The following is a 57671-nucleotide window of genomic DNA, read 5'->3' on the forward strand; positions in this document are numbered from 1 at the left end:
TCGTCCTCGTGCGCCGCGACGATCGCGGCCACCGCCTCGGAGACGTACGTCTCGGTCGCCGGCTTGCCGAGACCGAGCCCACTGAGCACCCCCTTGCCGTCCTCCAACTCCAGCAGGGCGAGCAGGATGTGCTCGGTCCCGACGTAGTTGTGCCCCATGCGCAGGGCCTCGCGGAACGTCAGTTCCAGGGCCTTCTTCGCGCCCGCGTCGTACGGAATGAGTTCGGGCACGCTCGGTACGGCCGGCGGCAGGACCGCCTCGACCGCGTCGCGTACGGCTTCCGCGGTCACGCCCTGCGCGACGATGGCCCGCGCGCCGATGCCCTTGGGCTCGCTCAGGAGTCCCAGCGCGAGGTGTTCCGGCCGGGTCTGGTCGTTGCCCGCCGCGCGGGACTCCTCCTGGGCGGCCATCACCACCTTCCTGGCCCGGTCGGTGAAGCGGCTGAACCCCTGGCTGGCGTCGAGGTCCGACCCCTCGCCCGGCTTGGCGACGAACCGCTTCTGGGCGGCCTGGCGGGTGACCCCCATGCTGCGGCCGATGTCGGTCCATGAGGCGCCGGAGCGTCGTGCCTGATCCACGAAGTGGCCGATCAGGTGATCGGCGACATCGCCCAGATGATCCGCGGCGATGACCGCGTCGGACAGCTGGTCGAGAGCGTCGGTGTGAACCTTCTTGATGGCGTCGATCAGATCGTCGAGCCGGATGGGATGAGTCATGTGTCAACCGTAGGTTGACACGAGGAGAGTGTCAACTCGTAGTTGACGCCTTCTCGGGGGTGTCGTGACGGTGGGGGGGGGAGCCCGGAAGCGGCGGAAGAACGCGCGGACGTCGTCGGTGAACAGGCCAGGCTCCTCCAGGGCGGCGAAGTGGCCGCCGCGGTCGAACTCCGACCAGTGGACGATGGTGTTGTCCCGCTCGGCGAGCTGCCGCACAGGCCGGGCCGGATCGGCGGCGAAGACCGCCACGCCGGTGGGCGTCGTCAGCCGCCCGCCGCGCGGCGGGCGGGACGGGTGGGCGGCTTCCCAGTAATGACGGGCGGACGATCCGGCGGTCGCGGTCAGCCAGTAGAGCATGACGTTGGTGAGGAGCCGGTCGCGTGGCACCGCGTCCTCGGGCGTCCGCGTGGAGTCCGTCCACTCCATGAACTTTTCCACGATCCAGGCGAGTTGACCGACGGGGGAGTCCGTCAGGCCGTACGCCAGTGTCTGCGGCCGGGTCCCCTGGATCTTCGCGTAGCCGGACATCTCCGGTTCGGCGGCGATCAGCCGGTCCAGCCGGGCGCGGTCGTCGTCGCTGAGGGCGGCGGCTTCGGCCGGGTCGTCCGGCGGGAGGGTCAGCAGCGTGTTGAGGTGGATCCCGACGACGTGGTCGCCGTCGACCGCGGCGAGTTCGCGGGTGATCGCGTGCCCCCAGTCGCCACCCTGTGCGCCGTAGCGGCCGTACCCCAGCCTCCGCATCAACTCGGCCCAGGCCAGGGCCACTCGGTGCACATCCCAGCCGCCCTCGCGGGTCGGCCCGGACAGGCCGTAACCGGGAATGGACGGGATGACGAGGTCGAACGCGTCGGCCGTGTCGCCGCCGTGCGCGCCGGGGTCGGTCAGGGGGCCGATGACGTCGAGGAACTCGACGACGGATCCGGGCCAGCCATGCGTGATCAGCAGCGGCAGCGCGTCGGGCCGGGCGTCCGCGCCGGTGTCCGTGCCGGTCTGCGCGCCTGCGGAGCGGATGTGCAGGAAGTGGACCGTGGCGCCGTCGATGACCGTCGTGAACTGCGGGAACCGGTTGAGGTACGCCTCCTGCGCCCGCCAGTCGTAGCCCGTACGCCAGTACTCGGCGAGCTCCCGCAGATAGGGCAGCGACACCCCCTGGGACCAGCCGGCGCCGGGGAGTTCGTCGGGCCACCGGGTGGCGGTGAGGCGGGCGGTCAGATCGTCCAGGTCGGTCTGCGGGATGTCGATGACGAACGGTTCGATCGCGAACGCGGTGTCCGTGCCGGGCTCCTTCACCGGGCGCCGCCGCCGTCCGGCTCACCGGCGAGCGCGCGTGCCGCCGCCACCTCGTCCGCGTCCCAGCCCCAGTGCCCGGCGCCGGTCTCCCGTGCCTGCTCGTCGATCCACCGGTGGTGCGCCTCCCAGGCCGCCTGCTTGCTGGTGCCCAGGGCCGCGCCGATCTGCGACCACGAGGCGCCGCTCCGGCGGGCGGACCGTATGGAGAGCTGCCGCCCGTATCCCGCCTTGCGGGCGATCACCTCGCCGAGCGCGAGCAGTTCCAGCGACTCGCCGCGTGTGAGCGCGTCCGCATCCGGGTGTTCGGGGGCGTCCTCGTCGGCGGGGGACGCCAGGGCGTCGCGGGTCCGCAGCGCGTCGTAGCGCGCGACGGCGCCGGGCAGCGTGTACCGGCGTTCCAACTCGTCAGGTGTGGACATGACTTCATCCTTCTCGTCAGGCAGGCTTGACGTCAAGCCTGCCTGACGAGAAGGAAGAATCCGCCGGCCTGCCCCTCGCTCACCCCTCCATGACCGTCAGATCGAGCCGGTCCAGCCGCTCGGGATCGCTGAGGATGACGATGGAGACGATCGTGCCCCGCACGATCGTGAACGCCAGGACCGAGACCGGCCGCCCGTCCGCCGTCACGACCACCCCCGCCGCGCCGTTGACGAGCGCGGGCCGAGACACCTCGGCGAACCGGGCCGCGAAGATCGCCCCGCCCGCGACGGCCGCCGCGCCGCGCACGAGCCCGCCCGGACGCAGCGTGCCGCCGTCCGAACGCACCACGATGTCCGGGTCGAGCAGCGCGACGAGCGCGTCGAAGTCGCCGTCCCGCACCGCCGCGAGGAACGTATCCACCACCTCGCGCTGCCTGGCGACATCCGGGTCGGGCGCCGGAGCCGCCCCGTGCACCCGCCGCCGGCCCGGCCGGCAAGCTGCCGCGCGGCGGCGTGCTGGCCGACTCGGTCGGCCTGGCGCTGCTCGTGGTGCCCTTCGAGGAGATCGCCCCCATGGTCGGCCGCTGAACCTTAACTGCACCATCTGGAGAACCACTGATGCTCGGACCGCATAGATTCACCGGATTGCTGAGGCCGCACATCCAACCGCCACAACCGCCACGACCGCCAGCCTGGCGAACGCCCCCCGGCAGAGAACTACTTGTCGCGCATGGCTTCGATCTCGGCAGCCAGCACGGCCACGTCGCGTGCCCGTGTGTAGTACTTGCTCGCGTACTCGTCGCTGATCGCCGGAAGAACCTTCTCGAACACCCCCACCAACCTGATCAAGCCTCCTCTGGACGGTTCGGGGAGGGGGCCATCGAGGACGCGGTAGATGTAGCCGGCGGTGTCCGCGTCGAGCATGACCATGTCCTGGCCTTCTACGTCCAGGCCGCGGAACCCGTTCGGGAACGGCATGGCCAGGTACTCGTCCATCATCTGCGCGAGCGCGTCGAGCCTCTTCCGAATCACGCGGAGATTCTGCCAGGGCCCGTGCGGTGAAGTGCCAGTCACACCCCTGGAGGGGGAATCACAGCACCAGCAAGCGCACGGACCCCAACCCGGCGAACCTCTGGGGTCAGAGCACTAGCTCACGCCAGTTTGATCGTCTCAGCGCACTGGTGCGCCTTTAGGTCGCAGGGCGGACCGAGGGAATGCCCGGCGAAACGTGGCCCGTGCGCCGGGCAAAGCGGGTTGCGTCGGCGTGCTTCTGGCGTAGTAGTTGGAGGGTGAGATCGATGCCCTCGATCTCACCCTTCCAGCCCTCCGTCTCGGCGCGTTCCCGCCGGGAGAGGAGGTCGCGCTCGATCTCTTCCGGCCGCCTGATCATTTCCCGGTTCACCTGTAGTACGGGGCAGCGGATGCCCCGTTGACTGAACGAACCACATTGATTGTGCAGTTCAGGGCACGGGGGAGGTTGTCGACCAGTACGGTCTGCGGTCGTGATGAACGATGGTGTGCCCGAGCGGAATCTGTCGAGGTTGACCGTTCCTCGGTGGGGTCGGCTGGTGGAGACCGGCGACCGGTACGAGCCCTACCGGCTCGTCAACGCAGACGGCGCGGCTGTGGTGCCTGCCGCAGTGTTCTTTCAGGAACTGCTCGCAGCCGGGAAGACGGCGGCGACCGTCCGCTCGTATGGCGTGGACCTGCTGCGGTGGTGGCGGTTCCTGAACGCGGTGGAGGTGCCGTGGGATCGAGCGACACGCGTGGATGAGCGCCACCGGGCGCGGCCTGCTGGGCTTAGGGATGGGGAAGCGGTTCATGGAAAGATTCGAGACGGAGAGTCTGGCGCTCATGCCTGGCCAGAAGGTGCAGGCCAGGGTCCTCAGCCATCGCCCATGGGGTGTGCTCGTTGAGATCGTTGGTTACGAGAACGCTGGTCTGTCGGCCTCTATCGACATGATCCAGCAGTTCTCCCGGACCACGGGCAGCCACGACGAACTACTCGCGCTCTTTCCACCCATCGGTTCACGGATCGATGCAGTGATCGAGCGAATCCGCCGCTGGCATCCGCCGGTATCAGTGCGGCTGGCCATCCGACCTGCCGACCTGGAGTCGCTGGTCTGGAGCTGCGACTTCTGTGGTGAACCGATCACGTTGGGCCCAGGTGGAGACGCCCTCGTCTTGGACTCGCGCAGCAGCGACGGTCCAGGAAGCCACACCATCATCTCCCACCGGCACTGCCTGGCCGAGCGCATCCGCCCGGAGAACGGTGGAGAGCGGGCGCGAGCATTGAAGATCGGGAAGGTGTGCTGAAGTCGTGAGGTCCGCGCCTACCGGCATGGATGAGCTCGACAGCTCATTCGGAGGGAACCAAGCGATAGTTCAGAGAAGCAGGCGTGCTCGTGGTTGCACGGACTGCCGTAGGGGCGCCCGCACAGGGCGAGCTCGACTTTTCTGGTGTCCAAGTGTCCCTCGAAGGCGTGCCACTCGTCGGCCGTCGGGTCGCGGTACTCGGATTCGGGGCGGGTTTGCCGCCGGTTGGCGAGGAACTGATCGCCCGGCAGCGGCAGCGTGGCGGTGAGGTCTTCTTCGTCCTCGGGCGTGGCGCCTTCGCCTTGTGGTGGAGCCGCGCCTCGGGCGCCGGGTACGGCACGCCTTCGGCGGAGGCGGCCCCGTTCGTGGACGGGTCCGCGTACTCGGGGGTCGCGGCGCGGCAGCGCGAGGTGGGCGGGTCCCGAACCGGGCTCACGCTCGGGGGCCGTGTCGGGCAGGGCGATCAGTCCTTGTCCAGGCACGGCGGTCGGTCGGTCCTACGGGCTCGCCGGCAGCCCCATCGCGTCGGCGAGGGCGTCGATCTCGGACGTGAGCAGGGTGCTTCCCCGGTGTCCCATGCCCGTGAACTGTCCCTGGACCTCCAGGCTGACCGCCCCGTGCATCCGCGACCAGACGGTGACCGCGCCCGCGAGGGCCACACCGGGATCGGCGTCGGGGGCGTACGCCCGTACCCACTCGGCCACCGCGGGTGTGCTCTCGTCCCAGGCGCCCAGCTCGGCCTCCAGGGCCCCGGCCGCCGGCCGGGGCGACCCCTGCGCGAGCACCGCCAGGAACGGGCCGAGGACGGCTCGCGCGCTGTCGACCGTCTCGCTCGGGGCCTCGTAGCCGGGCGACGGCGCGCCCGCCAGCAGCTGGTACAGATGGGGGGCCTCGACGGCCCACTTCCGGTACACGGCGGCCAGCGCGTGCAGCCGCTCCCGGGCGGGCCGGTCCGCGGTGCGGGCGGCCTCGGCCCGCACCGCGGCGGCGACATCCTCGTAGCCTTCGATGATCAGCTCGGTCAGCAGGGCGTCCCGGCTGCCGAAGTACTTGTAGAGTGCCGGGCCGGTGACCCCCAACTCCTTGGCGATCGCGTTGAGACTGAGCGACGCGGGGCCGCCGTCGCCGATCTGCCGCAAGGCGGCCCGCTTGATCTCCGCACGTACGTGCTCGCGGTAGCGCTGCCGAGGAGTGTCCTTGCCGACCGGCATAGTCACAGCCTTTCGTTACTCAGAGACTCTAGATTTAGAGCCTCTAGCTTTTCATTGCAACTGTAGCTTTTGTGAGTCGACTCGGGCAAACACGGCGACAAGACGGGCGACACCGGCCACCGCGAGGGCGAGACCCATCAGCGCCGCGCTCACCCAGACCGGTGACCGGAAGCCGAAGCCCGCGTCGATGGTGAGCCCGCCGAGCCATGGGCCGGCCGCGGCGCCGATGTTGAAGGCCGCCGTCGCGAAGGAACCGGCCAAGGTCGGTGCGCCGGGAGCCAGTTGGAAGACCTGGGAGATCATCGCCGAGCCAGTGCCGAACGCGAGCATCCCCTGGACGAAGACGAGCGCGACCGCGGCCACCGGACTCACCGCGCTCAGCGCCAGCGCGATCCAGCCGAGTGCCAGGGACGCCATGCCGGCCACCACGAACACGCTCCGCCGCGCGTCGGCGACCCGGCCCGACAGCGTGACGCCGACGAGAGACCCCACCCCGAACAGGGCCAGCAGGGCGGGCACCCATCCCGCGCCGAGTCCGGTGACACGGGTGGCGAGCGGTTCGAGGTAGGAGAAGGCACAGAACGTCGCGCCCTGGACGAGCGCCATCGTCAGCAGCGTGAGCAGTACGCGCCGGCCGGTGAGGGAGCGCAACTCCTCGCGCACGGTGGGCGGTGCTTCGACGCCCGCCGACGGGCCCGCGGTCGCGGTCGTCGCCGCGGGCCGCTCGTCCGGGACCGACGTCACGATCGCGACGAGCGCCGGCAGCGACACGAGAGCCACCGCCCAGAACGCGGCCCGCCACCCCAGGTGCTCACCCAGCAGCGCCCCGGCGGGCACGCCCACCACGCAGGCGACGGTGACACCGCCGACGACGACCGACGTGGCACGCGCCCGCGCCGCCGGCTCGACCATCGAGATGGCGGCGACCAGGGCGACTGCCCAGAATCCCGCGTTGGCCAGGGCTCCGACGATCCGGGTCGCGAGCAGTACCTCGTAGCCGGGGGTGACGGCGCCGACGACGTGCGTAGCTACGAAGACGGACAAGAAGATCAACAACGCGCGGCGGCGCGGCCACCTACGGCTGAAGAGCGCCATCAACGGCGCGCCGATCACCATCCCCACGGCGAAGGCCGACGTCAGCAGACCGGCGGCGGGGATGGACACGCTCAGATCCTCGGCGATGCCCGAGACGAGCCCGGACAGCATGAACTCGGAGGTGCCCTGGGCGAAGACGGCGAGCCCGAGCACGTAGACAGCGAATGGCATGGAGGAACCCCAAGGAAGACAGGAGAAGTTGACGGACCGTGAGGTGAAGCGAGGGGGAGGTGGGCCGCGCCCGTACGGCATGACGGTGCGTCACGACATAGGGCGACGCGGCGGAGAACCGCCAACAGCCAGGCACGCCCGGAGAGTTCACGGACGGACAGCCGGGACCGAATGGACGGATCGGGAGACGCGGAAAGGGCGGCCCACACGACGGTGGACCGGCGGCAACAGCCGTACCGAGCGCCCGCCCACGACCAGGCACGGTCCTGCGGCGTCAACTCGACAGCGGATCGGCCACCGGGCGACCGGTGGCTAGAGTCTGTCGGACTCGGGGCTGCTCATGATCGGCAAACTACCACCCGCGCCCTGTGCTCTCCACCCGAATAACGATGTGCGGGCACGGCGACGGGCCACTAGGTCGTGTCTTCGAAGTAGCGCCGTCCGCCCGCAGGGCGGGGCCCGCGGCGGCTGGTGCGGTGCGTCGCAAGGCGGAGGATCGGTCTCGTACCGGGCGTACTCGGCCGACTCCGAGAACGCGGCGAGGTGCCGTGTCAGGCGTCGCGGGCCAGGCGGGACTTTGAAGACACGACCTAGCTTCGCGGGCATGGAAGAGCGACCCGTCGGCATCGAAGACTCCGACGTGCGGCAAGCACTGAACGCGTGGGGGATCGACCCCGTCATCTGGGAGTACGCCCCCGTCGGCTTCGGCGACCACCACTGGACCGCCACCGACACGCGAGAGCGGCGGTGGTTCGTGACCGTGGCCGATCCGGCGCACAAGAGCTGGCTCGGAGACGGCCCGGAGGCCGCCCTCCGTGGTCTGCGGGACGCCATGGACACCGCCGTCGCGCTGCGTGACGCGGAGCCGCACGGCCTGGACTTCGTGGTGGCGCCGGTGCGGACCGCCGACGGCGAGACGGTACGCCGACTGGGGAGCGGGCACGCGGTCAGCGTGTTCCCGCTCGTGCCGGGCACGCCGGGCCACTTCGGCGATCCCCTCACCGCGCACGACCGGGACCTGGTGCTGGACCTGCTCGCCCGGCTCCACCGGACGGCTCCGCCGGCCTCGGCCCGCGTGCTGCCACCGGAGTTCGCGACGCGCCCCCGGCTGGAGGTCGCGCTGCGGGAGACGGGCAGCCCCTGGGACGGCTTCGGACCGTTCGCCGAACCCGCCAGACAACTGCTCGCGGACCACGCCGCCGCCCTGCGCTCCCGGCTCGGCGAATTCGACCGGCGGGTGGGGGAGTTGAGGGCGCGCGACGCGCCGCTCGTCATCACACACGGCGAGCCGCACCCCGGCAATGTGCTGCGGACGGGGGAGCGGCGGCGGCTGCTGCTCGACTGGGACACGGTGGGCCTCGCGGTACCCGAGCGGGACCTCTGGCTGGTCGCGGACGGCCCCGACGACCTCGCGCGGTACGAGCAGGCGGCGGGCCGCAAACCGGATCCCTCGGCCCTGGCACTCCACCGCCTCCGCTGGGCCCTGAACGACATCGCCGAATTCCTCGGTTCGCTTCGCGCACCGCACGACGGGACCCCGGACGTGCGGCAGGCGTGGAAGGCGCTGACCAGCACGGTGGAGAGCCTCGCGGCGGAGGCGTAGGCGCCGCTCGGTGCGTGTGGTCCGATCCGGTGAGTGTGTCGGTGCGCACGCCTGCGGCTCCGTCCGGAGCGGTTATAACCACCTCATGCTCTATCACTTCGCCGTACTGGAAAACTGGCTGGCCGATCCCGATCGGCCCTACGCGCCGCCGTCATTGGCCCGCGACGGTACCGTCCACTGCTCCCCGACGGAGGCGGCGGTCCTCAAGGCGGTCGCGCGCTTCCACGAGGACACGCCCGGACTCGTCCTGGTGGTCGACGAGACCAGGGTCGACGTCCCGGTCGAGTGGGTGCCCCCGCCGGCCCACTCGCCCATGGCCCACGAGCCCGGATTCCGGATGGCACGGCTCCTGGGGCCCCTCAACCGTGACGCCGTGATCCAGCAGATGGATGTGGTCCGCGCCGAGGACGGCCGGGACTGGGGCCTGATCGCGCGGGACGGCTCCACGGCACGGTGACGACCGGCGGCCGACCGCCTGCCCCGCCCGGTGCCCGCACCGATTCCCCGGGCAGCTGAGCCGGGCCGAATCTCGCTGGTGGGGCCGGTGAGGCCGACCCTAGTATCGACCGCGATGACGCCGATGGACGAAGAACTCGACGACGCGTTCCGGCGGGCCGACGCCGGTCGGCTGTCCGTGCTGCTGGACTCCGCCGTCTGCCCGCCGGAGGTATTCGAGCGGCTCCTTCGGCACGCGGACGCGCGCGTACGGTCGCTGGGGCTGGCGCTCCTCGGAGAGCGGGTCGCGTCCGGTGAACCGGCCGAACTCGGCGCCCTGTTGCCCACAGCGCTGTCGGCCGCCGGAGCGCCGCCCGACACCTGGGCGGCGGAGGACTCGCTCGCCCTGGCGGAGCTGTACGCGCGGCTCGGACCGCACGTGCCGAAGCCGTACGCCGTCGCGGGCCGCGCCCCGGCATGGCGGACGGCCGGGCTACCCGTGCGCGTAGAGATCGCCTGGCTGCGCGCCGAGATCGCCAACGACCCGACGACCGTCCGCCGGGAGCCCGCCGGAGAACCGCTCCACCAGGCCGTACGGGGGACGGTTATCGCGCATACCCCTCGGCCGCGACTGCTGGTGGCGGAGCTGGCGGACAGTGGCGATCGGGTGCTGGTGGCCGAGTCGTTGAGGCTGGCGAGGGAAGGGCTGCACGCCGGAGTCCTGGCGGCCGGGCTCGTCCGCGATCATCTGTCGCGGTTGCTCGATCTCGCCGCCGATGCCCGGACCGTCGCTGCCGCGCTGGCCGAACTCGCCGAGCCCTGGGCGGTGTTGGAGCCCCTGCCGCCCGGTCGGCTGTCCCCCCTCCTGACCGCCGCCGAAGCCACCGTACGACCCGAGGTGGCCGACGCCGCACTCACCGCGCTCGCCCGGCACGGCCACAACGGCGTACTGCGGCGGGCCGTCGAAGACCCGGACCTGCCGCCCCGGCTGCGACGCCGCGCCCTGGAACTGCTCGGATCGCTCGCCACACGCGACGACATCGGCGAGCTGACGGCCGTCGCCACACGCGACCCGCTGCTGTTCGGCGAGTCGGCCGTGGCGTGCCTGCAAGGGCTCCACCGGCGCGGGCACTTCGTCACCGGCCGGGACGTTCCCGCCGTCGTCGCACTCGCGCTGGCCGACCACGCCATCGCGCCCAGCGACATCGCGACCATCCTCTTCACCTGCCGACAGGACATGTTCCGGCTGCTGACCGATGTCCCCGCCGATGATCCGAGCCGGCCGCGCGGGCTGGACCTACTGGTCGCGCTGGCCGGACAGGGCACGGGCGGCGCGGGCGAACTCCCCGTCGGCGACGCCATCACCCGTGCGCTCGCGGCGACTTCGACTCCTCGGCCGTTCCTCGACGCGCTGCGCGCGCTACGGCACACGCCCGCCGAAGAAGCCGTACTGGCGCGTCTGACGACAGAGCCCGCAGCCGCGCTCGACGCCCTGGAGGCCATCGGGGGACCGCGGACCGCAGCGGCATTGAGGGACGGGCTCGGCCTCACGGCAGCCGACGGCGCGAGCGTCGTCGCACCGCACCTGCGCGCGGTACGGCACAGGGCACTTGAGCTGCTCTGGCAGCTCACCGAGGACGCGGGGGAGCGGCGCGCCCTCCTCGTACGTCTCGACCCCGCCGACCTGCCCCCACGGATCGCCGCCGATCTCGGCGGCCCCGACGAAGGCGAACTGGCCCTGCTCGGCGCCCGCGTGGACCGGGGCGAACCGGTGGCGGCGCTGTGCGGACTGGCCGCCTACGGAGGCGCGGGCACGCTTCCGGTCATCGCCGATCTCCTCCTGGACGTGGTGGCCGAACTGGCCTCTGCGGAAAGGATGTTGACCGAACGGCCAGCCGACTCCCGGCCGCCCGGCTTCCGGCCGCCCGACTCCCGACCCCCCGGCATCCGGCCGCCCGCGTCCCCGCCGCCGGACGGACCGGCGGCCACCGGTGAGCCCGTCGTGCCCGGGGAAGTCCTCGAAGCCGTACGGGAACTGGGGCGCCGGCTCCACGCGCGGCGCAGGATCCGACCGACCTGCCTGCTCGACGCGCCCGACGCCGACGCGGCCGGCAACGCACTCGCCGCGACCATGGTGCTCGGACTGCTCGACCGCCCCGAGACGACCGACGGCCGGCGGGTGATCCTCCTCGAACTGCTGACCCGAATCCCCTACCCGCACATCCGGCCGCGCGTGCACAGGCTGCTCCGCCACCGCGACCCCCACGTGCGCAAACATGTGATCGCGCTGCTCGCCCGCGACTCCGACGGAGACGACGCGCAGGCGCTCTCGGCGAGCCTCATCACCCTCACCACCGCCGACGACATCCAGACCGTACGGCAGTCACTGCTCACCCTCGGCCACGCACGGGCGCGCTGGGCGGCGGGCGCCGTCGCGGACTGTCTCGACCACCCGAACATGAACATCAAGAAGACCGCGGCCGGCGTGCTCGCCCGGGCGGGCACCGCGGCCGCCGTACCCCAGCTGCTCAACTGGCTCGGCCGCCACGACAATCCAGGGTTCAGGACCGCGCTCGTCGAGGCGCTGCGGGCCATCCTCGGCCCCGCCCACGAGGCGACAGTGCGCGCCGCGCTCGACCGCACGGAGGAGCCGCGCGCCCGACAACTGCTGGGCGCGTGCCTCGCGGAGAGCGCCCAGGCCGAGGAGCCGGCGCCCTCCGACTTCGACGCGCTGGAGACCGGCGGCTGGCAGCCGGCGGTCGCGCTGCGGATCGCGGGACGTCCCGAGCTGCCCGCGCGCCTCCCGCCGCACGGACTGCGGCGGACGCACGCGGACTGGCTCGGCCTGGCCGACTCGATGCCGGACGCCCTGTCCGACACACGGGTGCGACTGGTGCGGGTGGCGGTCGCGATCCGCCCGAGCCGACTGTCCGACGACGAGAAGAGGACCTACGCGCGGTACCTCCGGGTCCTGCTCAACTGCCTGACGGACAAAGCGACATCGGCGGAGGGCGGGCGGGGCGTCCTGTCCGTGCTCGGAGAGCTGGCGCCCACGCTCCCGGCGGTGGACAAGCAGGCCGTGGCCGCCGCCGTACGCGCGCTGCCCGGCACCGCGCCCACTCCGACGCTGACCGTGCTGCGCGGCTGCGGCGTGGCGCTGGTGCGCGCCGATCTGGATCAGGCACTCGCGGCGGCGGCTACCGCGCGCTCCGAGGGAGCCGTACTGCGCGAGGCGTTCGGGATCCCGGACGCCCCCCGGGACGGACTTCCGGCCGCAGCCCTCACCACGCCCAACTCCCGTGCGTTGCTTGCCGCGTTGGCCGACGACTACCCGTCCGCCGATCCCGCGACCCGGTCCGCCCTCCTCGACCGCATGACGGCGCTCCAGCCCCTGGACGCGCCGCCCTGGACCCTCGGCGAGACCGCGTCATCCGACGGGTCGACGGCGCGGACAGCCGACCGGACGGTACGCGCGGACGACCTGGACCAGCCACGTTCGGCGGCCCTGCGCGCGCGTCTGCTGGACATGCTCGACGCACCCGACCGGGGCCGTCGTCGTACCGCCGCCCTCGCGCTCCTCAAGTGGCCCGATCCCGACGTCCGTTCGGCGGTGCTGCGCGCGTACCTCCACGGCCGCGTCGACGTCGACATCCCGGCCGACGCCGTACCGACCGGTGCGCTCGCAGCCCTGGCAGGGGCGGAGCCGCACGCCGACGAGATCCGTTACGACCGGCTGGCCCGGGTGGCCGGGCTGCTGGACCCGGGCGTCCTGGAACCGCTCGTACCCCGCCTCCTGGAGTGGTGGCAGCAGGCTCCGGAAGCCGTCCGCCCCGTTCTGAGGGCCGTCCCGGCGGATACGCTCGCCGTGCTCCTCGGGGAGCGCGTAGCGGCGGGCGCGTGGGGATTCCTCGACCTGCTCGCCGGCCGTACGCTGCTTCGCACCCCCGCGCTCACGGAGATCTGCCGCCGACTGCGCGCGGAGGGCCGGGACCGCGTCGCCGACAGCCTTCTCCTGGTCGACGGACCGTTGCGCGACCCGGCGGGCGGACGTCAACTCGCAGACGTACGGGGCCGGTTGACGCAGCCGGCGGGAGACCCCGGCGGGCCTTCCCACCAGGATCTGCTGCATCTGGCCCGTACGGGCGGCCCCGATCAGATCCGCCGGGCGCTCACCCGTCTCACCGAGGAACACCCCCGCGCGAAGGCGGCCCCCGGCGATCCCGAACTGCGCGCGCTGATAGACGAGTTGTTGCACCATCCCCGGCCTCGCGTCCGTCTGCACGCCCACCGGGTGTCCCGAGCACTCTTCGACCGGGCGACGTACCTGCGCCACACGTCGTCGCTGCTGAGCGATCCGCAGCCGGACGTGGTGCGTTCGGCTGTCCGGACACTCACTCACGCGGGCTGGGAGCCCGCCGTTCCCGCGATCGTCGCCCTGCTCGACCACCCCCACCCGGTCGTACGCGGCGCGGCGGTGGACGGCCTGCTGCGCCTGGGCCGGCGGGCGGCCCCCACGCTCCGGCACACGGCCGACCACGCACGTCCCGACAGGCGCTCCGTCTACACGTCCGTGCTCGACCGGATCATGGCGATCGGCATCGAAGAGGAGGGAACGACGGCGTCGGTGTCGTGACGCGACACCGGGGGCGGGCTCAGACGTGCGACTCCGCAGGGAAGCCCGTCCAGCGCAGTTCGGCGGGCAGATGCCCCATGTCGTTGTAGAGCAGCACGGATGACGGCCGGTCCGGGGCGTAACGGATGACGGTCAGCGCCGCGTTGCAGTGATTGAGTCCCATCCACCGCCAGGGCGGGGCGTCGAGGGCGTCCCGTACGAGCCAGCCGATGAGGAAGTTGTGCGTCACCACCAGCTCGTGGCGCGGCTCGTCACCCTCCACCGGCCCGGTGAAGCGCGCGAGCGCGTCCCGCGCCAACTCCGGTCCCCGCGCGCGGTCTTCGGCGGGAAACCGCCCGAGGTGCTCCAGCATCGCGTCCGCGTGGTCCGGGGGCAGCTCGCGCGCGTGCGGCACATACGGAATGTAGTCGCCCGCCAGATCGGACAACTCGCACTCCACACCGTCCAGTTGGTCGACGATCAGGCGGGCCGTGCGCGCCGCCCTCGGCAGCGGTCCGTGCCGGACGGCCGAGAGCGGACCGCTTCGTAGCCGTTCGCCGAGCAGTACGGCCTGACGCCGGCCGTTCTCCGTGAGGTCGCTCTCGTCGGCCGAGGCCTCACCGTGCCGCGTCAGGTAGAGGTAGCGCGTGGCTGTCGCGGTCCCGGGTGTGCTCGGGCCTTCGCCGGTGTTCGTGATCTTGCCCATGTCCGGACGGACGCGCGCCGCACCCCGGCCGGTTCCCGGCCCGCCCTCACCCGTCCCTGCCCCCGGAGCTCCCGCTTGACATCGCCTCGCAATGAGCTAACACTCTAGTTATAGCTTCTAACGCAAGCGAGAAGAACATCGAGGGGTTGATTGTCATGAACGATCTGCGACAGGCCGGCGACCGAGCGGTGATGACCGAGATCGTCCTGCCCGGCGTTGTCGAGCCGGCCGGACTTGAGGTGCGGCAGCAGCCCGTGCCCGCTCCGGGCCCCGGCCAGGTGCTCCTGGTGATGGAGGCGTCCGGCGTCTCCTTCGCCGAGCAGCAGATGCGGCGCGGTAAGTACTACGACCAGCCGCCGTACCCCTTCACTCCTGGCTACGACGTCGTCGGCACCGTGGCGGCGGTCGGGACCGGCGGGGATGCGTCGCTCGTCGGACGCCGTTTCGCCGTGCTCACCAAGACCGGCGGCTGGGCCAGCCATCTGCTCGTACCGGCGGCCGAACTGGTCGAGGTGCCCGCCGATGTCGACGCGGCCGAGGCCGAGACCCTGGTGGTGAACGGCATCACCGCGATGCAGATGCTGCACCGTGTCGCCGATGTGCGGGCCGGCCAGACCGTGCTGGTCCTCGGCGCCAACGGCGGTGTCGGATCCACCCTCGTCCAGCTCGCCCGCCGCGCGGGCGCCCGTGTCATCGGGACGGCATCCGCCCGGCACCAGGAGACCGTCCGGGAACTGGGCGCCATCCCGATCGACTACCGCACGCCCGACCTCACCGCGGAGGTCCGTAAGATCGCTCCGAACGGTGTGGACGCGGTCTTCGACCATGTCGGCGGTGAAGGGATCGTCGCGTCGTTCCGGCTCCTCGCCCCCGGCGGGACGCTCGTGTCGTACGGCACGGCCTCGACCCGCGACGCGGAGGGCTCGTCCAAGTTGCCCGTCCTCAAGCTCATCGGCCGGCTCCAGCTCTGGAACGCGCTGCCCAACGGCAAGAGCGCCCACTTCTTCAACATCTGGGCGGGCAAGCGGCGCGCCGACGCCTTCCAGGCGCGGCTCGCCGCCGACCTCACCGAGGTGCTGACCCTGCTCGCCGACGGGGAGATCAAGCCGCAGGTCGCCGCGCGTCTGCCGCTGTCGCGGGCGGCCGAGGCGATGAGCCTGGCCGAATCCGGCACGGTGACGGGAAAGGTCGTGCTGATCCCGGACGCCGCGCGGGACGGGCGCGGAGGACACCGCGAGAGCGACATCGGGCAGGTGTGACTCCCCACCGCCGGGCGGTCGTTCAGATGACGCACGCCGCCATGGACGCCGCGAACCGGTCGGAGTCGTCGCGCCACGGGAAGTGCCCGGCGCCGGGCCGTACGACGAGTCCGGCCTTCGGGAACAGCCCGGCGAACTCGGTCACGGCGACCGGCGGGCCCCCGGGGTCGACCTCGCCCGCGAGCGGCAGCACCGGTCCATCGAATCGGCCGAGCGCCGGGCGCGTGGCGTCCGGGCCGAAGGCGCCTTCCCCTGCGAACGCGCCCGCGGCCCCCTCGTCGCGCTGCGCCTCCCCGGCGGCCTCGAAGGCCCGGGCCTCCTCGTCCCAACGGCCGTAGGGGAACGGCGTGACGGCCTGCCAGGTGTCGGCGGTGGCACGGCCCTCGGTGATCGCCTCCGGCGCCGCGTACGCCGCCGGGAACCACGGCTCGTCGTGGCGAGGCCGCGCCCTCTCCCGCCGCACTTCCCCCGGGACCGGGATACCGGCCGTCCAGAGACTCGGCGTGATCGACGCGAGCCTGCCGACGCGCTCCGGGTGGCGGGCCACGTACCGCGTCGCCGGATCCGCACCGCCGGAGTGACCGAGCAGGTCCGTCCGGACGAGACCGAGATGCGCGCAGCGCGTCGACGCCGTCGACGAGCCGGTCGCGGCGGTACGACGCCGGGTCCTCCGGTACGGCGGACCCGCCGGTGCCACGGGGATCCGGCATGATCAGCCGTCGGTGCGCCGAGAGACCGCCCAACTCGCCGAGGTGGTCGGCGGACTGCGTGGGCCCGCCGGACAGGCGGACCAGGGGAGCGCCCTCACCGAATACGTGAGGGGCGAGACGTGTGCCGTCAGACGCGTAGTAGGTAGGCATCGCGCAGACCTTGTCAGCGGCGCCCACCAGCGGCATCCGGGATTCTCGGCCGCCCGGCCGACGGCGTCGACCGCTGGTGCGACACCGAGTCACGCCCTCACGTCGAGTCACGCCCTCACGTCGAGTCGCCCTCATGTCGAGTCGCCCTCACGTCGAGTCACGCACGACCAACGTCGTGGGCAGCACGAGCTGTCGGTGAGCCGTCGCGGGTTCGGCGATCTCCTTCAGCAGCAGCCTCGTGATCGAGTGCCCGATCGCCTCGATGGGCTGCCGCACGCTCGTCAGCGCCGGCGTCGTGTGCCGGGCGATGACCGAGTCGTCGAAGCCGATCACCGCCACGTCGTCGGGCACCCGCCGCCCCCGCTCGCGCAGTTCCGTCAGTGCCCCCGCCGCCATGACGTCCGACGCGGCGAAGACGGCGTCGATGCCCGGGGCGCGGTCGAGCAGGTCGCTCATGGCCGTACGCCCGCCCTCCTCGGTGAAGTCCGAGACCGCGACGAGGCGTTCGTCCACCGCCGTGCCCCGTTCGGCCAGGGCCTCGCGCCAGCCCTGGAGCCTGCTGTTGCCGACGTCCATGTCGAGCGGCCCGGTGATCGTCGCGATCGTGGTGCGCCCGCCGTCCATCAGATGGCGTACGGCTGTCGCGGCGCCCCCGACGTTGTCGGAGTGGACATGGCTCAGCGACTCGTCGGGCGAGCGACGGCCCGCCAGGACGGTCGGCATCCGCATCTCTTCGAGCAGGCCGGGCAGCGGGTCGTCGTCGTGGATCGACACCAGCAGCACGCCGTCCACCCGGCGCGCCGCCGCGAAGCGCGTCAGCCGGTCCAGCTCGCGCCGGTCACGCACCAGGATGAGCAGCAACTGCATCTCGGTGTCGGCCAGTTCCGTACTCACGCCCCGGATCACGGCGGAGAAGTACGGCTCCGCCGCCAGCCGGCTCTCGGACTCGGGGATCACCAGCGCGACGCAGTCCGTCCGGCTCGTGACGAGGCTGCGCGCCGCCGGATTGGGTATGTAGTTCAGCTGCGTGATGGCCGTCTCGACAGCGGCGCGGGCCTTCGCGCTGACGCCGGGCGCACCGTTGACGACCCGCGAAACGGTCCCTCGTCCCACCCCCGCCAGCTCGGCGACGGCTTCAAGAGTTGGCCGCTGACCTCGGTGTTTGGGGCTGCTCATGGCTTCTCCTGATCTCTGACCCGGAGGCGGCCCGGTTACCGCCTGCGCAGGGCACTTGACCCGCGAGGTACCGCTCCGCCCCTCTCGGCGCCGGACATCTCCGGGCAACGGAAATGTCTTCAACTCTTGACACGGTGCGACGTTCTCCGCAGAGTCTTCCACAACCGACTGGGAGCGCTCCCATTCTCCCGTTCACCGGATGCCGGGCCCGCGTCCGGTGTTGTTCATCGAGTCACTTTTCGGCGCGTCGAGCGCCCCGCAAGGAGGAAGCACATGGGCACCGCCCGTCATCGCTTCGGTTCCATTTTCTCTGCTCGTCCGTCCCGCCTCCCGTCCCGCTTTCCGAGGCTCGCCGCCGTGTCGGCGGCCGGTCTGTCGCTCGTGCTCGTCGCCGGCTGCGGAGGCGGTGGCGACACGGACAAGGCGAAGACGAAGGACGGCAAGACCGTCGTCAGCATGGGGATGTTCGGCGTCATGGGGTTCAAGGAGTCGGGGCTCCTCGACCGGTACATGGAGGAGAATCCCGACATCGTCATCGAGGCCGACGTGTCCGGCGACGAGCAGACGTACTACACGGCGCTCCAGACGCACCTGGCCGCGGGCAGCGGCCTCAAGGACATCCAGGGCATAGAGATAGGCCGGGCGAAGGAACTGGTCGACACCCAGTCGGGCAAGTTCGCCGACCTGTCCAAGACGCCCGGTCTCGACCACTACCTGCCGTGGAAGTCGAGCCAGGTCACCACGGACGACGGCAAGCTTCTGGGACTCGGCACGGACATCGGCCCGATGGCCGTCTGCTACCGCAAGGACCTGTTCGAGCAGGCGGGACTGCCGACCGAGCGCGCCGAGGTCGAGAAGCTGTGGGCGGGCGACTGGTCCAAGTACGTCGACGTCGGGCGGGACTTCAAGCAGGGGACCAAGAACAAGAAGCTCGCCTTCATGGACAGTTCGAGCGGTCTGTTCAACGCGATGATCTACGGCGACGAGCAGCAGTTCTACGACAAGAGCGGCGAGCTGATCTACGACGACAACCCCGTGGTCAAGGACGCCTGGGCGCTCGCGGCCGACGCCGCCAAGTCCGGACTGACCGCCAAGCTGCGGCAGTTCCAGCCCGGCTGGGACCCGGGACTGGCCAACGGCACGTTCGCCACCGCGGTCTGCCCCGCGTGGATGCTCTCGCACATCAGCGAGAAGGCGGGACCGGCGAACAAGGGCAAGTGGGACGTGGCCAAGGCGCCCAAGGGCGCCAACTGGGGCGGGGCGTTCCTCGGGGTGGTGGAGAGCAGCCCCGTGAAGAAGGAGGCGTCCGATCTCATCGCCTGGCTGACCGCGCCCGAGCAGCAGGCGTACATCTTCGAGAAGCTCGGCAACTTCCCGTCCTCGAAGACCGCGCTGGACATGCCGGCCGTGGCCAACGGCAAGTCCGCCTACTTCAGTGACGCGCCGATCGGTCAGATCTTCGGTGACGCGGCGAAGGAGATCCCGGACGAGCAGGTCCTCGGGCGCAAGGACGGCACGATCAAGGACGCGTTCTCGGCCGGTCTCCAGCTGATCGAGGCGCAGGGCAAGAGCGCGGACGCGGCGTGGAAGACGACGGACGAGCGCATCAAGAAGGCCACGCGCTGACCGGCGGGGCAGTCCCGGCGGCCGGTCTCACCCGACCGGCCCGGCCGCCGGGACGCGCCCCCCGTTTTCAAACCCCCCGTTCCAAACCCCCGTCCAAACCTCGCGCCCGTCCCGAGTACCCCTGCTCCACGGAACCGCTCCCACAGATTTCAAGGAAGGACGCCCGCGTGGCCACCTCCACCCCGGCAGCCCCCACCGACGGGCAGCCGCACCCGACCCCGGACGGCTCCGGCGGGAAGGGCGGCGCCGGCCGCGACGCAGCCGCCGGCCAGTCGCGACGCAACATCCTGCACCGGCTGGACGTGCGAGCGGTGCCGTACGCCTTCATCGCCCCGTTCTTCCTCATCTTCGGGGCCTTCGGCCTCTACCCGCTCATCTACACCTTCTGGATCTCGCTGCACCGCGTCGAGCTGTCCACCCTGGACACGATGGAGTGGCGAGGACTCGCCAACTTCACCGAACTCATCGACGACGACCGGTTCTGGAACGCGCTGACCAACACCTTCACCATCGGGGTCATCTCCACCGTCCCGCAGCTCCTGATGGCTCTGGTCCTCGCCCATCTCCTCAACTACCGGCTTGCCGGCTCGACGTTCTTCCGGGTCGCGGTACTCACCCCGTACGCCACCTCCATCGCCGCCGCCGCGCTCGTCTTCACCATGCTCTTCGAGCGTGACTTCGGCATGATCAACTGGGGTCTGAGCTTCTTCGGGATCGAGAACGTCGACTGGGAGAACCAGAAGTGGCCCGCCCAGTTCGCCATCTCCGCCATCGTCATCTGGCGCTGGACCGGCTACAACGCGCTGCTCTATCTGGCGGCGATGCAGGCGATACCCAGGGACCTGTACGAGGCGGCGGCGATCGACGGCGCGTCACGCTGGCAGCAGTTCCGCCAGGTCACGATCCCCGGCATCAGCGCCACGATCGTCTTCACCATCGTGCTGTCCACGATCGGCGCGACCCAGCTGTTCGGCGAGCCGCTGATCTTCGGCCAGGGGCCGAACGGCATCAGCGGGGGCGCCGACAACCAGTACCAGACGCTTGGGCTGCTCCTCTACGAAGAGGGCTGGAAGAACTACCAGATGGGCCGGGCCGCGACGATCGCCTGGGCGATGTTCCTGATCCTCGTGCTCGTCTTCGTCCTCCAGCGCGTCGCCAAGGGTGTCAAGACGCGCCGGACGCGGGGCACGGCCCCGAAGAAGCAGCCCAAGTCCACGCCGTCCGCCACGTCCTGACCAGGGAGCAGCAGCCGCATGACCATCGACACCGCACCCGTCCGGGCGGACGCACGCGACCGCGCGACCAAGGCGCCCGCGCCCTCCGGACGTCTCCGGATCCGGCGCGCGCTGCGCCCCGGCGCCGGACGCACGCACCACGCCGGACCGCTCGCCTACATCCTGCTCGGCATCGCCGCGCTCATCTCGCTCTTCCCGCTGTACTGGACGGTGGTGGCCGCCTCCACCGACAACACCCGCGTGTCGCAGACCCCGCCGCCGTTCCTGCCGGGCCCGAATCTCCTCAAGAACCTCGGGATCGCCTGGCAGGACGCCGCGATGGGCAAGGCGATGCTCAACAGCCTGATCGTCGCCGGCGCCATCGCGCTGTCGACGGTCTTCTTCGCCACCCTGGCCGGCTTCGCGTTCGCCAAGCTGCGCTTCCGGGGACGCAACCTCCTACTGCTGCTGGTCATCGGGACGATGATGGTGCCGCCGCAACTCGGAGTCGTACCGCTGTTCATGATGATGGCCGAGCTGGGCTGGGGGCAGACGCTTCCGTCGGTCATCTTCCCGACGCTGGTCAGCGCCGTCGGGGTGTTCTTCATGCGGCAGTACCTCAAGGAGGCGCTGCCCGACGAACTCATCGAGGCGGGGCGCCTGGACGGCGCGCACTCGCTCCGTATCTTCTGGAGCATCGTCCTGCCGATCGCCCGCCCGCCCATGGCCGTGCTCTTCATGATCACGTTCGTGCACGCGTGGAACGACTTCTTCTGGCCGTTCATCGCGCTCGACATGACCAACCCCACGGTCCCCGTCGCCCTCACCCAGCTCAGCGCGGGCTATGTGCGCGACCAGTCCGTGATCATGGCCGGCGCGCTGCTCGGCACCCTGCCGCTGCTGGTGATGTTCATCGTCTTCGGCCGCCAGATAGTCGGCGGGATCATGCAGGGGGCGGTCAAGGGCTGACCCGGCCCTGAGATCCCCTGCCCCACGCGCACCCTCCCGCGCACAGCCGCGCCCGCGTACCTCCCCACGCAACACACCGCACACGGCTCACAGTTCAACTCCTGAAAGGGACCCTCGTGGCCACATCCCCCTCCGTACGAGTCTTTCCGCCCGAGTTCCTCTGGGGCACCGCGACAGCCGCCTACCAGATCGAGGGCGCCGCACGGGAAGCCGGCCGCACCCCCTCCATCTGGGACGTCTACTCCCGCACCCCCGGCAAGGTCCGTAACGGCGACACCGGCGACATCGCCGCCGACCACTTCCACCGCTGGCGCGAGGACACCGCCCTCATGTCCGACCTCGGCGTCGGCGCCTACCGCTTCTCGGTGTCCTGGCCGCGCGTACAACCCACCGGCAGCGGCCCCGCCTCCCAAGAAGGGCTCGACTTCTACCGCCGCCTCACCGACGACCTGCTCGCCAAGGGCATCGAACCGGTCGTCACCCTCTACCACTGGGACCTTCCGCAGCATCTGGAAGAGGCGGGCGGCTGGCCCGAGCGCCGTACGGCGGAGAGCTTCGCCGAGTACGCGGCTCTCGTCGGGGACGCGCTCGGCGACCGCGTCAAGACGTGGACGACGCTGAACGAGCCCTGGTGCAGCGCGTTCCTGGGTTACGGCTCCGGGGTCCACGCCCCCGGCCGTACCGACCCCGTCGACGCGCTGCGCGCCGCCCACCACCTCAACCTCGGCCACGGACTCGCGGTCCAGGCGCTGCGCGACCGGCTCCCGGCGGACGCGCGGCTCTCCGTCACGCTCAACCTCCACCACGTACGGCCCCTGACCGACAGCGCGGCCGACCGCGACGCGGCCCGCCGGATCGACGGCCTCGCCAACCGGATCTTCACGGGACCCATGCTGGACGGCGCGTATCCCGAGGACGTCGTGGCCGACACCTCGTCGCTCACCGACTGGTCGTTCGTCCGGGACGGCGACACCGCGCTCATCAACAGGCCGCTGGACTTCCTCGGCGTCAACTACTACTCGCCGACGCTCGTCTCCCGCCACGAGGGTCCGCCCGCCCACCGGTCGGACGGACACGGCGTGAGCGACCACAGTCCGTGGCCGGCCGCCGACGACGTCGCCTTCCACCAGACGCCGGGACCCCGGACCGCCATGGGCTGGACGATCGACCCGCAGGGCCTGTACGAACTGCTCATGCGGGTGCGTCGGGACCACCCGGAACTGCCGCTGATGATCACCGAGAACGGTGCGGCGTTCGACGACTACGCCAACCCCGACGGCGAGGTCCACGACCCGGAGCGGATCGACTATCTGCGGGACCACCTCGCCGCCGTACACAGCGCCATCGAGTCGGGAGCCGACGTGCGGGGCTACTTCCTGTGGTCGCTGCTCGACAACTACGAGTGGGGCTACGGCTACAGCAGGCGCTTCGGCACCGTGTACGTCGACTACGCCACCCAGCGGCGCATCCCCAAGGCCAGCGCCCACTGGTACGCGAAACTCACGCGCAGCGGCAGTCTCGCCGCCGCCACCTCGGGGGACGCGGTGACCGACGGGCGGTAGAAGCGCCACCACGGCCGGGGCTCACGCCTGCGCGATCGAGGTCGGTTCGGCGGCGGGCGGCCCGGCCGGCGCGGGCGTTGCGGGAGACGGTGTGCGGTAGGCGCGGAGCGGGGCGTTCAGCGCCGCCACGACGGCGATCGCCAACGTGGCGGACAGACCGCCGACGACCAGGGAGAAGGGAGCGGAGGTCGCCGACGCGAGCAGACCGCCGCGGAAGTTGCCCAGCTCCGGGCCCGCGACGCCGATGACGTGTTCCACGGAGGAGACCCGCCCCCGGTACGCGTCCGGGGTCTCCAACTGGATCAGCGCGCTACGGGTGATCACGGACACCGTGTCGGCGGCCCCGGCCACGGCCAGACAGCCGAGCGCCAGCCACAGCGGCCCGGCCAGGCCGAAGCCGGCCAGTGCCAGGCCCCAGAGGCCGGCCGCGGCCATTTGGACGAGGCCGGCGCCGCGCCGCCGCGTCACCGTGCCGGAGAGCAGGCCTGCCGTGATCCCGCCGACCGCGACGGCCGACAGGAACAGACCGAGGGTCCGCGGGTCGCCGCCGAAGCGGGCCTCGTTGACCAGCGGGAACAGCGCGACCGGCATCGCGAGCAGCGTCGCGGACAGGTCGGTGGCCAGCACGCCCCACAGCGTCGGACGGCGCAGGACGACCCGCCAGCCGCCGCGCCGCGCCCGGCGCTTGCCGCCGGCCGCGCCGGCGCCCTCGGGACGCATGGGCGGGAGGCGGATCACCGCGAGCATCGAGATCGCGACGGCCACCGCCTGTGCGGCGTACGCGGCGGGGAAGTCCCACCGGGCGATGACCAGCCCGGCCAGCGCGGGCCCGGCCAGCATCGCCGCCTGGAAGGAGATGTTGGTCAGCGCGAGCCCGGCCGCGACCTGGTCGGCGGGCAGCAGCCGGACCGGGAAGGTACGCCGGGCAGGCGCGCCGAGCGCGCCACAGGCGGCCCCCGCGGCGACGAGTGCGAGCAGCGGCACGACGTCCCGGTTGCCCGCCAGAGCCTGGGCGCACAGCCCGGCGGCGGCCAGCAGTTGGCCGCCGGTGGCGGCCCGTACGACCGTACGGCGGTCGACAGCGTCCGCCAACGTGCCGCCGAGCAGCCCGAAGACCAGTGTCGCCAGGCCGGTGACGAGCCCGATGGCGCCGGTGCCCACCGGGCTGCCGGTCAGCTCCCAGACCTGAGCCAGCACGGCCACCGTGGCTATCTGACCGCCGAGTTGGGATGCCAGCGAGCCGATCCACAGGTCCCGGAACGGCCGACTGCCGCGCAGCGGGCGGGTGTCGACGAACCGGGCGGGTGCCTTCACCGCGGCTCGACGAGATGGTCCAGGATCCGCTGTCGCATCGACCGGCGGTCGAGGGCCCGCCGCAGCTCCTCGACCACGGTGGTCAGCGCGTACGGGATCTCGGCGTCCAGCTCGGCGACGCTCGCGTGGGTGGCGCGCCACTCGGCTTCCAGGAACGGTACGAGCGACCGGCCGCGCTCCGTCAGATCGATCCGCCGGGTACGGGCGTCGGGCCCCGGCTCGGAGGTGACCAGATCTTCCTTGCGCATGGCGGTGAGGGTCTGGCTGATGGCGGAGTGCGAGCGGTTCAGGGACTCCGCGAGCTCGCGGATGGTCAGCGGTCCGCTGTGGGCGAGCCGGATCAGCGGATAGGCGAAGCGCGGACGCACGCCTTCGATGCCGCGCGCGACGTAGACCTGCTCGATCTCGGCGTCCATGGCGGCGAGCAACGTGTGCAGCGGCTGCCAGGGGTCGGGCACCGAGGTGGGATCGGAAGATGTCACAGCGCTAATATAACAGCGCGGTGACAAGAGGAGCGGCGCGCTCGTGTCTCCCGCCACGAACCGAGGTCGGGCGGCGAAGCCCGCTCGCCGGCGGGAACGCGCCGCTGGTGACACGCCCGCCCGACCTCTCGCCCGCTCAACTCGCACTGGTCCGGCGGGCGGACGGCACCTGCCCGCTTGTGCGCGCGTACGTGGAGGCCCCACGCTCGACGAACGGGCCCACACGGGCGGGGGATCGGTGGACAGGGGTGAGGGCTGTGGGCAGGGGAGCACCTGAGGTACGAGCCGGCCGGCCGGGGTTCGACGCCGTGCTGTGCGACATCGACGGCGTCATCCGCTTCTACGACACGTCCGAGGTGACGCGTCTTGAGCGCGCGGCGGGACTGCCGGAGGGCACCACGGCGTCCGTCGGATACGCCCCGGAGAACGATCTGCCGTTGCTGCTCGGCGGGATCACCCGCGGACAGTGGGCGGACTCGATCGCCCGGGGCCTGCTGCCGCGGGTGTCGCCGTACGAGGCCGAGACCCTGGCGCACGCGTTCAGTACGGCCGACTTCCGGGTGGACGAGGCGGTCGTGGGCCTGCTCCGGCGGGTCCGGGAGCGCTGCCCGCTGGTGCTCGTCAGCAACGCGACGCTCTGGCTCGACGAGGACCTGGCCCGCCTCGGGCTGACCGGCCTCGCGCACAGTGTCGTCAACAGCTCCCGTGTGGGCGTGGCCAAGCCGGACCGCCGTATCTTCGAGATCGCCGTCGAGCACGCCGGCGTGAGCGCGGACCGCTGCCTCTTCGTGGACGACCGCCGGGAGAACGTGGCCGCCGCCGTCGCGCTCGGAATGACCGGGGTGCTCCACCGCGACGCCGCCGGCCTGCGGACGGCGCTGGAGGATGTCCTCGACCGCCGGACGGGCTGAGCGGCCCGCCCGGCGGTCAGTACGCGAGGCCCGTCACACCGCGCGGCGGCGGATCTTCACGGCGTTGTCCGTACGCGTGCCCGGCTGCCCGTCGGGCCGGATCTGGATCCGCTCGTGCTCCTCGCTGAGCAGCACCTCCCACTCCCCGTCGGCCAGTTGGAGCGATTCGACGACCTCGTCCGGTGTCGGGAGGCGCACCTCGGGGTGGGGGACGGGCTCCCAGGACGGGAGTCCGGAATGTCCGACGATCAGGAGCACGCCGCCGGGTGCGACGGCCGACGCGGCGGCCCGCAGGATCTCCTCGCGCGGCATGTCGCCCGGTGTGTGCAGGAAGTGCGTCGAGACCAGATCGAACGTCCCGGCGGGGAAGGACACCCCCAGGTCGTGCCGCTGCCAGTCGATACGGTCGGCGACGCCCTCGGCCGCATCGGCGGCGTGCCGCCGCGCCCTGGCGAGGGCGACCCCGGAGATGTCGCTTGCGGTGACCCGCCAGCCCCGGGCGGCCAGCCAGATCGCGTCGGCTCCCTCGCCGCAGCCCAGGTCCAGGGCCCGGCCGGGTGTCAGATCGGCGACCTCCCGGACGAGGACCGTGTTCGGGTTCCCGCTCCAGATACGGTCGCTCTCGCCGTAACGCGAGTCCCAGAACTCCTCGTTCGTGCCCCCGTCGGTGCCGTCGGTGCCGTCGCCGCCGTTGTCCGTCGAGGTGTGGCTGTGGGTCATTACCGCTTCTCCTTCGCCGAGCCGGTCCCGTGCGCTGTCACCGCTGTCGCCTCTGTCACCTGTGTCGATCACGCCGGACCGCCCGCGGCGCCGCGCCGCGCCTCGACCGCCCACCGCGTCTCCTCGGCGGTCAGGTCCCCGTTGATCGCGGCCGCCGCCCGCAGCCCCGCCACCGCGGAGCCGATGACGACCTCCGCCGGATCGGCGACGTTGCCAGCCGCCCACACACCGGGTACGGAGGTGGCGCCGACAGGGTCGACGGGGACGTAGCTGCCGACCACGTGACCGGCCATCTCCCGGTCGACCGCGGCCGCCCCCAGATCCGCGAGGACCCCTCCGCGCGCGGTGAACAGCGGCGCGACCACCACCGCACGGACCGCGATCACCCGGCCGTCGGCCAGTGTGACGCCGGTCAGCCGGTCGTCCGTCACCTCCAGGGCGGCGACCTCCCCGTCCACGACGGCGATGTCACGCGCGGCGAGTTGCTCGTACTGCTCGTCGTCGAAATCGGGCGCGGTGTGCCGGAACAGCGTCACGTCATCGCTCCACTGCCGCCACATCTGGGCCTGGTGCACGGCGAGCGGCCCGGTCGCCAGGATGCCGATGGGCGCGTCGCGCACCTCCCATCCGTGGCAGTACGGGCAGTGCAGCACCTCGCGCCCGAAGCGCTCGGCGACACCCGGGACCGGCGGCAGTTCGTCGACCAGCCCGGTGGTCACCAGCAGCCTGCTCGCCGTCACCTCGGCCACGTCCGCGCCCTCTTCGAGTACGACGCGGAATCCGTCTGCCGCCGATCCCTTGGCCGTCGCGACCCGCCCGGCCAGGAACTCGCCTCCGTAGCGCGCCACTTCCTCGCGTCCCACGGTGAGCAGCTCGCCAGGGGCGACGCCCTCCCGGCCCAGGTAGTTGTGGACAGCGGACGCCGGGGCGTTGCGCGGCTCGCCGGCGTCGATCACCAGCACCGAGCGGCGCGCCCGCGCCAGGGTCAGCGCCCCGCTCAGCCCGGCGGGTCCGCCACCGATCACCACGACATCGAAATCTACTTTTCGTGCCTTCATGCGAAGCACCTCCATCTGCTGGAGATGCTCCGTCCACCCGTCGCGGTTTGACAAAATTACTTGCCGAGGTGGCAAATGGAACCATGGCTGACGACGACTTCTCGACCGTCCTCAACGGCGTGGGCCCGCGCCTGCGCGCCCTGCGTCGCGATCGGGGTACGACACTGGCCCTGCTGAGCGAGTCGACCGGGATCTCGGTCAGCACGCTGTCCCGCCTGGAGTCCGGCGGACGCAAACCGACCCTCGAACTGCTCCTGCCGCTCGCCAAGGCGTACGGCGTGCAACTCGACGAGCTGGTGGACGCGCCCCCGACCGGTGACCCCCGGGTCCATCTGCGGTCCTTCACGCGGTACGGCATGACCTTCGTGCCGCTCACCCGCCATCTCGGCGGGCTCCAGGCGTACAAACAGATCATCCCGGCAGGCCCCCAGCAGACCGGGGACTTGGAACAGCGCACGCACGAGGGCTACGAATGGCTCTACATCCTGGCCGGCCGGCTCCGGCTGCGCCTCGGCGAGCACGATCTGGTGCTGGGCGCCGGGGAGGCCGCCGAGTTCGACACCCGCACCCCGCACGGGTGGGCGAGCGCGGGCACGGAGGCGGTGGAATTCCTCACCATCTTCGGCCGGCAGGGGGAGAAGATGCACGTACGCGCCCGGCCCACCGAGAAGTGAGCGGCGCCCGGCGGTGGATCGGGCCGGCCGTCAGTCCCGCGCGGGCGCGATCGACGCCAGCAGCGACGACACCACGCGCTCCGTCGACGCGGCCATGTCCACCGACTCCGGCGACAGCAGCCACTGGACCTGAAGCCCGTCCATCACCGCGATGATGGCGTTCGCGACGTTCTCGACGTCCAGGTCCTCGCGCGCCTCACCCAGTTCGGCCGCCTCACGCAGCGCGTCCACCACGAAGGCCCGCAGCCCGGTGTACCGGTTGCGGAAGTACTCCTGCGCCGGGTGACTGTCGGTGACGCTCTCCGCGGAGAGCACCGCGTACAGCCGTACGATGCCCTCCCGCTCGGAGTTGCGGCGCGAGGTGTCGATCAGATGCCGCAGGAAGGCGAGACCGCGGGGGCGGTCGGGGCCGAGCTGCTCTATGTCGGTCTGGTCCCGCAGTTCGAGGACGCTGGTGAGCAGCAGCTCCTTGGACCGGAAGTAGTGCAGTACGCCCGCCTGGGTGAGCCCCGCGCGATCCGCGATCTCCGCCAGTGACGCGTTGTTGTAGCCGCGCGCCGCGAACGTCTCCATGGCGATACGCAGGATCTCCTCGCGCCGCTGCCGTGCCCCCGGGCTGCGCGGCGTACGCGGCTGGACAGGCCCGGCCGCCGCGCCGCCCCGTTCCCCCGCTCGTCTGTTGCTCACCGGGCGCAGTCTACGGCGCTCCGGATCACGGTCAGGGCCTCGGGCGCCCGGTGGAACTCCGCCTGGAACAAGTTCGGCACGATGACTTACTAAGTACTTAGTAAGCGTGCTTTCATGTCGCCGATGCGCCACCCGGCCACGGCGCGGGACGCCCCGGGGCCGCGGGTGATTCGTTCGACACACGAACCGGCAGGAGCCCCCACGTATGCGAAGAACCCTGCACAGAAACGTCGTTCGCAAAACCGTCGTCGCACTGAGCGCGCTCACGCTGGGCGCCGGCCTCGGACTCACCTCGTCCGGCACCGCACAGGCCGCCGACCCCACCGCCCAGGTGTGGATCTCCACGGCCGACGGGAGCCGCAAGCTGGCCTCGGACGGCCAGATCACCTTCAACTCCACGCCACAGGCCGTCGACATCAACGTCAACCCGGCGCAGCGCGAGCAGCAGTTCACCGGGGCGGGCGCCTCGGTGACCGGCGCGGCCGGGCATCTGATCAACCAGCTTCCGCAGGCACAGAAGAACGCGCTGATGACCTCGCTGTTCTCCGCCCAGGGCGACGGCATCGGCCTGGGCTATCTGCGCCAGCCGCTGGGTGGCACCGACTTCAACCAGGGCGCCGCCTACACCTACGAGGACAACCAGGGGTCTTTCAACCTCGGCCGTGACCACGAGGCGATCATCCCCGTCCTCAAGCAGGCCGTGTCGATCAATCCCGCCATCCGCTTCATGGGCAGCCCGTGGACACCGCCCGCGTGGATGAAGACGAACAACAGCCTCAACGGCGGCAGTCTGCGCACCGACCGCTACCAGAATTACGCCGACTACCTGGTGAAGGCCATCCAGGGATACCAGCAGCAGGGCCTCAAACTCACCGACCTCACGGTGCAGAACGAGCCCGAGTTCGCGACGAGTTATCCGTCGATGAGCATGACCGCCTCGGAGCAGGCGGCGTTCTTCAAGGTGCTCGACCGCACCCTGACGGCGGCGAACCTGCCGACCAACCTCCTCGCGTACGACCACAATTGGGACCACCCGAACTACCCGCTCCAGGTCTTCTCCGAGACGCCGGGCATGAACCGCGTGATTGGCGCGGCGTTCCACTGCTACGGCGGCCAGCCCACCAGCCAGTCGCAGATCAGGCAGGCAGGCAAGCGGGTGTTCTTCACCGAGTGCTCGGGCACCGACAGCGACAACCCGGCCAGCACCTTCGCCGACACGCTGAAGTGGCACGCCGAGAACCTGGTCGTGGCCAACATGCGCAACGGCGGCGAGACCACGATCATGTGGAACCTCGCGCTGAACCAGGCCGGCGGCCCCCACCAGGGCCACTGCACCACCCGCTGCAACGGCGTGGTCGAGATCAACGGCAACACGGTCACGCGCAACGCCGAGTACTACGTCCTGGGCCATCTGACCAAGTTCGTCAAGCCCGGCGCCACACGCATCGGCTCCACCAGCCAGGGCGCGGGCGGCGTACAGAACGTCGTCTGGCAGAACCCGGACGGCAGCAAGGCGGCGTACGTCGTGAACGGCGCGGGCGCGGCCCGGACGTTCTCCGTCACGGACGCCGGGCGCTCGGCCACGTACACGCTGCCGGCCGGTGCCGTCGCCACCCTCGTGTGGACGGGCACCGACACCGGCAATCCCGGCAACGGCGCCATCGACCCGGCGAAGTGGTACCAGGTCGTCAACAGCGGCAGCAACGCGTGCCTCGACGCGACCGGTTGGGGTACGGCGGACGGCACCGGACTCCAGCAGTGGTCCTGCTCCGCGCCCGCGGCCAACAACCAGACCTGGCAGTTCAGACCCACCAGTGACGGCTACCACCAGGTCGTCAACCGGCACGCCGGCAAGGTGTGGGACATCGACGGGGGCGCCGGTGCCACCGCCGACGGCGCCCGCGCGCATCTGTGGAGCTACACCGGTGCCACCAACCAGCAGTGGCAGGCGCAGCGGATCGGGACCACCGACCGCTACCGGTTCGCCGCCAGACACAGCAACAAGTGCCTGACGGTGAGCGGCGGTACGGCGAACGGCGCCACGCTCACCCAGCAGCCCTGCACGGAAGCGGCCAACCAGACCTTCCGGCTGACGGCGCAGCCCTGACCGTAGGTCCTCCGACGGCCGACGAGAGCCGGCGAGAGCCGGTGAGCGCCCGCCACGGGGCTCACCGGCTCTCTCGCCGCAGCGTGAACCCACCGGGGATCAGAGGTCGAGCACCGCCCGCAGCGCCTGGCTGACGCGTTCCATCACCGCCGTGTCGACAGGGCCGAGCATCTTCCCGCCGTCGAAGCGCGTGACCCTCAACTGCTGGAGGTTGACCGCCACGGCGGTGGAAGGCAGCGGGTGGTCGATCACCACGGACATCGCGGTGTCCGGGTAGCGCCCGGCGTCGTGCAGCACGACGGTGAGCACCGCGCCGTACGCCTCCTCCAGACCGTCCAGCGAGACGATCAGGACGTTGCGCCCGTCACCGAGCGTCCAGATCTCACCACGTTTCACAGGGTGTCGCCCTCGCCGCTCAGGTCGTCGCCCAAGCCGAGCGACGCGAGCCGGCGGGCGGAGTCGAGCACGGCCTGCCGCTGGGCGGCGCGCACGATGTAGGCGTTGAGGGACAGACCGGCGGCTGCCGCCCCCGCCTTGATCGATGCGTTGATCTCGTCCGGGATACGGAGCGTCATGGCGGTCATGCGACCGACCATAGCAACCGGAGACCGGTTGCACCATGTGGTGTCATCATTCGGTGCGGGGGATGGTGCCTACGGGGCCGGCGGCAGCGCCGCGCACAACGCCCGCAGCGCGCCGTCGAACGCGTGATCGGGTGGGGCGCCGAAGCCGATCACCAGACCGTCGCGCGCCTCCACGGCGCTCTCCGGGTGCCGGAAGGCGCCGAGCCCCGCCAGCGCGAGGCCCAGCCGGCCGGCCGCCCGCACCGTGTCCTGCTCGGTGCCCGGCGGGAGATCCAGCACCGCGTGCAGTCCGGCCGCGATGCCGCTGACCCCGATGTGCGGTGCCCGCTCGGCGAGGACCGCGACGAGCCGGTCGCGCCGCCGCCGGTACGTGCGCCGCATGAGACGTACGTGTCTGTCGTACGCGCCGCGGGCGATGAAGTCGGCGAGGGTGAGCTGGTCGGAGACTCCGGTCCACATCTCGCGGCTGCCCTTGACGGCGAGGACGTCGTCCACGAGACCCTCCGGCAGCGCCATCCACCCCAGCCGCAGCGCGGGGGAGAGGCTCTTGCTCGTGGACCCCAGATAGACCACCCGGTCGGGATCGAGCCCCTGCACGGCGCCGACCGGCTCCCGGTCGTAACGGAACTCGCCGTCGTAGTCGTCCTCCAGCACCACCGACCCCGTGGCGCGCGCCCAGTCCACGGCCGCCGTCCGCCGCTCCGGACGCAGCGGGCCCCCCGTCGGGAACTGGTGGGCGGGCGTGAGCAGTACGGCCCGCGCGTCGACCGCGCCCAGTTCGGCGGTCCGCGCGCCGTCGGCGTCCACGGCCAGCGGCACGGTGCGCAGCCCGGCACCGGTGAGCAGCGAACGGTGGAAGGCGAGCCCGTACGACTCGACGGCCACCGTCCCGTCGAGCACCTCCCCGAAGACGCGCAGGGCGTGGGCGAAACCGGCGCAGACGACGATCCGGTGGGGCGCGGTGCGCACCCCGCGGGCGCGGGCGAGATATTCGGTGAGCGCCGTGCGCAGTTCGATACGCCCCCGGGGGTCGCCGACGCCGAACGCGTCACTGGGAGCGGCGTTGAGCGCGCGGCGCGCCGAGGTCAGCCACGCGGACCGGGGGAACGCGGAGGCGTCCGGCGACGTCGGCATGAAGTCGTACGCCACCGCGGGCGCGGCCGGCGCGGAAGGGCGGGCGCGGCCCGTGGCGACCGGCAGCGGCGTGGCGCGCGACGCGACATGGGTGCCCGACCCCTGGCGTGCGGTGAGCCAGCCCTCGGCGACGAGCTCGGCGTACGCCTCGCCGACGGTGTTACGGGCGATGCCCAGGTCCACGGCGAGCGTGCGGTACGGCGGCAGCCGTGTGCCCGGCGCCAGCCGGCCCGAGGTGATGGCGTCCCGCAGGGCGAGCATCAACTGCTCCCTACGCGGCCCCCGTCCGCTCAGCTCCAGATGGAGATCCGTCCCCACGCCCGCGCCCGCCCCCACTGATTCGACCCGTCGATCCGACATGGAAACGCACCCTACGCAGGGCCCGGTCGACGACGGTCCGCGGCCGGCCCGGCTTGCCGGTCCGGCAAGTTCTCTTGGTCCGCGCGCGGCGACCGCCGAATGATGGTGAGCGGAAACGATCACCCCGAGGAGGACCCATGCCGGACCCCACCACGCCGTCCACGGCAACCACCACCATCACTCCGCCGGGCGCCGAGCACCGCCTGGTGGAGGTTCCCGGCGGCCGTATCCACCTGGTGGAACAGGGCACCGGCCCCCTCGTCCTCATGGTCCACGGCTTCCCCGAGTCCTGGTACTCCTGGCGCCACCAGCTCCCCGCGCTCGCCGCCGCCGGCTATCGCGCGGTGGCCATCGACGTACGCGGCTACGGACGCTCCTCCAAGCCCCCGGCCGTCGAGGACTACCGGATGCTCGCCCACGTCGCCGACAACGTCGGAGTCGTACACGCCCTCGGAGAGGAGACGGCGACGATCGTCGGCCACGACTGGGGGTCGAACATCGCCGCCGACTCGGCCCTGCTTCGCCCCGACATGTTCACCGCGGCGGCGCTCCTCAGCGTTCCGTACGCGCCGCGCGGCGGCCCCCGCCCGACCGAGGCGTTCGCGCGGATCGGCGGCGACGAGGAGTTCTACGTCAGCTACTTCCAGACCCCCGGCCGCGCCGAGGCCGAGATCGAGCCCGACATCCGCGGCTGGCTGGCCGGGTTCTACACCGGGATCTCGGGTGACACGCTGCCGCCCGACGGTGAGGGGAACCTCTTCTTCGTGCCGCCCGGCGGCAGGCTCCGCGACCGGTTCCCCACCGGCCCGCTGCCCGCCTGGCTCTCGGAGGCCGACCTCGACCACTACGCGGGCGAGTTCGAGCGGACCGGACCGACCGGGGCGCTCAACCGCTACCGCAACGTCGACCGGGACTGGGCGGACCTGGCCGCCTGGTACGGCGCCCCGCTCACACAGCCCTCCCTCTTCATCGGCGGCGGCCTCGACGCCTCCCTCGCGTGGATGGCGGACGCCGTGCGGAACTTCCCCACCACCCTTCCCGGCCTGGTCTCCTCGCACATCATCGAAGGCTGCGGGCACTGGGTGCAGCAGGAGCGCGCCCACGAGGTCAACGGCCTGCTGACCGAGTGGCTGAACGCCCTGCCGGCACGCTGACCGACGGGTCCGGATCACCCGAACGGCGGCACACCCCCGCCGCGCCGGGACCGCGCGGGGGCCGTGCGGGCGCGCCCGTCCGGCGTACCGGAAAGGGGCGGCGCCGACGGGCGGGCACGAGGCGGGACGGGCCGTTACCCACGGTCCGGGGGTGGTCACCGCTTGGCCGCCCGCGAACGGGGACAGGCCGGGCAAAGCGGCGAGAATGATCGAACCGAGCACGCTGATCAGTTCGATCAGGTCAAGGAGTGAAGTCAGTGGAGAACGCCGACGTCCGGCCGACCGGGCCCGCTCTGCCGACGGGCCGTGGCGACCTCAGTTACGGAGTCGTACGTGCCCTGCGTGGCCGCCCCGGTTCCGGGACCCCTCTCCCACCGAGCGGGACGGCCGACGACGCCGCCCCGTACGGCGAGGACCTGCACCTCGCGCTCTACCTCTGCTACGAACTGCACTACCGCGGATTCTGCGGCGTCGACCCCGCCTGGGAGTGGGACCCCGCGCTGCTCGCCTTCCGCGCCGACCTCGAACGCCGCTTCCTCGACGTGCTGCGCGCGGACACCAAACGCCGCACCGACGTCGACGAGGCGCTCGCCGACCTCCTGGTCGAATCGCCGGACGGCGCGAGCACGTCCCACTACCTCAGGGACGAGGGCGAGCTGTGGCACCTGCGTGAGTACGCCGCCCAGCGCTCCGTCTACCACCTGAAGGAGGCCGACCCGCACGCCTGGGTGATCCCCCGGCTGCGGGGCCGCGCCAAAGCGGCGATGGTCGCGGTCGAGTTCGGCGAGTTCGGGGCGGGACGGGCGGACCGGATGCACTCACGGCTCTACGCCGCCCTCATGACGGATCTCGGCCTGGACACGACCTACGGCCGGTACGTCGACATGGCGACGGGGGAGATGCTGGCGAGCGTCAACCTGATGTCGATGTTCGGCCTGCACCGTGCGCTCCGCGGCGCGCTGGTCGGGCACTTCGCCGCCGTCGAGGTGGTCTCGTCGCCCGCGTCCCGCCGGCTGGCGGAGGCGATGCGGCGCGTGGACGCGGGGGAGGCGGCCGAACACTTCTACGCCGAGCACGTGGCGGGCGACGGGACCCACGAACAGCTCGTCCGCCGCGAGGTCGTCGGCGGGCTGCTGGAGGAGGAGCCGTGGCTGGAGACGGACGTGGCCTTCGGCGTCGACGCGACGGGCGTGCTGGACGCGCGCCTCGCCGAGAAGCTGCTCCCGGCCTGGCGCGACGGCCTCTCCGGTCTGCGTACGCCCCTGTGAATCCGGTCCTGTGAATCCGGTCGTGTGGACCGGGCCCCGTGGGAAAGCCGTCCCCCGGTGATCACCGGGGGACGGGGCCGGGCCGTTCACGCGTCGAGCGACCGCGCCGTCACCGGTGTGCTGAGCGCCTGCTGGCCTCCGCTGGCCAGCATCCGTACCTCGCCCCGGTCGCTGATCTCCGCACGCACGATGCCCGTCTCGTCCTCGTACACCGGGAAGCCGCCCGCCCCGGCCCTGGCCGTACGCCGGACCGTCACCGCGTCCCGTTCGACGCCCTCGCGTGGGGCCGGGCCGACCGGGTCCGCCGGGGGCGTCGGTTCCTCGAAGACCAGCTCGTAGCGTTCCGGATAAGGCATGGGGGCCTCCTCCCGCGATAGGCACCACCCCCCATGGTCACCCAGTCACGGGAGGCGGGCGACTCCGGCGTAGAGGGCGTTGTCCTCGGGCTCCGGCGCGGCCGTGTCCTTGTACCACTCGGGGCCGGTGACGAGTCCGGGCTCGACGAGGTCGAGACCGTCGAAGAACCGCGCCACCTCGTCGCGGGTGCGGAAGCTCAGCTCGATTCCGCCCTTGCCGTAGGTCCCGGTGATCTGGGCCTCCAGCTCCGGGTGGAAGTCGAAGGTGCCGTGGGAGAGCATCAGATAACTGCCGGGCGCGAGCGCGTCGAGGAGGGCGCGGGTGATCTCGTACGGGCCGTCGCCGTCCGGGATGAAGTGCATCAGCGCGATCAGCGACACGGCCACGGGCCGGTCGAAGTCCAGGTGCCCGCGCGCGTGGTCGAGGATCGCCTCGGGCTCGCGCACGTCCGCCTGGATGTAGTCGGTCGCGCCCTCCGCCGTGCTGAACAGCAGCGCTTCGGCGTGCCGGAGCACGATGGGGTCGTTGTCCGTGTAGACGACCCGGGCCTTCGGATTGATCTCCTGGACTATCTGGTGGAGGTTCGGCGCGGTCGGGATGCCGGTGCCTATGTCGAGGTACTGGTCGACACCCCGGCCGGCCAGCCACGCGGAGGCGCGGTGCATGAAGGCGCGGTTCTGCCTGGCACTGCGCTTCCCCAGGTCGGGCAGCCGCTCCCCGACGGCCCGGTCGACGGCGTAGTTGTCCTTGCCGCCCAGGAGCCAGTCGTACACCCGCGCCGGGTGGGGCCTGCCCGTGTCGACCTGGGACTTCGGCGAACCTGCGTTCATGGGGTGCTCCGTCGGCTGTCTGATCAGGAGTGGGGGGTGGTTCGTACGAGGAGTACCGGACCGGTGACGGCCCGGTGCCGTCTTCCGCCGGTCACAGCGCGTCGCGGAAGTCGGACAGCACCTGTCTCGTACGGCTCGCGGACTCCGCGTGGGCCACCATCCGGTCCATGGCCTCCATGTGCTCGGAGACCTCGGCGTCCTCGTCGAGATAGAGCGCGCCGGTCAGATACTCGATGTAGACCATGTCCCGCACCTCGGGGATGCCGAAGCGGAACAGGACGAACGGGCTGTATGTGCCGGGATGATGGCCGGCGGCGAACTCGGCGATCTGGAGCGTCACGTTGGGCAGTTCGCTCGCTTCGAGCAGCCGGTCGACCTGGGCGCGCATCACCTCCGGCGACCCGACGTGGCGGCGCAGCACGGTCTCGTCCAGTACGGCCCAGAAGACGGGCGCGTCGGTACGGGTCAGCAGCGCCTGGCGCTCCAGCCGCAGCGCGACCTGGCGTTCGACACGGGACGGGTCGGACAGTTGCTGTCCGAGGGCGCCGGCGGTCAGGATGTGCCGCGCGTACTCCTCGGTCTGGAGCAGCCCCGGCACGAAGTGCGGCTCGTAGCAGCGCATGGTCGTCGCGGCCTCTTCGAGGCTGACGTAGCCGCTGAACCAGTCGGGGAGCACATCGTGGAACCGCTGCCACCAGCCGGGCCTGTTGGCCTCGTCGGCCAGCCGGAGGAAGACGTCGACCTCTTCGTCCGGCACGTCGTACGCGGGAAGAAGGATCTGCAGATACGGGACTTTGAGCCCGACCTCCGCCATCTCCATCCGGCGGACGGTGGCCGCCGTGACCCGCAGCAGCTGACCGGACTGTTCCCGGCTGAGTCCCGCCTTCTCGCGCAGCGCCAGCAGCTGTCTGCTGAGCACGATCTGACCGATCGTCGGAGCCGACCGTGGCTCGCTCATTCCGCACCCCCGAGCACCACCGCAGCCATGGCGGACAGTCTGCCACAGCAACTCACCTGTGGGGCGGGTCTGTTGATCTTTCGCGGTCTCTCGGCGGCCGGTGCGGCCGCCGTGCTCCGTGATCTCAAGTCCTCAGCTCGATCCAGGGTCTTGGCCGTGTCGGGCGGCCGGTCGGGCTCGCATGCGCTCGTGCGTGCTGCCCTGGCCGAAAAGGTGTGGGCACGGGCGACAGCATGTCGCTCAGAAGCCCGTGCCACCAGAGGGCGGTACTCCGGTCAGGCCCGCCGGAGAGAATCCCACCCGGTCGTGACGGCTTCCGTGCCGCCGCGTTACGAGGGTGTCAATCCCGGATTACCGGCCTCCGTGACGAACGACGCCGCCCTGGTGAGCGCGGAGCCCGGCTTCGTCACGGCGGTGAGGGTGTTGAACGTCACCGTGGCCCGGTCCCGCGCGAGTGTGAACGTCGTGTATCCCCGGCGCCCGTCGTAGTACTTCATGTGCGGATTCGCCGACGTGAGGTTGGACCAGTTGGACGGCTTCTCCGCGCCGTCCATACCGCTGCTGACCGATGTCGTGGCGATCTCCGTCCCCACGACACGGGACTTCGGGTCGTCGAAGTCGGCCTTGAGGTCGAAGCCGTAGCCGACGTGTACGTCTCCGGTCAGCACCATCAGATTGTCGAGACCGGCCGCCTTCGCGCCGTCCAGAACACGTTCGCGGGAGGCCGTGTACCCGTCCCACGCGTCCATCGACAGCTTGAAGCCCGCCCCGGGCCTGTCACGGCGCTGGGCGAACGTCACCTGCTGCGCCAGCAGGTTCCAGGTGGCTTTCGAGCTCTGCCAGCCGTTCAGCAGCCACCGCTCCTGCGTCTCGCCGGTCATGGTGCGCCCGGGGTCCTTCGACTCCGCGCCCGGCACCTGCCAGTTGGCACCCTGTACCTGGTTGGAGCGGTACTGGCGGGTGTCGAGGATGTCGAACTGGGCGAGCTGTCCGAAGTGCAGCCGCCGGTAGAGCCGCATGTCGGGGCCGTAGGGCTGCTGCGGGGCGCGCAGCGGCTGGTTCTCCCAGTACGCGCGGTAGGCGGCGGCCCTGCGGAGCAGGAACTCTTCCGGCGGGACGTCGTTCTCGGGTGTCTCGTCGGCGTAGTTGTTCTCGGTCTCGTGGTCGTCCCACGTGACGACGAAGGGGTGGGCGGCGTGCGCGGCCATCAGGTCCGGGTCGGACTTGTAGAGGCCGTAGCGCAGCCGGTAGTCCTCCAGTGTGACCGTCTCCGAGTTGTAGTGCGCGGGGAGCGTGCGGTCGGTGTACTTCCGCGAGCCGCCCTCCGCCGTCACGGCGTACTCGTAGAGGTAGTCGCCGAGGTGGACGACGACGTCGAGGTCTTCGGCGGCCAGGTGCTTGTAGGCGGTGAAATAGCCGTGGTAGTAGGCCTGGCAGGAGAGCGTGGCGAACTTGAGCCGGGTGATCAGGGCCCCGGCCGCGGGGGCGGTACGGGTGCGGCCGACCGGGCTGATCCACGTACCGACCCGGAAGCGGTAGTGGTAGAAGCGGTCGGCCGACAGCCCCGGGACCTCGACGCGCACGCTGTGGTGGAACTCGGGGTGGGCGGTCGCCGTGCCGCTCCTGACGATCAGGGTGAAGCGCTCGTCGTGGGCGACCTCCCACTCCACCTCGACCCGCTCGGCGGGCAGCCCGCTGTCCGCCGTGTACGGCTCGGGTGCCAGCCGGGTCCAGAGCAGAGCCGTGTCGGGGTGCGGGTCGCCCGAGGCGACGCCCAGCGTGAAGGGGTTCCTGGCGATGTCCCTGGGGTTGAGCCGGCGGGCGCTCGCCGCGCCGGCGGCCGGCATGTTCGCCGCGAAGGCGAGCACGGCCGCGGCGCCGGTGCGGGTGACGAATTGACGGCGGGCGACGCGGCGGGCGGCAGCGCGGAATTCCGGCAGATGATTTCCCATGGTGAGAAGTCATATGCCCTGTTGTGTAGCTCTACTGACCCCGCATCAGAGTGATCTACTCCTCCTCCCGGCGTATCCGGGCGTGCAGGGCACGGGTGTGGTCCACCTCCCGTACGGAACCGGTCAGGGCGACCCGCGCGGTCAGCCGCGTGTCGGTGCTGGACGCGGCGAGCCGCAGCTCCAGCTCACCCGGCTCCACCACACGGCGCCCGTCCCGCCCGGTGAAGGAGGCGAGGTCGGCGGGGACGGTGGCGCCGATCCTCGCCGCCTCGCCCGGCTCCAGCGGCACGCGCAGATAGCCCACCAGCCGCTGGACCGGCTGCACGACCGAGGCCACCGGGTCGTGCAGATACAGCTGCACCACCTCGGTCCCCGGCCGGCCACCGGTGTTGCGCACCGTGAAGGACAGCCGCAGCTCACCGTCGGTCGGCGCGGCGCTGTCGGCGGTCAGCCCGGACCAGACGAACGAGGTGTACGTCAGCCCGTGCCCGAAACCGAACGCGGGCGTCGGATCGACGTTCGACGAGTCGCCCGCCCGCGCCAGCCGCGCCGCCAGATAGGTGGACGGCTGCCCGCCCGGCCGCCGGGGAACGCTCACCGGCAGCCGGCCCGAAGGCTCGACCCGGCCGCTCAGCACCCCGGCGACCGCCCGCGCCCCCTCCTGCCCGGGGAAGTACGTCTGCACGATCGCCGCCGCGCCGTCGACGGCCCCCTCACCCAGCGCGTACGGCCGTCCCGCGAGCAGCGTGAGAACCACCGGCGTCCCCGTGTCCAGCAGGGTGTCGAGCAACTGCTGCTGTACGCCGGGCAGGGCCAGGGACTCCGCGTCGCAGCCCTCGCCGCTCGTCCCCCGGCCGAAGAGGCCCGCCCGGTCACCGAGAGCCGCGACGATCACGTCCGCCCCGCGCGCCGCCCGCAGTGCGGCGGCGAATCCGTCGGTGACCGGCGAGTCGATGCCGCAACCGGTCGCGGTGACGATCTCGCATCCGGGGAACTCCGACATCAACCCCTGGAGCAGCGTGGGCAGTTGCACCCCCGCCGGGGTGCCGGGGTGCTGGGACCCGACATGCACGGGGAAGGAGTAGCAGCCCAGGACCGCCGTGGGCGTGTCCGCCTGGGGGCCGACCACCGCGATCCGGGCGGGCCGCTCCAGCGGCAGGACCCCGTCGTTGCGCAGCAGGATCACCGACCGCTCCGCGAGACGGCGGGAGATGTCCCGGTGCGCGGCGGTGTCCAGGCTCACGGTGGCACGCAGCCGGTGCGGCGCGTCGAGTTCGGCGTCCGCCAGGGCCGGCGGCAGCGGGCTCCAGCCGGGATCGAGCAGGCCGAGCTGCGCCTTCTGCGTCAGCACCCGGCGCAGGGCCCGGTCGACCGGCGCCTGCGTCAGCTCCCCCGCGGCGACAGCCTCCCGCAGCGGCCGCCCGAACGTCTTCACGGTGGGCAGCTCGACATCGACCCCCGCGGTCAGGGCGATGGCCGCCGCCTGGCCCCAGTCGGCGGCCACCCCGTGCAGGGACTTGAGGAACGCGATGCCGAAGTAGTCGGCCACGACCGTGCCTTCGAAGCCCCAGGTGTCCCGGAGCAGACCGGTCAGCGACTGCTCGTCGGCGGCTCCGGGTATGCCGTCGGTGTCGGTGTACGCGTGCATCACCGACCGTGCGCCGCTCTCCCTGACCGCCATCTCGAAGGGGAGGAGGATGACGTCGGCGCGCTCCCTGATCCCCATGCTGACCGGGGCGAGATTGCGGCCGGCGCGGGAGGCCGAGTAGCCCGCGAAGTGCTTCAGCGTGGCGACGAGTCCGGTGGACTCCAGCCCCTGGACGTACGCGGTGGCGAGGGTCCCGACGAGATACGGGTCCTCGCCCATGGTCTCCTCGACCCGGCCCCACCGCGCGTCGCGCACCACGTCCAGGACGGGGGCCAGCCCCTGGTGGACCCCCACGGAGCGCATGTCGCTCCCGATCGCCGCCGCCATCGTCCGGACCAGGCCGGGATCGAAGGCGGCGCCCCAGGCCAGCGGGACCGGATAGGTGGTGGCGCCCCACGCGGCGAAGCCCGCCAGACACTCGTCGTGGGCCATCGCCGGGATGCCGAACCGGTTGCCCGCGACGATCCGCTCCTGAGTACGCATCAGGGACAGTGCGCCCAGGGCGGGATCGACCGGGACGGTGCCGAACGGCCGGGTCAGCTGGCCGAGTCCGTACGGGAGCAGCTCGTCCAGGCCGGGCGGCTCGTCCATGTCGTGCTGGTGCGGGGCGACTTCGGCGCCGTCGGGGGAGGCGCCCGCCCACAGGCCGTACAGCTGGGCCAGCTTCTCCTCCAGGGTCATGGCGGCGATCAGTTCCTCGACGCGGGCGGCGCGGGCCACCGCTCGGGAGCCGTCGCCGGCGGTGGTCGTATCCGAGGGGGCGTCGGTGGTCACGTTGTCGGTCACTTTCCTCCGACGCCCATCAGCCCCTGGACCAGGGCCCGCCGGGCGAACAGGTAGACGAGCAGGACGGGCACGGTGGACAGCACCACGGCGGCCAGCACGGCCGGGATGTCGATGCCGTACTGGGTCTGGAAGTTGTACAGACCGAGGGTGAGCACCTTGGTCTCCTCGGACTGGGTGAGCACGAGCGGGAAGAGGAACCCGTTCCACGCCTGGAGCGCGGCGAACACCACGATGGTGGACAGCCCGCTCTTCGACAGCGGCAGGACGAGCCGGAGGAACACCCGCCGCGCGTCCGCCCCGTCGATGGCCATCGCCTCGAAGAGGTCGTCGGTGATGTCGCGCATGGTGCCGGTCAGGATGAGCACGCAGACCGGCATGCAGAACGCCGCCGTCGGCAGGATGACGCCGATCAGGTTGTCGTAGAGACCGGCCTCGCTGATGACGTAGAACATCGGCACGATCACCGCCTGCGCGGGGATCGCGAGACCCAGCAGGAACAGCCGGAAGACACCGGACGTGCTCCGGCCGCGGTTGCGGACGATCGCGAACGCCAGCGGCGGCACGAGGAGCAGGACGATCGCGACCACACTGGCCGTCACGATCAGGGTGTTGACGAAGTAGCGGCCGAAGCCGTTCGAGAAGCTGTCGAGGTAGTTGGCGAAGGTGACGTGGTCCGGAAGGGCCAGCGGTCCGGCCGCGCTGTAGTCCGCGCGCGACTGCACGCCGGCGCCGAGCATGACGTACAGCGGCAGGCCGACGACGAACAGCCACAGCGTGACGCCCACGCCCGCCAGGTAGTTGGGGCGGCGGCGTGTCACATGCCCTCCTTGGTGCCGGCCATTTTGTCGAAGCCGGAGACCCGCACCACCACCAGCGAGACGGCGGTCGCCACCAGGACGAGCAGCAGCGCGATGGCCGCGCCCGCGCCGAACTCGAAGCCCTTGAAGGCCTTTTGGTACATGTAGTAGGCGCTGATGGTGGTGTCGGTGCCCGGTCCGCCCTGGGTGAGGATCAGCACCGTGTCGAAGGTGGTGAGACCTCCGACCACCATGAGGATCACCGACGTGATGATGGAGTTGCGCAGCTGCGGCAGGGTGATGTGGAAGAACTGCCGCACCCGCCCGGCGCCGTCGATCTCCGCCGCCTGGTAGAGAACCGCGGGGATCGCGCGCGTCGCGCCCTGATGGATCAGGGCGTGCAGCGGGGTGAACTGCCAGGTGCTGACCAGCACCAGGACGGCGACCGCTCCCGTACGGCTGCCCAGCAGATTGCCGTCCCCGAAGAGCCAGGCGGCCTCCGAGGGGACCCCGAAGTTCGGGTCGAGCAGGGCCCGCCACAGCACCGAGACTGCGGTGGCCGACAGCAGCAGCGGGATGAAGAAGACCGCCGACAGCACGGCCCGGTTGCGCTGCGGGCCCGCCGCCCAGACACCGAGCAGGATGCTCAGCGGGGTCTGGACGACCACCCCCAGGACGGTGAGCAGCACGCTCAGCCACAGGCTCTTGATCATCACCGGGTCGTGGAACAGCGTGACCCAGTTGTCGAGACCGGCGAACTCCGGTGAGCCCAGGCCCGACCAGGTGGTGAAGGACAGGACGGCCACCAGGACCAGTGGCACGACGGCGAACAGCGCGAAGAACACGACGGCGGGCAGCGCCCAGCCGAGACCGGGCCGGCCGGTCCTGCGGCGGGCCGAGGGACCGTTCGGCCCGGTGGTCCGGCCGTCCCGGTTCCCGTTCTTCACGGGAGTGGCGAGAGCAACCATGGAAGGCGTCACCCTCGGACGGTCGTGAGGGCTTGCATGGCCTTGATGAAGCCGTCCGCGTCGAGTTGCTTGTTGAAGAACTGCTGGACCGCCACATAGATGGGCGTCATGTTCTTCGGCGGGTACGCCTGGTCCCACGAGAGCTGGAAGGCGGGCGCCTTGTCCACCAGGTCGTACTGGTACTTCAGATACTCCGGGTTGTCGGCGGAGTCCAGGAACTTCGTGGTGTTCGTGGTGGTCGGCAGATTGCCGATGGCGAGGTGCGCCTCGACGAACTCGTCCGAGTACATGAGCTTCAGGAACTCGGCTATCGCGTCGGCGTGCTCGGTCGACTTACGGACCGAGTAGAAGTTGTTCGTGTTGCCGACGAGGTCGGCGGCGTCGCCCTTTCCGCCCTCGACGCTCGGGAAGGCGCCGTAGCCGAGGTCGTTCCCGGCGAAGTCGGGGTCGGCCTCCTGCTGGGTGGAGTACGCCCAGGAGCCCATCAGTTCGAAGCCGGCCTTGCCGCTCGCCAGCAGCGCGGGGGAGCCGCCGTCGGTGAATTTGACCGAGTCGTAGTTGGTGCCGAAGGCGCCCGCGTCGATCAGCTGCCTCAGCATGTCCAGCGCCTTCCTGCTGTCGGCGCTGTCCCAAACCGCCTTGTCACCGGCCAGTGCCTTCTTGAACAGCTCGGGGCCCGCGACGCGGTCGTACAGATACTCGAACCACATCATCGTGGTCCACTTGTCGCCGCCGCCGAGAGCGATGGGCGTGACGCCCTCGCCCTTCAGGGCCTTCACCGCGGCCAGCAGGTCGTCCCAGGTGCGGGGCGCCTCGACGCCCGCGTCGGCGAGGATCTTCTTGTTGTGGAAGAGCAGCACCGGCTGGGTGCCGCGCATCGGTACGCCGTACGACTTCCCGTCGACCTGCGCGGTTTCGAAGACCGACGGCAGGAAGTTCGCCTTCAGCCCCGGATCCTTCTTGATCATGCCGTCCAGCGGCAGCAGCAGATCCGCCTCGACGAAGGGCTGGATGCTCCCGCCGCCCCAGTTGAAGAACACGTCGGGCGCCTGCGGGGTGTTGATGACCGTCTGGAGCTTCTGCTGGTAGTCGGCGCCGGGGACGGTGTCCAGGACCGCCTTGACCTCTGACGTCTTGTTGAACGTCGCGACGAGCCGCTTCTCCACCCGGTTCCCGGCGTCGCCGTAGACGAGTACGTGGAACTCGTCCGAACCGCCGGAGGAGGAGCCGCCGCCACAGGCCGCCAGGCCCAGACTCAGAGCCAGCGCCGCGCCGCCTGCGACGGCTCGACGGAACCGTGCGCGTGTCTTCATCGGTCGACCTCTCGAAAGTATCGGGAATCTGCCCGAAAGTCTCTGTGGAGAGCGACCGTAGGGTCCGCTCGGGAGTCGGTCAACATCGATGTCATCGCTCGGCGAAACCGTTACACAAGGCTGTGCTTTATCCTTCAGTCCATGCGAGATGACAGGAGTGCGGGGCGAGTCACCCTCGCTCAGGTGGCCACCCAGGCGGGCGTTTCCCTTTCGACAGTTTCGAAGGTGCTCAACGGGCGCCCCGATGTTTCCGCCCCGACGCGCGTCAAGGTCGAGGAGTTGCTGGAGGCGCACGGCTACCGGCGCTCCTCGTCGTCCGTCCCCGAGGCGCCGCTCATCGAGATCGTCTTCCACGAGCTGGACAGCGCCTGGTCGATGGAGCTCATCCGGGGCATGCAGAACGTCGCCAAGTCCGCCGGCGTCAGCGTCGTACTCACCGAGACCGGGACCCGGCACTCCCCGGGAGCCGAGTGGGTGGAAGGGGTCCTGCGCCGCCGCCCGCTCGGCGTGGTGCTGGTCTTCTCCACGCTCCCCGACGAACTCAAGAAGAAGCTGTGGTCACGGGCCATCCCGTTCGTGATCATCGACCCGGCCGGTGACCCGGAACCCGACGTGCCCTCCGTGGGCTCGGCCAACTGGGCCGGCGGCCTCGCCGCCACCCGCCATCTGCTCGACCTCGGCCACCGCACCATCGCCGTCGTCACCGGCCCCGAGGACATGCTGTGCTCCCTGGCGCGCCTCGACGGCTTCCGCTCCGCCATGGCGATGGCCGGCGCGGAGGTCGACCCCGGCCTCGTGCGATTCGGCGACTTCCACGTGCGGGCCGGCTACGACCACGCGATGGAACTGCTCAGGCTCCGGGAGCGGCCCACCGCGATCTTCGCCGGGAGCGACCTCCAGGCGCTCGGCGTGCTGGAGGCCGCGCGGGTGCTCGGCGTCCAGGTGCCGGAAGACCTCTCCGTGGTCGGTTACGACGACATCCCGCCGGCCCGGTGGTCGAGCCCGGCGCTCACCACCGTGCACCAGCCGCTGGTGGAGATGGCCGAGGAGGCCGCCCGGATGCTGCTGCGGCTGCGGCGCGCGTACCAGAGCGGCGGGGACCGGTCCGAAGCCCCCCTCGGCCAGGCGGACACCCGGATCGAGTTCGCCACCCGGCTGGTCGTCAGGAACAGCACGGCGGTGGTGAAGCCCGCGAGGGAGTGAACCGGTCCGTGAGAGAAGCCGGTCCCGGGGAAGGTGAAGGGCGACCCAGCACGACCGGGAAGGGATGGACACCGTGGCACGACCGAGGATTCTCGTAGTGGGCGCAGGCTTCGCGGGGGTGGCGTGCGTGCACCGCCTTGAGCGGAGGCTGGGGCCCGGAGAGGCGGAGATCTCCCTGGTCACGCCGTTCTCCTACCAGCTCTATCTGCCGTTGCTGCCGCAGGTGGCCTCGGGAGTGCTGACCCCGCAGTCGGTCGCGGTCTCGCTGCGCCGCAGCAGGAAGCACCGCACCCGGATCATCCCCGGCGGGGCCATCGGAGTGGATCCCAAGGCGAAGATCTGCGTCATCCGGAAGATCACCGGCGAGGTCGTCGACCAGCCGTACGACTACATCGTGCTGGCCCCCGGCAGCATCACCCGCACCTTCGACATCCCCGGACTCGTCGACAACGCGCGCGGCATGAAGACGCTCGCCGAGGCCGCCTACGTACGCGACCACGTCATCGCGCAGCTCGACATCGCGGACGCCAGCCCGGACGAGAAGGAGCGCGCGGCGCGCCTGCAGTTCGTGGTGGTCGGCGGGGGTTACGCGGGCACGGAGACGGCCGCGTGTCTCCAGCGCGTCACCACCGGCGCCCTGCGGCGCTATCCGCGGCTGGACCCGAAGCAGATCAAGTGGCACCTCATCGACATCGCCCCCAAGCTCATGCCGGAACTCGGCGACAAGCTCGGCGCCACCGCCCTGGACATCCTGCGCAAGCGCGGGATCGAGGTGTCGCTCGGGGTGTCGATCGCCAAGGCCGGCCCCGACGAGGTGACGTTCACCGACGGCCGGGTGCTGCCCTGCCGCACGCTCATCTGGACGGCGGGCGTGGTCGCGAGTCCGCTGGTCCGCACGTTCGACGCCGAGACGCTGCGCGGCCGGCTGGTGGTCTCGCCCGAGCTGCGGGTCGGCGGCCTCGACGGCGTCTTCGCGCTCGGCGACGCGGGGGCCGTGCCGGACCTGATGAAGGGCGGCGACGCGATCTGCCCGCCGACCGCCCAGCACGCCAAGCGACAGGGCCGTACGGCGGCCGACAACGTCATCGCCACGGTGCGCCGTCAGCCTCTCCACCGGTACGAGCACAAGGATCTGGGGCTCGTCGTCGACCTCGGCGGCAGGGACGCGGTCTCCAAGCCCATGGGTGTCGAACTGCGCGGGCTGCCGGCCCAGGCCGTCGCCCGCGGCTACCACTGGTCGGCGCTGCGGACCAATGTCGCCAAGGCGCGGGTGCTGACCAACTGGGTGCTCAACGCCGTCGCCGGGGACGATTTCGTACGGACCGGGTTCCAGGCGCAGAAGCCGGCCTCGCTGCACGACTTCGAGTACACGAACGCCTATCTGACGCCCGCGCAGGTGCGTGAACACACGGGAACCCTGACCGCACGCCAGTGACCCACGCTTTTCAGCCCATCGGGTAATCCGACCAATCTGTGGCGTTGTCGACTCCGAAGACATGTCCGACCGGGCGTTTCCGCGACTCGCGGAGAGAAGACCAAGGGACATGCGGATTCAGTGAACGCACACAGAGACAGTGAGCTCGAAAAGCGACCGGTGTTCGTCGACGCCAGCGGTCGCCGGGGCCGGACGTTCCGGCGGTTCGGCTGGGCGGTCGCCGTCGTCTGCGCCTGTTACGCGACGACCGTGGCGGCCTCGCTGATCGGGGGCAGCTCCAGCGCGCCGTTTCTCCAGATACCGGGCGTGGCGGACGAGGTGGCCGAGGCCGCCGAGGTCACGGGGGAAGAGACCGGGGCCGGGCAGCCCAGCTGGGAGCCGACCATCCCGAACGGGACTCTGCCGTCCGGCTGGGGCTGGGAGGAGGGCGTCGTACCGCCCTCGGCCACGGCGGCTCCCGCCGAAGCGGCCGACGCGACGGACGGGGACGGCGCCGCCGCGCCGCGCGAGACCCCGGCGGGTGGCGCGGGCACGATCGCCTCCGGTGCCGGCCCCGGACAGAACAACGCGGGAACGGGTCCGGGCGCGGACACCGCTCCGACGCCGCCGGCATCGGTGGTGACCCCGCCCGCCGACGACAACACCGGCGCGCCTCCCGAGGAGCCGCGGGACGAGCCCGACCCGTCGCCCGCCGAGCCCGAGGGCAACGGCAATCCGGTCGACGGCCTGCTCGGCGGTCTCCTCGGACTGCCGCCCCTGCTCGGCGGCTGACACGCGCCGACGGCCGGGCGGCCGGGCGCCCGGGTACGGGAAACCTCTCCCGTACCCGGCCGCCCGGCCCGCCATCAGGTGGTGAACCGATGGCGCCCGGACGCCACCGCGTACACCGCGCAACCGTCAGCCATCCGCAGGAACTTCGCGCCCTTGTGCCTGACGTCGCCCGCCTTCCGCGCCGGCACCCACACCTCGGCCGTGGTGTTGGGCGGCACCGAGCACTCCAGCTCGAAGCCGCGCGGCCCCGACTCCCAGCGGGTGGTGATCGGCCCGTAGACCGACGCGTACCGGCCCCCGGCCCGCTTCACCTCGCCACCGGGCCGCGGCCTGATGACGATCTCCTTGAACCCCGGCCGCCCCGGCGCGATCCCCGCGATGTTCGCGTACATCCACTCGCCGACCGACCCGTAGGCGTAGTGGTTGAAGGAGTTCATCCCGGCGTCCTGGAAACTGCCGTCCGGCCTGATCGAGTCCCAGCGCTCCCACATCGTGGTCGCGCCGTTCTCCATCTGGTAGCCCCAGCCGGGGAACGTGCGCCGGTGCAGCAGCCGGTAGGCGACGTCGTTGTGCCCGGTGGCGGTGAGCACCGGCAGCAGCCGGGGCGTGCCGAGGAAGCCGGTCGACAGGTGCCAGTCCTTCGCCTCGATCAGCGCCACCAGCCGGTCGGCGGCGGGCTCGCGGGCCGCCTCGGGCAGCAGATCCATGGACAGGGCGAGCACGTAGGCCGTCTGCGTATCGCCCTTCACCCGGCCGTCGGCGCTCACGTACGCCGCCCGGAAGGCGTCGCGGATCCGGCCGAACAGCGTCTCGTACGGCGCGGGATCCTTGCCCAGCACCGCCGCCGTCCGCGCGGTGAGATCGGCGACGTGCGCGAAGTAGGCCGTGCCGATGACGTCCTTCGGCGTCTCGTCCTCGATGTTGAGCCAGTCACCGAAACCGTCCGCAGGCCGCAGCAGGTCGGTGCTGTGCGCGCGCAGATAGTCCAGCCACTTGACCATCGAGTCCCACGACGCGCCGAGTATCCTCTCGTCGCCGTACGCCTGGTACAGCGCCCACGGCACCGTGACACCGGCGTCGCCCCAACCGGCCGAGCCGTCACCGACGTTGGCGATGTCCGGGGCGACGTGGGTGAACGAGCCGGCGTCGGTCTGCGCGTCCCGCAGGTCCTGGAGCCACTTGGTCAGGAAGCGCGCGGACTCCATGACGTACGTGGCGGTGGGGGCGAAGACATTGATGTCACCGGTCCAGCCGAGCCGTTCGTCCCGCGCGGGCGTGTCCGTCGGAATGGAGAGGAAGTTGCCGCGCTGGCCCCAACTGATGTTGCTGTGCAGCTGGTTGAGCATGGGGACGTCGGAATCGAACTCGAAGGTGAACGGCGCCGACGTGTGCATGACCCGCCCGGTGACCGCGCTCGCGCGCGGCGTGCCCGGGAAGCCGGTGACCTCGACGTAGCGGAAACCGTGGAAGGTGAAGCGCGGCTCGAACGTCTCCTCGCCCCCGCCCTTGAGCGTGTAGGTGTCGGTGGCGCGCGCCGTACGGAGGTTGGTGGTGTAGATCGAGCCGTCCGGGTTCAGCACCTCGGCGTGCCGCAGCCTCACCTTCGTGCCCGCCTTGCCCGACACCCGGAGCCGTACCGAACCGACCATGTTCTGGCCGAGGTCGAAGACGAAGACCCCCGGAGCGACGCGCGTGACCTTCTTGGCGGGCAGCTCCTTGGTGACCCGCACCGGGCCGTCCAGCTCCGCGACGATCTCCGTCTCGATGCCGTCGACCTGCTCGGCCGCGATCCAGCCCGTGTCGTCGAAGCCGGGTGACGTCCAGCCCTTCGTCTCCAGCCGGGCGTCGTACTCCTCGCCCGCCTGCATGTCGGTCGACACGATGGGCCCGGACGCGGCCCGCCAGTTGTTCCCCGACACGACCCGCTCGCTCGTCCCGTCCTTGTACGTGACCTCCAACTGGGCCAGCAGCGAGGGGCGGTCGCCGTAGTGGTGCGGTCCGAACATGCCGAGGTTGCCGCCGTACCAGCCGAGCGCGAGATGCGCGCCGAGCGCGTTGGCGCCGCGCCGGACCAGCGCGGTGACGTCGTACGTCTGGTACTGCACCCGTTGGCGGTAGTCGGTCCAGCCGGGCGCGAACTGGTCCTTGCCGACCCGCTGTCCGTTGATGTGCGCCTCGTAGTGGCCGAGCGCCGTCGTGAGGAGACGGGCGCTCGCGACCGGCTTGTCGGCCAGCCGGAAGGCGTGCCGCAGCTGGGTGGCGGGGAAGTACGCGGGCGCCACCGCGCCCCACGGCCCGGAGCCCCACGCGGGGCCCTTCCTGGCGGCGGGCCAGGCACTGTCGTCGTAACCGGCCTGCCGCCACGCGCCCTCGGCGCCGGACGGCTCCTTGTCCGTGCTCTTCCAGGTGTCGTCCGTGTGGACGGCGGTGGTGCCGTCGGCCGAGGTCAGCTCCAGTACGGCGATGAAACCGGTCGGGCTCTCGCTGGCGTTGATCGCGGACGCGGCCAGGACGTTGGCGCCGGGGCGCAGTTGGGCCGTGACGTCGACGACCGCCGGACGGCGCCAGTTCTCGGCGGGCCCGTCGGGCTCGGTGCGGCTCACCTCGGTGCCGTTCACGTACACGGTGTACGCGTCGTCGGCGCCCACCACGAGACGGGCGCCGGTGACACCGGCCGGGACATCGACGGCGCGGCGGAACCAACGGGTCCCGGCGGGCAGGTTGTTCGCCGGGTCGCCCTCGGGGAACCAGATCCAGGACGAGCCCCGCAGGGTCGGCGCGCCGCTCAGCGTCACCGGCGCGGCGATCCACCGCGCGGACCAGGCCGCCGTGCTCAACAGCCCGGTCTCCCACCAGGCGCTGTCGCTCCAGCCGGAGACCTCACCGGCGGCGTTCCAGACGCGGACCGACCAGTGATACCGCGTCAGGGGCTTGAGCGCGGGCCCCGCGTAGGACACGAGCACCGAGTGGTCCGAGACGACCTTGCCGCTGTCCCACACGTCGGGCTTCGCCAGCTTCTCGGGACTCGACGCGACCCGGACCTGGTACGCGCTCTGCGCCTGGCCGGGCGTGTCGGAGAGCAGGGGCCAACTCAGCCTGGGCTTCGGGGTGTCGAGGCCCAGCGGATTGCGTACGTACTCGACGGTCGGCGCCCCGACCCGGAGTGCGCCGGCCCGGCCAGGGCCGGCGGCGCCGGCCGCGGTCTGCTCGGCGGCCTGCGCCGACGACGCGGCGGCCGTGGCGAGGGAGGTGCCCAGCGCGGCTGCGGTGGTGGTGGTGAGCATGCGGCGTCTACTGATCACGTCAACCCCAGAACAATTCGACAGTGAATCGATTCATTGCGTGAAAGTAGGGGCGGGCTCCTGCCGCGTCAAGGTGTCGCGCTCACATTGCCCTGTCGGACAGGCGATTTGGTCCGCATTGCTGAACCCTTTCAGTGCGATCCGGCCATGGCTCCGGCCGCCGCTCCGGTCGCGGCTCCTGCCACCGTCGCGTCGCCTCGGGGCGCGGATGGATGGTCCGGCGATATGTGTGGTTTACGGTGCTTTTCATGACGGGGAGCAGTGGCGGGAGCGGTGGCGGTACCAGGGACGACCGGGCAGCGCACGGGCCCGCCCACGGGAGACGGCGCGCCGTCATGGAGTGGCTGGACCAGTTCCGGAACTCGCCCTTCCTGCCCGCGACCGTCCTGCTGCTCATCCTGTCCGCCATGGCGGGGCTGTTCGCCGGCTCGTACACCTACGCCATGGCCAACCCGACCCCGCACCAGATTCCCACCGCCGTCGTCGGCTCCTCGTCCACCCCGGCGGCCGAAAGCTTCACGCGGGCGATGGAGAAGGCGCTCAACACCTCCTTGCGAACGCGTACCTACGACAGCGACGCGGCCGCCCGCCACGCGGTGGAGGAGCAGGAGGTCTTCGCGATCCTGACCTTCCGCCGGGCGGGTGTCACTCTGAACGTGGCCGGCGCCGCCGGGGCGTCCGTCGCCGAAGTGCTCACCGAGGCGGCGCCGAAGGCCGCCCGCGCCACCGGGGTTCCGGTACGGGTGAGCGACATCAAGCCGCTCCAGAAGGGCGACCCGCGAGGGCTGGCCCTGTTCTACATCTCACTTGCCGCGGTGATCGTCGGCTTCATCGGCGCGATCCAGCTGAGCGTCCACGCGAAGGGGCTCGACCCGGCCGAACGAATCGGCTTCATCGCCGCCAACGGGCTGCTCGGCGGCTTCGCCATCGCCGCCGTCGTGGACTGGCAACTGGGCGCGATCGACCTGCCGTTCGCCGAGTCGTGGTCGATCCTGGCGTTCACGATGTTCACGTCCGGGATGGTCTTCACCATGTTCAACACCCTGCTGGGGCGCTGGGCGATGCTCCCCACCTGGGGGCTGATGGTGCTCCTCGGCAACCCGTCGTCCGGCGGCGCCGTGTCCTGGCCGCTGCTGCCGTCGCTCATCGGCCATGTCGGCCGCTGGCTCCCGCCGGGCGCGTCCGTCAACGCGCAGCACACGGCCGTGTACTTCGGGGAGTCCCAGCACGCGTTTCCCTTCCTCGTACTGGCCGGCTGGGCGCTGCTGTCGATCGTCGTCTTCTGGTCCTGGCGCCACCGCCATCCGGGCGGGCGGGCGACCGCGACTGCGGACGAGGACAGGGACGAGGGCAAGGACAGGGACGAGGACGAGGGCCGGGGCGAGGGTTCACCCGCCTGAGCGCGGCGTCCTCACGCGCCCGGTTCCGCCGTACCGGTTCGGCCGTACCGAACGCCTCCCCGGCCAGTTTGCAACCGTTGCGCGTGTACGGTCCCCGACTCTGCCAGGATCACTTCCGGGTACTCCGGGGCGGCGGCTTCGGCCGTGACCGCGGACGGGCGTCCGATGTTCTCGGGCGTCCGACGGGACTGTCGGCGACCAGGGCGGCCATGTGCCCGTCCGGTGGGCGCGCGGGTCGTCGGACGGCCGCCCGGCGGTCGGCCGGGGGTGATCCAAGGGTGATCCAGGAAAATGTTGTCATGCGGTAACTGATCGCTTTAGTCTCAACCCGGACGCACCCGGCGGTCCCACGGGCCGTGGCGCCCGTGGCGAGAGGAGAACAACTGCCATGGGCACCCGCCCGAACACAGCGGTCAAATCCACCTCAGGCAGACCCGGCACCCCTCCGTCGCCCGGCACACGGGGACGCGTCCCCGCGAGCAGGGACACGACGCGGGGGGAAGAGGCCCTGTGGAGCGGCCGACCGCCCACGGTGCTGCTGATCGAGGACGACCCCGGCGACGCGCTCCTGGTCGAGGAACTGGTGGCCGACAGCGAGGTCCCGCTGCGGCTGAGCCTCGCCAGGACGCTGACCGAGGCGGTCGTCGCGCTGGAGGCGGAGGTGCCCCAGTGCATCCTGCTGGACCTCCATCTGCCGGACGCCCAGGGCCTGGAAGCCCTGGAGCGGGTCCTCGTCCACGCCGGGGGCGCGGCCGTGGTCGTGCTGACCGGGCTCGCCGAGGAGCAGGCCGGTCTCGCGGCCGTCGCTGCGGGGGCCCAGGACTATCTGATCAAGGGGCGGGTGGAGCCCGACCTGTTCCTGCGCGCGATCCGCTACGCGATCCAGCGCAAGCACACCGAACAGGCGGCGTCCGCCCTCCAGACGAGCCGGCTCCGCGCCCAGGAGAACGCCCGCCTGGAGCGCGGTCTGCTGCCCACCCCGCTGCTCCTCGACTCGACGGTCGCCATATGCGCCCGCTACCAGCCCGGCCGCTCCCAGGCGCTGCTCGGCGGCGACTTCTACGACGTCGTGCAGACACCCGACGGCATGACCCACGCGGTCGTGGGCGACGTCTCCGGGCACGGGCCCGACGAGGCGGCGCTCGGCGTGTGCCTGCGGGTCGCGTGGCGCTCCTTCGTCCTGGCGGGCGCCCGCGGCCAGCGACTCCTCGCCCTGCTCGAACAGATCCTCGTCGCCGAACGGTCCGGGCCCGAGATCTTCGCCACCCTCACCTGTCTGACCCGGCTCCCGGCCGAGGACCACATGAACGTGATGCGCGCCGGCCACCCCGGAGTGCTGATCCGCTCGCCCGAGAGCGGTGTACGCCTGGAGGAGGTGCCGGGCGGTCCCGTACTCGGCCTGCTGCCCGGCCGGGCGTCCTGGCCCGTGACCCCCGTCCCCGTCCACCGGCACGGCGCGGTGATGATGTTCACCGACGGGCTCATCGAGGGACGTATCGGCACCGGTTTCGAACGGCTGGGGGAGTACGGACTCCTGGAACTCGCCCGGCGCCACGCACACGAGGCGGCCGAGACGTTTGTCGACACGCTGATCCACTCCGCGCAGACCCTCGCGGCGAGCGGCGGTGGCCTGGCCGACGACGTCGCCGTGCTTCATCTCGAATGGAACGGTGCCACCTGATGTCCGACACCCCGCGAGCTCCCGCCGGGACGCCGCGCCCGCCGTTCGGCCACCGGGTCCGGATACTCCGGCGGCTGACCGTCCAGGCCTGGTTCCTGCTGGCCGTCGCCGCCCTCTGCGTCATGACGCTGGGCGCCGGGGCGGTGGCCGCGGCCACGCTCGCGCGCACCACCGAGACCGGCGACCACCTGATCGACGAGGTGTCCCCGGCCCGTACCCAGGCCTTCCGGCTCCAGGCCGCCCTCCTCGACCAGGAGACGGGCGTACGCGGCTATCAGCTGACCAGGGACGAGAACCTGCTGGAGCCGTACCGGCGCGGCCTCACCGACGAGACGGCGGCGCGTGAACGGCTCACCGCCCTGATCGACGGGCTCGACCGGCCGGTGGCCGACCTGCGGGCGGTCGACCGGGCGGCGCGCGAGTGGCGCGCCGACTTCGCCGACCCGGCGCTGACGGGCGCGTCGCGCGACGACGCCGCCTCGGTGACCGCGGCGAAGCGGGCCTTCGACCGGGTCCGCGCGGCGCTCGATGCCCAGCAGGAGCACCTCGGGCAGGAGCAGCGCGAAGCGCGGGCCGCGTTCTCCGAGGCGCGCACGGACCGCGACCGGGCGCTGATCGCCGCGCTGGTGGCGTTCCTGCTGACCGGGGTGGCGATCACCGTCCTCGTGCACTTCACGGTGGTACGGCCGCTGGACACCGTGCGCACCGCGTCCCGGCGGGTCACTGAAGGGGACTTCGACCACGCGATCCCCGCGCACGGGCCGGCCGATCTGCGGACGCTGGCGGCGGCCGTGGAGGGCATGCGGCTGCGGGTCGTCAGCGAACTCGCCACCTCCCGGAGCAACGAGAACGAACTCGCGCGCCAGGCCGCCGAGCTGGACGCGAGCGCGGTGGAACTGCGGCGCTCCAACTCCGAGTTGGAACAGTTCGCGTATGTCGCCTCGCACGACCTCCAGGAGCCGCTGCGCAAGGTCGCCTCCTTCTGCCAGCTGCTGGAGAAGCGCTACGGCGACCAGCTCGACGACCGCGCCACGCAGTACATCGGCTTCGCCGTCGACGGCGCCAAGCGCATGCAGATCCTGATCAACGACCTGCTCACCTTCTCCCGCGTCGGCCGGGTCCAGGACGCGCAGGAACCGGTCGCCCTCGACGCGGCCCTGGACCGCGCCGTACGCAATCTCTCGGTGACCATCGAGGAGAGTGGCGCCGTCATCGAGCGCCCGGCCGAGCTGCCCGAGGTCGTCGGCGACCCGACGCTGTTCACGATGCTCTGGCAGAACCTCGTCGGGAACGCGGTCAAGTTCCGCCACCCCGACCGGGATCCGCGCATCGTGGTCGCCGTCGACCGGGTGGAGGGGGCCGAATCCTGGACGTTCACCGTCACCGACAACGGGATCGGCATCGCCGAGGAGTTCGCCGAGAAGGTCTTCGTCATCTTCCAGCGGCTGCACGCCAGGGACGCGTACGCGGGCACCGGTATCGGTCTGTCGTTGTGCAAGAAGGTCGTCGAACACAGCGGCGGGCACATCTGGATCGACACGGCCCACACCGACGGCACCCGGATCGCCTTCACCCTCCCCGCCGAACCACCGCGGCCCGCGGCCGCCGAGCCGTCCTCGCCGGCCGTCACCACCGGCCCGCAGGTCTCCACCGGCCCGCCGGTCACCACCACCGAAGGAAGCACCGTATGAGCACCTCGCCCCAGCCTCGGCCCGTCGAAATCCTGCTCGTCGAGGACGACGCCGGCGACGAACTCATGACCCGCGAGGCGTTCGAGGACAACAAGATCGGCAACACCCTGCATGTCGTACGGGACGGTCTGGAGGCCCTGGACTTCCTCTACCAGCGCGAGGAGCACGCCGAGGCGCCGCGCCCCGATCTCATCCTGCTCGACCTGAATCTGCCCAAGTACGACGGCCGACAGGTGCTGGAGAAGATCAAGTCCGATCCGGACCTCAGCCATATCCCGGTGGTCGTCCTCACCACGTCGGCGGCCGAGGAGGACATTCTCCGCAGCTACAAGCTGCACGCCAACGCGTATGTGACCAAGCCCGTCGACCTCGAACAGTTCATCAAGGCGGTCCAGCAGATCGACGACTTCTTCGTGACCGTGGTCAAGCTGCCGCGCGCGTTCTGAGGACTCACCCGGCGCGCTGTTAAACTTCACAACAGAGAATGTTGTCCTACGTAAACATTCTCGGCGGGGCCCGCACTCCGAACCCCGCACCATCCACCACTCGCACGCGGAAATGGGGCGCGATGACGTCAGGCGCTGTCCGCCGCGGCGCCCCGGTCGTCCGTGGGGCGCGCCTGCGCCGCCGCGTCGAGCCGGGCGGACGCCGCCGCGTGGAAGGCGGTCAGCCCCTGCGTGAGCGCGGCCACGGCCGAGGCGTCCATGCCGTCCAGTACGGCGCTGACCTCCCGCGCCCGGATCGCCCGGTGCTCGTCCAGCACCTTGCGTCCGCGCGGGCTCAGCCGGAGCTCCACCTCACGGCGGCTGGTCGTGCTGGGTCGCCGCTCCACCAGGCCCAGGGCCTCCATCCGGTCGCACAGCCGGCTGACGGACGGGGGACGGGA

The 57671-nt window shown here is 71.3% G+C and carries 49 protein-coding genes and 1 pseudogene (1 of these 50 running past the window's edge); 21 read left to right on the forward strand and 29 right to left on the reverse strand.

Annotated features, from left to right (window positions below):
• The 6 genes from P3L51_RS05170 to P3L51_RS05195 all read right to left on the reverse strand — a co-directional run.
• Nucleotides 1-716: Clp protease N-terminal domain-containing protein (locus P3L51_RS05170; protein WP_354603834.1), on the reverse strand; the 716-nt coding region annotated here is incomplete at its 3' end.
• A gap of 3 nt (nt 717-719) precedes the next feature.
• A complete protein-coding gene (locus P3L51_RS05175) occupies nt 720-1973 on the reverse strand; it encodes an epoxide hydrolase family protein (protein ID WP_354603892.1) in 1254 nt (417 codons plus the stop codon).
• A gap of 29 nt (nt 1974-2002) precedes the next feature.
• Nucleotides 2003-2425, reverse strand: coding sequence for a hypothetical protein (locus tag P3L51_RS05180; RefSeq protein ID WP_354603835.1), 423 nt, complete (start codon nt 2423-2425; stop codon nt 2003-2005).
• 79 nt (nt 2426-2504) lie between these two features.
• Nucleotides 2505-2849 carry a nuclear transport factor 2 family protein gene (locus P3L51_RS05185; protein WP_354603836.1) on the reverse strand — a complete coding sequence of 115 codons (345 nt, stop codon included), beginning with the start codon at nt 2847-2849 and terminating at the stop codon, nt 2505-2507.
• A gap of 293 nt (nt 2850-3142) precedes the next feature.
• Complete coding sequence (locus tag P3L51_RS05190) at nt 3143-3457, reverse strand: hypothetical protein (protein WP_354603837.1); 315 nt, start codon at nt 3455-3457, stop codon at nt 3143-3145.
• A 157-nt stretch (nt 3458-3614) separates the two neighbouring features.
• Nucleotides 3615-3815, reverse strand: coding sequence for a recombinase (locus P3L51_RS05195; RefSeq protein ID WP_354603838.1), 201 nt, complete (start codon nt 3813-3815; stop codon nt 3615-3617).
• A gap of 380 nt (nt 3816-4195) precedes the next feature.
• Here P3L51_RS05195 and P3L51_RS05200 point away from each other — a divergent pair, with 380 nt between their 5' ends.
• Complete coding sequence (locus P3L51_RS05200; RefSeq protein ID WP_354603839.1) at nt 4196-4741, forward strand: hypothetical protein; 546 nt, start codon at nt 4196-4198, stop codon at nt 4739-4741.
• 497 nt (nt 4742-5238) lie between these two features.
• On the opposite strand, the gene P3L51_RS05205 is transcribed toward P3L51_RS05200, so the two are convergent.
• Complete coding sequence (locus tag P3L51_RS05205) at nt 5239-5952, reverse strand: TetR/AcrR family transcriptional regulator (protein WP_354603893.1); 714 nt, start codon at nt 5950-5952, stop codon at nt 5239-5241.
• Nucleotides 5953-6003: 51 nt separating this feature from the next.
• Nucleotides 6004-7218 (reverse strand): Cmx/CmrA family chloramphenicol efflux MFS transporter, encoded by a 1215-nt coding sequence (locus P3L51_RS05210; protein ID WP_354603840.1) that lies wholly within the window; start codon nt 7216-7218, stop codon nt 6004-6006.
• A gap of 604 nt (nt 7219-7822) precedes the next feature.
• Between P3L51_RS05210 and P3L51_RS05215 the strand changes: the two genes are divergently transcribed.
• The 3 genes from P3L51_RS05215 to P3L51_RS05225 all read left to right on the forward strand — a co-directional run bounded on the left by P3L51_RS05215 (nt 7823) and on the right by P3L51_RS05225 (nt 13889).
• Nucleotides 7823-8821 (forward strand): phosphotransferase enzyme family protein, encoded by a 999-nt coding sequence (locus tag P3L51_RS05215; RefSeq protein WP_354603841.1) that lies wholly within the window; start codon nt 7823-7825, stop codon nt 8819-8821.
• Nucleotides 8822-8906: 85 nt separating this feature from the next.
• The gene (locus P3L51_RS05220) at nt 8907-9278 is read left to right on the forward strand and encodes a DUF952 domain-containing protein (RefSeq protein ID WP_354603842.1); all 372 of its coding nucleotides are present in this window, start codon (nt 8907-8909) and stop codon (nt 9276-9278) included.
• A gap of 114 nt (nt 9279-9392) precedes the next feature.
• Nucleotides 9393-13889 carry a HEAT repeat domain-containing protein gene (locus tag P3L51_RS05225; RefSeq protein WP_354603843.1) on the forward strand — a complete coding sequence of 1499 codons (4497 nt, stop codon included), beginning with the start codon at nt 9393-9395 and terminating at the stop codon, nt 13887-13889.
• Nucleotides 13890-13908: 19 nt separating this feature from the next.
• On the opposite strand, the gene P3L51_RS05230 is transcribed toward P3L51_RS05225, so the two are convergent.
• Nucleotides 13909-14574: a histidine phosphatase family protein gene (locus tag P3L51_RS05230; protein WP_354603844.1), complete on the reverse strand. Its 666-nt coding sequence runs from the start codon at nt 14572-14574 to the stop codon at nt 13909-13911.
• 155 nt (nt 14575-14729) lie between these two features.
• Here P3L51_RS05230 and P3L51_RS05235 point away from each other — a divergent pair, with 155 nt between their 5' ends.
• The gene (locus P3L51_RS05235; RefSeq protein ID WP_354603845.1) at nt 14730-15833 is read left to right on the forward strand and encodes a medium chain dehydrogenase/reductase family protein; all 1104 of its coding nucleotides are present in this window, start codon (nt 14730-14732) and stop codon (nt 15831-15833) included.
• A 22-nt stretch (nt 15834-15855) separates the two neighbouring features.
• On the opposite strand, the pseudogene P3L51_RS05240 reads toward P3L51_RS05235, so the two are convergent.
• Both P3L51_RS05240 and P3L51_RS05245 read right to left on the reverse strand, forming a co-directional pair.
• Nucleotides 15856-16693, reverse strand: a pseudogene (locus P3L51_RS05240) (alpha/beta fold hydrolase).
• A gap of 147 nt (nt 16694-16840) precedes the next feature.
• Nucleotides 16841-17869 (reverse strand): LacI family DNA-binding transcriptional regulator, encoded by a 1029-nt coding sequence (locus P3L51_RS05245; RefSeq protein WP_354603847.1) that lies wholly within the window; start codon nt 17867-17869, stop codon nt 16841-16843.
• 273 nt (nt 17870-18142) lie between these two features.
• On the opposite strand from P3L51_RS05245, the gene P3L51_RS05250 reads away from it, so the two are divergent.
• The 4 genes from P3L51_RS05250 to P3L51_RS05265 all read left to right on the forward strand — a co-directional run bounded on the left by P3L51_RS05250 (nt 18143) and on the right by P3L51_RS05265 (nt 23240).
• Nucleotides 18143-19495, forward strand: a complete 1353-nt coding sequence (locus tag P3L51_RS05250; protein ID WP_435594377.1) for an ABC transporter substrate-binding protein — start codon at nt 18143-18145, stop codon at nt 19493-19495.
• Nucleotides 19496-19662: 167 nt separating this feature from the next.
• Entirely contained in the window at nt 19663-20730 is a 1068-nt protein-coding gene (locus P3L51_RS05255; protein ID WP_354603848.1) for a carbohydrate ABC transporter permease, read from the forward strand.
• A gap of 18 nt (nt 20731-20748) precedes the next feature.
• Complete coding sequence (locus P3L51_RS05260) at nt 20749-21678, forward strand: carbohydrate ABC transporter permease (protein WP_354603849.1); 930 nt, start codon at nt 20749-20751, stop codon at nt 21676-21678.
• Between the two features lie 116 nt (nt 21679-21794).
• Entirely contained in the window at nt 21795-23240 is a 1446-nt protein-coding gene (locus P3L51_RS05265) for a GH1 family beta-glucosidase (RefSeq protein WP_354603850.1), read from the forward strand.
• 21 nt (nt 23241-23261) lie between these two features.
• Here P3L51_RS05265 and P3L51_RS05270 read toward each other — a convergent pair whose 3' ends face one another.
• Together P3L51_RS05270 and P3L51_RS05275 are read right to left on the reverse strand one after the other, a co-directional pair.
• The gene (locus P3L51_RS05270; RefSeq protein ID WP_354603851.1) at nt 23262-24554 is read right to left on the reverse strand and encodes an MFS transporter; all 1293 of its coding nucleotides are present in this window, start codon (nt 24552-24554) and stop codon (nt 23262-23264) included.
• Nucleotides 24551-25036, reverse strand: a complete 486-nt coding sequence (locus P3L51_RS05275) for a MarR family winged helix-turn-helix transcriptional regulator (protein WP_354603852.1) — start codon at nt 25034-25036, stop codon at nt 24551-24553. The genes P3L51_RS05270 and P3L51_RS05275 overlap by 4 nt, the downstream gene beginning before the upstream one ends.
• Nucleotides 25037-25293: 257 nt before the next feature.
• On the opposite strand from P3L51_RS05275, the gene P3L51_RS05280 reads away from it, so the two are divergent.
• Nucleotides 25294-25947, forward strand: a complete 654-nt coding sequence (locus tag P3L51_RS05280) for an HAD family hydrolase (RefSeq protein ID WP_354603853.1) — start codon at nt 25294-25296, stop codon at nt 25945-25947.
• A gap of 33 nt (nt 25948-25980) precedes the next feature.
• Here P3L51_RS05280 and P3L51_RS05285 read toward each other — a convergent pair whose 3' ends face one another.
• Together P3L51_RS05285 and P3L51_RS05290 are read right to left on the reverse strand one after the other, a co-directional pair.
• On the reverse strand, nt 25981-26667 hold the full coding sequence (locus P3L51_RS05285) for a class I SAM-dependent methyltransferase (RefSeq protein ID WP_354603854.1): 687 nt from the start codon (nt 26665-26667) through the stop codon (nt 25981-25983).
• 68 nt (nt 26668-26735) lie between these two features.
• Nucleotides 26736-27725, reverse strand: coding sequence for an NAD(P)/FAD-dependent oxidoreductase (locus tag P3L51_RS05290; protein WP_354603855.1), 990 nt, complete (start codon nt 27723-27725; stop codon nt 26736-26738).
• An 83-nt stretch (nt 27726-27808) separates the two neighbouring features.
• Between P3L51_RS05290 and P3L51_RS05295 the strand changes: the two genes are divergently transcribed.
• Nucleotides 27809-28399: a helix-turn-helix domain-containing protein gene (locus tag P3L51_RS05295; RefSeq protein WP_354603856.1), complete on the forward strand. Its 591-nt coding sequence runs from the start codon at nt 27809-27811 to the stop codon at nt 28397-28399.
• Nucleotides 28400-28429: 30 nt separating this feature from the next.
• Here the strand turns inward: P3L51_RS05295 and P3L51_RS05300 are convergent, their stop codons facing one another.
• Complete coding sequence (locus P3L51_RS05300; RefSeq protein ID WP_435594380.1) at nt 28430-28984, reverse strand: TetR family transcriptional regulator C-terminal domain-containing protein; 555 nt, start codon at nt 28982-28984, stop codon at nt 28430-28432.
• A gap of 307 nt (nt 28985-29291) precedes the next feature.
• Between P3L51_RS05300 and P3L51_RS05305 the strand changes: the two genes are divergently transcribed.
• The gene (locus P3L51_RS05305; RefSeq protein WP_354603857.1) at nt 29292-31193 is read left to right on the forward strand and encodes an RICIN domain-containing protein; all 1902 of its coding nucleotides are present in this window, start codon (nt 29292-29294) and stop codon (nt 31191-31193) included.
• A 99-nt stretch (nt 31194-31292) separates the two neighbouring features.
• On the opposite strand, the gene P3L51_RS05310 is transcribed toward P3L51_RS05305, so the two are convergent.
• The 3 genes from P3L51_RS05310 to pdxR all read right to left on the reverse strand — a co-directional run bounded on the left by P3L51_RS05310 (nt 31293) and on the right by pdxR (nt 33271).
• A complete protein-coding gene (locus tag P3L51_RS05310; RefSeq protein WP_354603858.1) occupies nt 31293-31589 on the reverse strand; it encodes a hypothetical protein in 297 nt (98 codons plus the stop codon).
• Entirely contained in the window at nt 31586-31777 is a 192-nt protein-coding gene (locus P3L51_RS05315; RefSeq protein WP_354603859.1) for a toxin-antitoxin system HicB family antitoxin, read from the reverse strand. The genes P3L51_RS05310 and P3L51_RS05315 overlap by 4 nt, the downstream gene beginning before the upstream one ends.
• 69 nt (nt 31778-31846) lie before the next feature.
• On the reverse strand, nt 31847-33271 hold the full coding sequence (gene pdxR / locus P3L51_RS05320; RefSeq protein ID WP_354603860.1) for a MocR-like pyridoxine biosynthesis transcription factor PdxR: 1425 nt from the start codon (nt 33269-33271) through the stop codon (nt 31847-31849).
• 137 nt (nt 33272-33408) lie between these two features.
• Here pdxR and P3L51_RS05325 point away from each other — a divergent pair, with 137 nt between their 5' ends.
• The gene (locus P3L51_RS05325; protein WP_354603861.1) at nt 33409-34425 is read left to right on the forward strand and encodes an alpha/beta fold hydrolase; all 1017 of its coding nucleotides are present in this window, start codon (nt 33409-33411) and stop codon (nt 34423-34425) included.
• A 257-nt stretch (nt 34426-34682) separates the two neighbouring features.
• Complete coding sequence (locus P3L51_RS05330) at nt 34683-35693, forward strand: iron-containing redox enzyme family protein (protein WP_354603862.1); 1011 nt, start codon at nt 34683-34685, stop codon at nt 35691-35693.
• Between the two features lie 86 nt (nt 35694-35779).
• On the opposite strand, the gene P3L51_RS05335 is transcribed toward P3L51_RS05330, so the two are convergent.
• From P3L51_RS05335 to P3L51_RS05370, 8 genes are all read right to left on the reverse strand, one after another.
• The gene (locus P3L51_RS05335; RefSeq protein WP_354603863.1) at nt 35780-36049 is read right to left on the reverse strand and encodes a DUF6296 family protein; all 270 of its coding nucleotides are present in this window, start codon (nt 36047-36049) and stop codon (nt 35780-35782) included.
• 45 nt (nt 36050-36094) lie between these two features.
• The gene (locus tag P3L51_RS05340; RefSeq protein WP_354603864.1) at nt 36095-36880 is read right to left on the reverse strand and encodes an SAM-dependent methyltransferase; all 786 of its coding nucleotides are present in this window, start codon (nt 36878-36880) and stop codon (nt 36095-36097) included.
• A 91-nt stretch (nt 36881-36971) separates the two neighbouring features.
• A complete protein-coding gene (locus P3L51_RS05345; RefSeq protein ID WP_354603865.1) occupies nt 36972-37838 on the reverse strand; it encodes a Sco1979 family transcriptional regulator in 867 nt (288 codons plus the stop codon).
• A gap of 329 nt (nt 37839-38167) precedes the next feature.
• Nucleotides 38168-39790 carry an alkaline phosphatase D family protein gene (locus tag P3L51_RS05350; RefSeq protein ID WP_354603866.1) on the reverse strand — a complete coding sequence of 541 codons (1623 nt, stop codon included), beginning with the start codon at nt 39788-39790 and terminating at the stop codon, nt 38168-38170.
• 55 nt (nt 39791-39845) lie between these two features.
• Nucleotides 39846-42119, reverse strand: coding sequence for a beta-xylosidase/alpha-l-arabinosidase (locus tag P3L51_RS05355; RefSeq protein WP_354603896.1), 2274 nt, complete (start codon nt 42117-42119; stop codon nt 39846-39848).
• Nucleotides 42120-42220: 101 nt separating this feature from the next.
• Entirely contained in the window at nt 42221-43042 is an 822-nt protein-coding gene (locus P3L51_RS05360; RefSeq protein WP_354603867.1) for a carbohydrate ABC transporter permease, read from the reverse strand.
• Nucleotides 43039-43989 carry a carbohydrate ABC transporter permease gene (locus tag P3L51_RS05365; RefSeq protein ID WP_354603868.1) on the reverse strand — a complete coding sequence of 317 codons (951 nt, stop codon included), beginning with the start codon at nt 43987-43989 and terminating at the stop codon, nt 43039-43041. The genes P3L51_RS05360 and P3L51_RS05365 overlap by 4 nt, the downstream gene beginning before the upstream one ends.
• Before the next feature lie 8 nt (nt 43990-43997).
• The gene (locus P3L51_RS05370) at nt 43998-45302 is read right to left on the reverse strand and encodes an ABC transporter substrate-binding protein (RefSeq protein ID WP_354603869.1); all 1305 of its coding nucleotides are present in this window, start codon (nt 45300-45302) and stop codon (nt 43998-44000) included.
• A 129-nt stretch (nt 45303-45431) separates the two neighbouring features.
• On the opposite strand from P3L51_RS05370, the gene P3L51_RS05375 reads away from it, so the two are divergent.
• The 3 genes from P3L51_RS05375 (at nt 45432) to P3L51_RS05385 (ending at nt 48711) form a co-directional block, all read left to right on the forward strand.
• A complete protein-coding gene (locus tag P3L51_RS05375) occupies nt 45432-46505 on the forward strand; it encodes a LacI family DNA-binding transcriptional regulator (RefSeq protein ID WP_435594381.1) in 1074 nt (357 codons plus the stop codon).
• 73 nt (nt 46506-46578) lie between these two features.
• Nucleotides 46579-47940 carry an NAD(P)/FAD-dependent oxidoreductase gene (locus P3L51_RS05380; protein ID WP_354603871.1) on the forward strand — a complete coding sequence of 454 codons (1362 nt, stop codon included), beginning with the start codon at nt 46579-46581 and terminating at the stop codon, nt 47938-47940.
• Nucleotides 47941-48060: 120 nt separating this feature from the next.
• The gene (locus P3L51_RS05385; RefSeq protein ID WP_354603872.1) at nt 48061-48711 is read left to right on the forward strand and encodes a hypothetical protein; all 651 of its coding nucleotides are present in this window, start codon (nt 48061-48063) and stop codon (nt 48709-48711) included.
• A gap of 74 nt (nt 48712-48785) precedes the next feature.
• Here the strand turns inward: P3L51_RS05385 and P3L51_RS05390 are convergent, their stop codons facing one another.
• Nucleotides 48786-52013: an alpha-L-rhamnosidase gene (locus P3L51_RS05390; RefSeq protein ID WP_354603873.1), complete on the reverse strand. Its 3228-nt coding sequence runs from the start codon at nt 52011-52013 to the stop codon at nt 48786-48788.
• A 248-nt stretch (nt 52014-52261) separates the two neighbouring features.
• On the opposite strand from P3L51_RS05390, the gene P3L51_RS05395 reads away from it, so the two are divergent.
• The 4 genes from P3L51_RS05395 to P3L51_RS05410 all read left to right on the forward strand — a co-directional run bounded on the left by P3L51_RS05395 (nt 52262) and on the right by P3L51_RS05410 (nt 57231).
• Complete coding sequence (locus P3L51_RS05395) at nt 52262-53413, forward strand: ABC-2 transporter permease (RefSeq protein WP_435594378.1); 1152 nt, start codon at nt 52262-52264, stop codon at nt 53411-53413.
• A gap of 388 nt (nt 53414-53801) precedes the next feature.
• Complete coding sequence (locus tag P3L51_RS05400) at nt 53802-55094, forward strand: PP2C family protein-serine/threonine phosphatase (RefSeq protein WP_354603874.1); 1293 nt, start codon at nt 53802-53804, stop codon at nt 55092-55094.
• A complete protein-coding gene (locus P3L51_RS05405; RefSeq protein WP_354603875.1) occupies nt 55094-56785 on the forward strand; it encodes a sensor histidine kinase in 1692 nt (563 codons plus the stop codon). The genes P3L51_RS05400 and P3L51_RS05405 overlap by 1 nt, the downstream gene beginning before the upstream one ends.
• Nucleotides 56782-57231, forward strand: coding sequence for a response regulator (locus tag P3L51_RS05410; RefSeq protein WP_354603876.1), 450 nt, complete (start codon nt 56782-56784; stop codon nt 57229-57231). The genes P3L51_RS05405 and P3L51_RS05410 overlap by 4 nt, the downstream gene beginning before the upstream one ends.
• A gap of 128 nt (nt 57232-57359) precedes the next feature.
• Here the strand turns inward: P3L51_RS05410 and P3L51_RS05415 are convergent, their stop codons facing one another.
• On the reverse strand, nt 57360-57671 hold the 3' portion of the coding sequence (locus tag P3L51_RS05415) for a MarR family winged helix-turn-helix transcriptional regulator (RefSeq protein ID WP_354603877.1). Its footprint extends 204 nt past the window's final position; only the last 312 of its 516 coding nucleotides appear in the window; its start codon lies beyond the right edge, outside the window — the gene reads right to left on this strand; the stop codon is at nt 57360-57362.

Origin of the sequence: Streptomyces panacea, from assembly GCF_040560175.1 — a bacterium.
Lineage (GTDB): Bacteria > Actinomycetota > Actinomycetes > Streptomycetales > Streptomycetaceae > Streptomyces > Streptomyces panacea.

Coding starts and splice junctions, on each gene's coding strand:
- P3L51_RS05180 (WP_354603835.1), bottom strand. CDS start 2,425: ATGTCCACACCTGACGAGTTGGAACGCCGGTACACGCTGCCCGGCGCC.
- P3L51_RS05195 (WP_354603838.1), bottom strand. CDS start 3,815: ATGATCAGGCGGCCGGAAGAGATCGAGCGCGACCTCCTCTCCCGGCGG.
- P3L51_RS05200 (WP_354603839.1), top strand. CDS start 4,196: ATGAGCGCCACCGGGCGCGGCCTGCTGGGCTTAGGGATGGGGAAGCGG.
- P3L51_RS05205 (WP_354603893.1), bottom strand. CDS start 5,952: ATGCCGGTCGGCAAGGACACTCCTCGGCAGCGCTACCGCGAGCACGTA.
- P3L51_RS05210 (WP_354603840.1), bottom strand. CDS start 7,218: ATGCCATTCGCTGTCTACGTGCTCGGGCTCGCCGTCTTCGCCCAGGGC.
- P3L51_RS05215 (WP_354603841.1), top strand. CDS start 7,823: ATGGAAGAGCGACCCGTCGGCATCGAAGACTCCGACGTGCGGCAAGCA.
- P3L51_RS05220 (WP_354603842.1), top strand. CDS start 8,907: ATGCTCTATCACTTCGCCGTACTGGAAAACTGGCTGGCCGATCCCGAT.
- P3L51_RS05225 (WP_354603843.1), top strand. CDS start 9,393: ATGACGCCGATGGACGAAGAACTCGACGACGCGTTCCGGCGGGCCGAC.
- P3L51_RS05230 (WP_354603844.1), bottom strand. CDS start 14,574: ATGGGCAAGATCACGAACACCGGCGAAGGCCCGAGCACACCCGGGACC.
- P3L51_RS05235 (WP_354603845.1), top strand. CDS start 14,730: ATGAACGATCTGCGACAGGCCGGCGACCGAGCGGTGATGACCGAGATC.
- P3L51_RS05245 (WP_354603847.1), bottom strand. CDS start 17,869: ATGAGCAGCCCCAAACACCGAGGTCAGCGGCCAACTCTTGAAGCCGTC.
- P3L51_RS05250 (WP_435594377.1), top strand. CDS start 18,143: ATGGGCACCGCCCGTCATCGCTTCGGTTCCATTTTCTCTGCTCGTCCG.
- P3L51_RS05260 (WP_354603849.1), top strand. CDS start 20,749: ATGACCATCGACACCGCACCCGTCCGGGCGGACGCACGCGACCGCGCG.
- P3L51_RS05285 (WP_354603854.1), bottom strand. CDS start 26,667: ATGACCCACAGCCACACCTCGACGGACAACGGCGGCGACGGCACCGAC.
- P3L51_RS05290 (WP_354603855.1), bottom strand. CDS start 27,725: ATGAAGGCACGAAAAGTAGATTTCGATGTCGTGGTGATCGGTGGCGGA.
- P3L51_RS05295 (WP_354603856.1), top strand. CDS start 27,809: ATGGCTGACGACGACTTCTCGACCGTCCTCAACGGCGTGGGCCCGCGC.
- P3L51_RS05305 (WP_354603857.1), top strand. CDS start 29,292: ATGCGAAGAACCCTGCACAGAAACGTCGTTCGCAAAACCGTCGTCGCA.
- P3L51_RS05315 (WP_354603859.1), bottom strand. CDS start 31,777: ATGACCGCCATGACGCTCCGTATCCCGGACGAGATCAACGCATCGATC.
- pdxR (WP_354603860.1), bottom strand. CDS start 33,271: ATGTCGGATCGACGGGTCGAATCAGTGGGGGCGGGCGCGGGCGTGGGG.
- P3L51_RS05325 (WP_354603861.1), top strand. CDS start 33,409: ATGCCGGACCCCACCACGCCGTCCACGGCAACCACCACCATCACTCCG.
- P3L51_RS05335 (WP_354603863.1), bottom strand. CDS start 36,049: ATGCCTTATCCGGAACGCTACGAGCTGGTCTTCGAGGAACCGACGCCC.
- P3L51_RS05340 (WP_354603864.1), bottom strand. CDS start 36,880: ATGAACGCAGGTTCGCCGAAGTCCCAGGTCGACACGGGCAGGCCCCAC.
- P3L51_RS05345 (WP_354603865.1), bottom strand. CDS start 37,838: ATGAGCGAGCCACGGTCGGCTCCGACGATCGGTCAGATCGTGCTCAGC.
- P3L51_RS05350 (WP_354603866.1), bottom strand. CDS start 39,790: ATGGGAAATCATCTGCCGGAATTCCGCGCTGCCGCCCGCCGCGTCGCC.
- P3L51_RS05355 (WP_354603896.1), bottom strand. CDS start 42,119: ATGACCCTGGAGGAGAAGCTGGCCCAGCTGTACGGCCTGTGGGCGGGC.
- P3L51_RS05365 (WP_354603868.1), bottom strand. CDS start 43,989: ATGGTTGCTCTCGCCACTCCCGTGAAGAACGGGAACCGGGACGGCCGG.
- P3L51_RS05370 (WP_354603869.1), bottom strand. CDS start 45,302: ATGAAGACACGCGCACGGTTCCGTCGAGCCGTCGCAGGCGGCGCGGCG.
- P3L51_RS05395 (WP_435594378.1), top strand. CDS start 52,262: ATGACGGGGAGCAGTGGCGGGAGCGGTGGCGGTACCAGGGACGACCGG.
- P3L51_RS05400 (WP_354603874.1), top strand. CDS start 53,802: ATGGGCACCCGCCCGAACACAGCGGTCAAATCCACCTCAGGCAGACCC.
- P3L51_RS05405 (WP_354603875.1), top strand. CDS start 55,094: ATGTCCGACACCCCGCGAGCTCCCGCCGGGACGCCGCGCCCGCCGTTC.
- P3L51_RS05410 (WP_354603876.1), top strand. CDS start 56,782: ATGAGCACCTCGCCCCAGCCTCGGCCCGTCGAAATCCTGCTCGTCGAG.